General features: G+C 41.1%; 47 protein-coding genes, 1 tRNA gene, 1 pseudogene and 2 riboswitches (1 of these 51 running past the window's edge). Of the genes and pseudogenes, 37 read left to right on the forward strand and 12 right to left on the reverse strand.

The features are described from left to right. From dnaA to ibpA, 5 genes are all read left to right on the forward strand, one after another. Entirely contained in the window at nt 1-1,410 is a 1,410-nt protein-coding gene (gene dnaA, locus AC2INI_RS00005; protein ID WP_122033437.1) for a chromosomal replication initiator protein DnaA, read from the forward strand. A 31-nt stretch (nt 1,411-1,441) separates the two neighbouring features. Beyond that, nucleotides 1,442-2,542, forward strand: a complete 1,101-nt coding sequence (gene dnaN / locus AC2INI_RS00010) for a DNA polymerase III subunit beta (protein ID WP_122033436.1) — start codon at nt 1,442-1,444, stop codon at nt 2,540-2,542. A gap of 14 nt (nt 2,543-2,556) precedes the next feature. Next, nucleotides 2,557-3,636: a DNA replication/repair protein RecF gene (recF, locus tag AC2INI_RS00015; protein WP_486305041.1), complete on the forward strand. Its 1,080-nt coding sequence runs from the start codon at nt 2,557-2,559 to the stop codon at nt 3,634-3,636. 17 nt (nt 3,637-3,653) lie between these two features. Next, on the forward strand, nt 3,654-6,071 hold the full coding sequence (gene gyrB, locus AC2INI_RS00020; RefSeq protein ID WP_122033434.1) for a DNA topoisomerase (ATP-hydrolyzing) subunit B: 2,418 nt from the start codon (nt 3,654-3,656) through the stop codon (nt 6,069-6,071). A 427-nt stretch (nt 6,072-6,498) separates the two neighbouring features. Continuing rightward, nucleotides 6,499-6,933 (forward strand): small heat shock chaperone IbpA, encoded by a 435-nt coding sequence (ibpA, locus tag AC2INI_RS00025; protein WP_017020776.1) that lies wholly within the window; start codon nt 6,499-6,501, stop codon nt 6,931-6,933. Between the two features lie 212 nt (nt 6,934-7,145). Here ibpA and AC2INI_RS00030 read toward each other — a convergent pair whose 3' ends face one another. Beyond that, a complete protein-coding gene (locus AC2INI_RS00030; protein WP_486305042.1) occupies nt 7,146-8,393 on the reverse strand; it encodes a valine--pyruvate transaminase in 1,248 nt (415 codons plus the stop codon). A 218-nt stretch (nt 8,394-8,611) separates the two neighbouring features. Here AC2INI_RS00030 and glyQ point away from each other — a divergent pair, with 218 nt between their 5' ends. The 4 genes from glyQ (at nt 8,612) to AC2INI_RS00050 (ending at nt 13,809) form a co-directional block, all read left to right on the forward strand. After that, a complete protein-coding gene (gene glyQ / locus AC2INI_RS00035) occupies nt 8,612-9,544 on the forward strand; it encodes a glycine--tRNA ligase subunit alpha (RefSeq protein WP_060993456.1) in 933 nt (310 codons plus the stop codon). A 2-nt stretch (nt 9,545-9,546) separates the two neighbouring features. Beyond that, a complete protein-coding gene (glyS, locus tag AC2INI_RS00040) occupies nt 9,547-11,628 on the forward strand; it encodes a glycine--tRNA ligase subunit beta (RefSeq protein WP_486305043.1) in 2,082 nt (693 codons plus the stop codon). A gap of 144 nt (nt 11,629-11,772) precedes the next feature. Next, nucleotides 11,773-13,398: an alpha-amylase gene (locus tag AC2INI_RS00045; RefSeq protein ID WP_486305044.1), complete on the forward strand. Its 1,626-nt coding sequence runs from the start codon at nt 11,773-11,775 to the stop codon at nt 13,396-13,398. 150 nt (nt 13,399-13,548) lie between these two features. Further along, nucleotides 13,549-13,809, forward strand: coding sequence for a hypothetical protein (locus AC2INI_RS00050; RefSeq protein WP_122033429.1), 261 nt, complete (start codon nt 13,549-13,551; stop codon nt 13,807-13,809). A gap of 60 nt (nt 13,810-13,869) precedes the next feature. Here AC2INI_RS00050 and tusA read toward each other — a convergent pair whose 3' ends face one another. Then, complete coding sequence (gene tusA / locus AC2INI_RS00055) at nt 13,870-14,121, reverse strand: sulfurtransferase TusA (RefSeq protein WP_486305045.1); 252 nt, start codon at nt 14,119-14,121, stop codon at nt 13,870-13,872. Between the two features lie 185 nt (nt 14,122-14,306). On the opposite strand from tusA, the gene AC2INI_RS00060 reads away from it, so the two are divergent. Further along, on the forward strand, nt 14,307-14,498 hold the full coding sequence (locus tag AC2INI_RS00060) for a hypothetical protein (protein ID WP_446702811.1): 192 nt from the start codon (nt 14,307-14,309) through the stop codon (nt 14,496-14,498). Between the two features lie 161 nt (nt 14,499-14,659). Then, entirely contained in the window at nt 14,660-15,601 is a 942-nt protein-coding gene (locus AC2INI_RS00065) for a LysR family transcriptional regulator (protein WP_446702812.1), read from the forward strand. 129 nt (nt 15,602-15,730) lie between these two features. Here AC2INI_RS00065 and acuI read toward each other — a convergent pair whose 3' ends face one another. From acuI to fadB, 3 genes are all read right to left on the reverse strand, one after another. Further along, entirely contained in the window at nt 15,731-16,711 is a 981-nt protein-coding gene (acuI, locus tag AC2INI_RS00070) for an acrylyl-CoA reductase (NADPH) (RefSeq protein ID WP_274443690.1), read from the reverse strand. A 774-nt stretch (nt 16,712-17,485) separates the two neighbouring features. Further along, a complete protein-coding gene (fadA, locus tag AC2INI_RS00075) occupies nt 17,486-18,649 on the reverse strand; it encodes an acetyl-CoA C-acyltransferase FadA (RefSeq protein WP_486305046.1) in 1,164 nt (387 codons plus the stop codon). A gap of 13 nt (nt 18,650-18,662) precedes the next feature. Continuing rightward, nucleotides 18,663-20,852, reverse strand: coding sequence for a fatty acid oxidation complex subunit alpha FadB (gene fadB / locus AC2INI_RS00080; RefSeq protein ID WP_486305047.1), 2,190 nt, complete (start codon nt 20,850-20,852; stop codon nt 18,663-18,665). A 242-nt stretch (nt 20,853-21,094) separates the two neighbouring features. On the opposite strand from fadB, the gene AC2INI_RS00085 reads away from it, so the two are divergent. The 14 genes and pseudogenes from AC2INI_RS00085 (at nt 21,095) to thiH (ending at nt 34,392) form a co-directional block, all read left to right on the forward strand. Next, nucleotides 21,095-21,712, forward strand: a complete 618-nt coding sequence (locus tag AC2INI_RS00085) for a YigZ family protein (protein ID WP_122033422.1) — start codon at nt 21,095-21,097, stop codon at nt 21,710-21,712. A 54-nt stretch (nt 21,713-21,766) separates the two neighbouring features. After that, nucleotides 21,767-23,224 (forward strand): TrkH family potassium uptake protein, encoded by a 1,458-nt coding sequence (locus AC2INI_RS00090; protein WP_122033421.1) that lies wholly within the window; start codon nt 21,767-21,769, stop codon nt 23,222-23,224. 32 nt (nt 23,225-23,256) lie between these two features. Continuing rightward, nucleotides 23,257-23,781 (forward strand): menaquinone-dependent protoporphyrinogen IX dehydrogenase, encoded by a 525-nt coding sequence (gene hemG, locus AC2INI_RS00095; RefSeq protein ID WP_122033420.1) that lies wholly within the window; start codon nt 23,257-23,259, stop codon nt 23,779-23,781. 118 nt (nt 23,782-23,899) lie between these two features. Then, a tRNA-Trp gene (locus AC2INI_RS00100) sits at nt 23,900-23,976 on the forward strand. A 276-nt stretch (nt 23,977-24,252) separates the two neighbouring features. After that, nucleotides 24,253-25,641: a glycoside hydrolase family 1 protein gene (locus AC2INI_RS00105; protein ID WP_486305048.1), complete on the forward strand. Its 1,389-nt coding sequence runs from the start codon at nt 24,253-24,255 to the stop codon at nt 25,639-25,641. Nucleotides 25,642-25,724: 83 nt separating this feature from the next. Further along, nucleotides 25,725-25,919, forward strand: a complete 195-nt coding sequence (locus AC2INI_RS00110) for a hypothetical protein (protein WP_122033418.1) — start codon at nt 25,725-25,727, stop codon at nt 25,917-25,919. Between the two features lie 116 nt (nt 25,920-26,035). Continuing rightward, entirely contained in the window at nt 26,036-26,368 is a 333-nt protein-coding gene (locus tag AC2INI_RS00115) for a c-type cytochrome (protein ID WP_122033417.1), read from the forward strand. 99 nt (nt 26,369-26,467) lie between these two features. Further along, nucleotides 26,468-26,534: riboswitch (Fluoride riboswitch) on the forward strand. A 127-nt stretch (nt 26,535-26,661) separates the two neighbouring features. Next, nucleotides 26,662-28,041, forward strand: coding sequence for a voltage-gated chloride channel family protein (locus AC2INI_RS00120; RefSeq protein WP_486305049.1), 1,380 nt, complete (start codon nt 26,662-26,664; stop codon nt 28,039-28,041). 391 nt (nt 28,042-28,432) lie between these two features. Beyond that, nucleotides 28,433-28,544: riboswitch (TPP riboswitch) on the forward strand. Between the two features lie 190 nt (nt 28,545-28,734). Then, entirely contained in the window at nt 28,735-30,669 is a 1,935-nt protein-coding gene (thiC, locus tag AC2INI_RS00125) for a phosphomethylpyrimidine synthase ThiC (protein ID WP_486305050.1), read from the forward strand. A 112-nt stretch (nt 30,670-30,781) separates the two neighbouring features. Next, nucleotides 30,782-31,435, forward strand: a pseudogene (thiE, locus tag AC2INI_RS00130) (thiamine phosphate synthase); the annotation flags it as partial. Then, nucleotides 31,428-32,285, forward strand: a complete 858-nt coding sequence (locus AC2INI_RS00135; protein WP_486305051.1) for a HesA/MoeB/ThiF family protein — start codon at nt 31,428-31,430, stop codon at nt 32,283-32,285. The pseudogene thiE and the gene AC2INI_RS00135, both read left to right, overlap by 8 nt. Then, nucleotides 32,278-32,490, forward strand: coding sequence for a sulfur carrier protein ThiS (thiS, locus tag AC2INI_RS00140; protein ID WP_486305052.1), 213 nt, complete (start codon nt 32,278-32,280; stop codon nt 32,488-32,490). Before AC2INI_RS00135 ends, thiS begins: the two co-directional genes overlap by 8 nt. A gap of 1 nt (nt 32,491) precedes the next feature. Then, nucleotides 32,492-33,262, forward strand: coding sequence for a thiazole synthase (locus AC2INI_RS00145; RefSeq protein ID WP_122033412.1), 771 nt, complete (start codon nt 32,492-32,494; stop codon nt 33,260-33,262). Nucleotides 33,263-33,276: 14 nt separating this feature from the next. Then, a complete protein-coding gene (gene thiH, locus AC2INI_RS00150; protein ID WP_122033411.1) occupies nt 33,277-34,392 on the forward strand; it encodes a 2-iminoacetate synthase ThiH in 1,116 nt (371 codons plus the stop codon). A 132-nt stretch (nt 34,393-34,524) separates the two neighbouring features. Here the strand turns inward: thiH and AC2INI_RS00155 are convergent, their stop codons facing one another. The 3 genes from AC2INI_RS00155 to AC2INI_RS00165 all read right to left on the reverse strand — a co-directional run bounded on the left by AC2INI_RS00155 (nt 34,525) and on the right by AC2INI_RS00165 (nt 40,086). Continuing rightward, nucleotides 34,525-36,972, reverse strand: coding sequence for a family 20 glycosylhydrolase (locus AC2INI_RS00155; protein WP_486305053.1), 2,448 nt, complete (start codon nt 36,970-36,972; stop codon nt 34,525-34,527). Nucleotides 36,973-37,244: 272 nt separating this feature from the next. Then, a complete protein-coding gene (locus tag AC2INI_RS00160) occupies nt 37,245-39,038 on the reverse strand; it encodes an aminopeptidase P family protein (protein WP_486305054.1) in 1,794 nt (597 codons plus the stop codon). 82 nt (nt 39,039-39,120) lie between these two features. Next, nucleotides 39,121-40,086, reverse strand: coding sequence for a LysR family transcriptional regulator (locus AC2INI_RS00165; protein ID WP_122033408.1), 966 nt, complete (start codon nt 40,084-40,086; stop codon nt 39,121-39,123). Nucleotides 40,087-40,183: 97 nt separating this feature from the next. On the opposite strand from AC2INI_RS00165, the gene AC2INI_RS00170 reads away from it, so the two are divergent. Beyond that, the gene (locus AC2INI_RS00170) at nt 40,184-41,401 is read left to right on the forward strand and encodes a multidrug effflux MFS transporter (RefSeq protein ID WP_486305055.1); all 1,218 of its coding nucleotides are present in this window, start codon (nt 40,184-40,186) and stop codon (nt 41,399-41,401) included. A gap of 171 nt (nt 41,402-41,572) precedes the next feature. Next, a complete protein-coding gene (tsrA, locus tag AC2INI_RS00175; protein WP_122033406.1) occupies nt 41,573-41,857 on the forward strand; it encodes an H-NS-like global regulator TsrA in 285 nt (94 codons plus the stop codon). Between the two features lie 81 nt (nt 41,858-41,938). On the opposite strand, the gene AC2INI_RS00180 is transcribed toward tsrA, so the two are convergent. Then, nucleotides 41,939-42,850, reverse strand: a complete 912-nt coding sequence (locus AC2INI_RS00180; RefSeq protein ID WP_122033405.1) for a DMT family transporter — start codon at nt 42,848-42,850, stop codon at nt 41,939-41,941. A gap of 127 nt (nt 42,851-42,977) precedes the next feature. Between AC2INI_RS00180 and rmuC the strand changes: the two genes are divergently transcribed. Genes rmuC through tatC form a run of 7 tightly spaced genes read left to right on the forward strand, consistent with a single transcriptional unit; the run spans nt 42,978 to nt 49,028 of the window. Beyond that, the gene (rmuC, locus tag AC2INI_RS00185) at nt 42,978-44,498 is read left to right on the forward strand and encodes a DNA recombination protein RmuC (RefSeq protein ID WP_122033404.1); all 1,521 of its coding nucleotides are present in this window, start codon (nt 42,978-42,980) and stop codon (nt 44,496-44,498) included. Nucleotides 44,499-44,554: 56 nt separating this feature from the next. Beyond that, nucleotides 44,555-45,319 (forward strand): bifunctional demethylmenaquinone methyltransferase/2-methoxy-6-polyprenyl-1,4-benzoquinol methylase UbiE, encoded by a 765-nt coding sequence (gene ubiE / locus AC2INI_RS00190; protein ID WP_122033403.1) that lies wholly within the window; start codon nt 44,555-44,557, stop codon nt 45,317-45,319. A gap of 11 nt (nt 45,320-45,330) precedes the next feature. After that, complete coding sequence (locus AC2INI_RS00195; RefSeq protein ID WP_122033402.1) at nt 45,331-45,954, forward strand: ubiquinone biosynthesis accessory factor UbiJ; 624 nt, start codon at nt 45,331-45,333, stop codon at nt 45,952-45,954. After that, nucleotides 45,951-47,582 carry a ubiquinone biosynthesis regulatory protein kinase UbiB gene (ubiB, locus tag AC2INI_RS00200; protein WP_122033401.1) on the forward strand — a complete coding sequence of 544 codons (1,632 nt, stop codon included), beginning with the start codon at nt 45,951-45,953 and terminating at the stop codon, nt 47,580-47,582. The genes AC2INI_RS00195 and ubiB overlap by 4 nt, the downstream gene beginning before the upstream one ends. 55 nt (nt 47,583-47,637) lie before the next feature. Beyond that, a complete protein-coding gene (gene tatA / locus AC2INI_RS00205; RefSeq protein ID WP_122033400.1) occupies nt 47,638-47,889 on the forward strand; it encodes a Sec-independent protein translocase subunit TatA in 252 nt (83 codons plus the stop codon). Nucleotides 47,890-47,892: 3 nt separating this feature from the next. Then, complete coding sequence (gene tatB / locus AC2INI_RS00210) at nt 47,893-48,270, forward strand: Sec-independent protein translocase protein TatB (protein ID WP_122033399.1); 378 nt, start codon at nt 47,893-47,895, stop codon at nt 48,268-48,270. Nucleotides 48,271-48,272: 2 nt separating this feature from the next. Next, nucleotides 48,273-49,028, forward strand: coding sequence for a Sec-independent protein translocase subunit TatC (gene tatC, locus AC2INI_RS00215; RefSeq protein ID WP_122033398.1), 756 nt, complete (start codon nt 48,273-48,275; stop codon nt 49,026-49,028). 2,210 nt (nt 49,029-51,238) lie between these two features. On the opposite strand, the gene AC2INI_RS00220 is transcribed toward tatC, so the two are convergent. Continuing rightward, the gene (locus AC2INI_RS00220) at nt 51,239-52,000 is read right to left on the reverse strand and encodes a TatD family hydrolase (protein ID WP_486305056.1); all 762 of its coding nucleotides are present in this window, start codon (nt 51,998-52,000) and stop codon (nt 51,239-51,241) included. Between the two features lie 135 nt (nt 52,001-52,135). On the opposite strand from AC2INI_RS00220, the gene hemB reads away from it, so the two are divergent. Beyond that, complete coding sequence (gene hemB / locus AC2INI_RS00225; protein ID WP_486305057.1) at nt 52,136-53,149, forward strand: porphobilinogen synthase; 1,014 nt, start codon at nt 52,136-52,138, stop codon at nt 53,147-53,149. Between the two features lie 356 nt (nt 53,150-53,505). Here hemB and gppA read toward each other — a convergent pair whose 3' ends face one another. After that, nucleotides 53,506-54,999, reverse strand: coding sequence for a guanosine-5'-triphosphate,3'-diphosphate diphosphatase (gene gppA, locus AC2INI_RS00230; protein WP_486305058.1), 1,494 nt, complete (start codon nt 54,997-54,999; stop codon nt 53,506-53,508). A 32-nt stretch (nt 55,000-55,031) separates the two neighbouring features. After that, complete coding sequence (gene rhlB, locus AC2INI_RS00235; protein WP_122033394.1) at nt 55,032-56,342, reverse strand: ATP-dependent RNA helicase RhlB; 1,311 nt, start codon at nt 56,340-56,342, stop codon at nt 55,032-55,034. Between the two features lie 112 nt (nt 56,343-56,454). On the opposite strand from rhlB, the gene trxA reads away from it, so the two are divergent. Both trxA and rho read left to right on the forward strand, forming a co-directional pair. Next, a complete protein-coding gene (trxA, locus tag AC2INI_RS00240) occupies nt 56,455-56,781 on the forward strand; it encodes a thioredoxin TrxA (protein ID WP_005416871.1) in 327 nt (108 codons plus the stop codon). A 208-nt stretch (nt 56,782-56,989) separates the two neighbouring features. Continuing rightward, nucleotides 56,990-57,671, forward strand: the 5' portion of a protein-coding gene (gene rho / locus AC2INI_RS00245) for a transcription termination factor Rho (protein WP_122033393.1). 578 nt of this gene lie beyond the right edge of the window; only the first 682 of its 1,260 coding nucleotides appear in the window; its start codon is at nt 56,990-56,992; its stop codon lies off the right edge, out of view.

Here is a 57,671-nt window from a genome sequence, read left to right on the forward strand (position 1 = left end):
GTGTCTTCATCGCTTTGGCTGCAGTGTTTACAGCGCCTTCAAGAAGAATTACCTTCCGCAGAATTCAGCATGTGGGTTAGACCACTGCAAGCTGAATTAAATGACAATACCCTTACGCTATTTGCGCCGAACCGCTTCGTATTGGATTGGGTTCGTGATAAATACCTAAATAGCATTAACTCATTATTAAATGAGTTCTGCGGTAGTGATGTTCCTACTTTACGTTTTGAAGTAGGAAGTAAGCCTGTATCTGCTCCACTAGAGCCAAAAAGAACGGCTGCAGATGTTGCTGCCTCAACTTCAGCTCCTGCACAGCTTCAAGCTCGACAATCAGTGAATAAGCCATGGGAATCTCAGGGAGCTGAGCCTGCGTCTGCTGATTTAAATCACCGTTCTAATGTTAACCCTAAACATAAATTTACTAACTTCGTTGAAGGTAAATCAAACCAGCTTGGTTTAGCTGCTGCTCGCCAAGTCTCTGATAACCCAGGAACGGCGTATAATCCACTTTTCTTATATGGTGGAACTGGCTTAGGTAAAACCCACTTATTGCAAGCGGTTGGTAATGCGATTCTTGAACGTAAACCAGATGCTAAAGTGGTATACATGCACTCTGAACGTTTTGTGCAAGATATGGTTAAAGCACTGCAAAATAATGCGATTGAAGAATTCAAACGTTATTACCGCAGTGTTGATGCATTGCTTATTGATGATATTCAATTTTTTGCGAATAAAGAGCGTTCGCAAGAAGAGTTCTTCCATACCTTTAATGCGCTATTGGAAGGCAATCAACAAATTATTCTGACATCAGATAAATACCCAAGAGAAATCAATGGGGTTGAAGACCGTCTTAAGTCTCGCTTTGGTTGGGGTCTTACGGTTGCGATTGAACCGCCAGAATTAGAAACACGTGTTGCTATCTTAATGAAGAAAGCAGAAGATCATCAGATTCATCTGGCCGATGAAGTTGCCTTCTTTATTGCAAAACGTTTACGCTCAAATGTGCGTGAATTAGAAGGGGCGTTAAACCGTGTAATTGCCAATGCAAACTTTACTGGTCGCGCAATTACGATTGATTTTGTACGTGAAGCTCTTCGAGATTTATTAGCGCTTCAAGAAAAGTTAGTCACGATCGATAATATTCAAAAAACCGTTGCTGAGTACTACAAGATCAAGATGGCGGATTTACTTTCTAAGCGTCGTTCTCGTTCTGTTGCTCGTCCACGTCAATTGGCGATGGCGTTATCAAAAGAATTAACCAACCACAGCTTACCTGAGATCGGTGATGCATTTGGTGGTCGAGACCATACAACAGTACTTCATGCTTGTCGTAAAATAGCGCAATTACGTGAAGAGAGTCATGATATAAAAGAAGACTACTCTAACTTAATCCGAACGTTATCATCGTAAGTCATTATCTACTTTTAAATAAACGAGTATTATGAAATTTTCTATTGAACGCAGCTTGCTATTAAAGCCACTGCAACAAGTATCTGGTGCCCTAGGTGGCCGTCCATCATTGCCAATCTTAGGTAATATCTTACTTCAGGTAGAAAATGGTCAACTTTCAATGACCGCAACCGATTTAGAAGTAGAGCTGATCAGTCGAATTACTCTGGAAGGTGATTTTGAAGCGGGTGCCGTGACGGTTCCATCGCGTAAGTTCCTAGACATTTGTCGTGGTTTGCCTGACAGCGCAACGATTACTATTATATTGGAAGGCGATCGTGTATTAGTTCGTTCTGGCCGCAGTCGATTCACATTGGCAACATTACCGGCTAATGACTTTCCAAATATTGAAGGTTGGCAGAGTGAGGTAGAAATTACCCTCTCTCAGGCACAGCTTCGCAAGCTAATTGAAAGCACACAATTTTCAATGGCGAACCAAGATGTTCGTTACTACCTCAATGGTATGATGTTTGAAACGCAAGGCAATATCTTCCGTTCTGTAGCAACCGACGGTCACCGAATGGCAGTATGTAATATGCCTGTAGAGTCTGAGCTTCCTGAACAACAAGTGATCATGCCACGCAAAGGCATCCAAGAGCTGGTTCGTCTACTTGACTCACCAGATCAGAGTGTTACTTTACAGTTTGGTAATTCGAATGTACGAGCTGAAGTGAATAATTTTGTTTTTACTTCTAAGCTTGTTGATGGACGTTTTCCTGATTATCGACGTGTAATGCCGCAAAGCAGCAACAAAACATTAGAAGCGGATTGTGATGAGTTGCGCCAAGCATTTGCTCGAGCGGCGATCTTATCGAATGAGAAATTCCGTGGGGTTCGTGTTAATTTAGCGAACAACCAAATGCGTATTACTGCAAATAACCCTGAGCAAGAAGAAGCAGAAGAAATCTTAGACGTTGATTTCCAGGGCGATGATATCGAGATCGGTTTTAATGTTAGCTATGTTATCGATGTATTGAATACATTAAAATGTGAGCGTGTACGAATCTCAATGACAACTGCGAATGCAAGTGCGTTAGTAGAAGATTGCGCTAATGATGAAGCACAATATGTTGTTATGCCAATCCGTCTATAAGATATTAATTATCAATGCCATTATCACGCTTAATTATTAATGATTTTCGCAATATAAAGACGTGCGATATTCAATTATCATCAGGATTTAACTTTGTTACTGGTGCTAATGGCAGTGGCAAAACCAGTGTTTTAGAAGCGATATATTTGCTCGGACACGGTCGTTCATTTAAAAGCTCGTTAACAGGTCGAATTATTCGAAATGACTGTGACGAGCTTTTTATTCATGGACGTTTTACCACTCCAGATAAGTTTGAATTGCCAATCGGCATAAATAAACAGCGTGATGGGACAACTGAAGTTAAAATAGGCGGAGAAAGTGGTCAAAAACTGGCACAATTAGCCAAGGTTTTACCACTTCAACTGATCCACCCGGAAGGGTTTGAATTAGTTACTGATGGCCCTAAATTTCGCCGAGCGTTTATTGATTGGGGAGTGTTTCACGTGGAACCTGCTTTTTATGAAGCATGGAGTCGAGTGAAGCGACTAACTAAACAACGTAACGCATTATTAAAAACGGCACACAGTTATCGAGAGTTAAGCTACTGGGATTTAGAACTGGCGCAATTGGCTGAAAAAATAGATCAATGGCGTGTAGACTACATCAATCACATATCTGAAGCGACTCAACAAATATGTCAGGCATTCTTACCTGAATATGACATAAAGCTGTCATACTATCGCGGTTGGGACAGAGAAACCCCATACGCAGATTTGCTCAAGAAAAACTTTGAGCGAGATAAACAGCTGGGCTATACCGTCGGCGGCCCAAATAAAGCCGACTTACGAATTAAAGTTGCAGGCACTCCTGTTGAGGATGTGTTGTCTCGTGGTCAACTTAAGTTGATGGTATGTGCGCTACGATTAGCGCAAGGACAACATTTAACTGAGGCAACAGGAAAGCAGTGCATCTATTTAATAGACGATTTTGCTTCTGAACTAGATAGCCACCGTCGCCAATTGCTGGCTCAATATTTGAAACAGACGAAGGCACAGGTGTTTATTAGTTCAATAACTGCTGATCAGATTGCAGATATGCATGATGAAGAAAGCAAGATGTTCAAGATAGAACATGGCAAAATAGCCCAAGGATAAAAACGCGAGAGTAACTCATGTCAGAAAATTATGATTCATCGAGTATTAAAGTACTAAAAGGTCTGGATGCGGTACGTAAACGTCCGGGTATGTATATCGGCGACACCGACGACGGTACTGGTCTTCACCACATGGTGTTTGAGGTTGTCGATAACTCAATCGATGAAGCTCTTGCTGGTCACTGTAATGATATTATTGTAACGATTCACGAAGATAACTCTGTTTCTGTTACTGATGATGGCCGTGGTATTCCAACTGAAATTCACGAAGAAGAAGGCGTATCTGCAGCAGAAGTTATCATGACGGTACTTCACGCTGGTGGTAAGTTTGATGATAACTCTTATAAAGTATCAGGTGGTCTTCACGGCGTAGGTGTTTCGGTTGTAAACGCATTGTCTGAAAAAGTTGAACTAACGATTAATCGTAAAGGTGAAATCTTTCAACAAACGTATTGTCACGGTGAACCTCAAGCGCCATTAGCGGTTGTGGGCACAACAGACACAACAGGTACTAAAATTCGTTTTTGGCCTAGTGAGCAAACATTTACAAACGTTGAGTTTGTGTATGACATCTTAGCTAAACGTCTACGTGAACTTTCATTCTTGAACTCTGGTGTGTCTATTATTCTACAAGACATGCGTGAAGAAGATAAATCTGATCACTTCATGTTCGAAGGTGGTATTCAAGCGTTCGTTACTCATTTAAACCGTAATAAAACGCCTGTTCACCAAAAAATCTTCTACTTTGATGCTGAACGTAAAGAAGACGGTATTGTTGTTGAAGTTGCTATGCAGTGGAATGATTCTTACCAAGAGAACATCTTCTGTTACACCAATAACATCCCTCAACGCGATGGTGGTGCTCACTTATCTGGCTTCCGTTCAGCGTTAACGCGTACATTAAATACCTTCATGGACAAAGAAGGCTTTTCTAAGAAAGCGAAATCATCTGCATCAGGTGATGATGCGCGTGAAGGTCTAACGGCGGTTGTTTCTGTTAAAGTTCCTGATCCTAAATTCTCAAGCCAAACTAAAGACAAACTGGTTTCTTCAGAAGTGAAGTCTGCGGTTGAATCGGCAATGAATGAAAAATTAGCTGAATTCTTAGCGGAAAACCCAGGCGAAGCAAAAATGGTTTGTTCTAAAATCATTGATGCAGCTCGTGCACGTGAAGCGGCTCGTAAAGCTCGTGAAATGACTCGTCGTAAAGGCGCGTTAGATATTGCAGGTCTTCCTGGTAAGCTTGCTGATTGTCAGGAAAAAGATCCTGCACAATCTGAACTATACATAGTGGAAGGGGACTCTGCTGGCGGTTCAGCCAAGCAGGGACGTAACCGTAAAAACCAAGCGATCCTTCCGCTTAAAGGTAAAATTCTTAACGTAGAAAAAGCACGTTTTGATAAAATGATCTCTTCTCAAGAGGTTGGTACGCTAATTACTGCATTAGGTTGTGGTATTGGTCGTGACGAATACAATCCGGATAAACTGCGTTACCACAACATCATCATCATGACTGATGCCGATGTCGATGGTTCTCACATCCGTACTCTACTTTTGACTTTCTTCTACCGTCAAATGCCTGAGCTGATTGAGCGTGGCTACATCTACATTGCTCAACCACCACTTTACAAAGTGAAGAAAGGTAAACAAGAGCAATACATTAAAGATGAAGAAGCGATGGGTGAATACCAAATCACGCAAGCGTTAGATAATGCAGCGTTATTTGTTAATCCAAACGAGTCTATCTTTGGTCAAGAGCTTGAGAATTTAATTCGTACCTTTAATGGTGTGGTTAAGTTGATCGAGCGCATGAGTCGTCGTTACCCATTAGCGCTATTAAATCGTTTAGTTTACACGCCTCGTTTAACTCAAGAAGAGTGTGAAAACGAAGCGACAGTTCAAGCATGGACTGAGGCATTAGTTGCTGATCTTAACGAGCACGAAACTGGTGCAAGCCAATACAATCCAGCGCTAGATTTTAACGAAGAGTTAAATATTCACCAGCCTAAGCTTGTTGTTCGTACTCACGGTGTTCAACATGAATACGTATTAAGTGCAGATCTACTGAATTCGAAAGAGTACGGTCGTATCGCTGATTTATCAGAAGCGCTTAATGGTTTGATTGAAGAAGGTGCTTATGCACAACGTGGTGAGCGTAAACAACCAGTAGAAACACTGGATGAAGCGATTGCATGGTTGATCAAGGACTCTCGTCGTGGCGTTTACTTACAACGTTACAAAGGTCTAGGTGAGATGAACCCTGAGCAGCTTTGGGAAACAACGATGGATCCTGATTCTCGCCGTATGATGCAAGTAACGATTAATGACGCAGTAAGTGCGGATGAGTTGTTTACTACGCTAATGGGTGATCATGTTGAGCCGCGTCGTAACTTCATTGAAGAAAACGCATTGCGCGTTGCTAACTTAGACGTATAAATTTTATAATTCTATATTTTGCCAGTTAGTCCTACTTCTGCGTCGAAGGTGCTCACTTATGTTCATAAGCTCCGCGCCTTCTTCTTGAATTAGAACGAACTGACTTCATCTAGAATCATAAATGCTTAAATTGAATATTAAGAAGCACTGCTAATTAGCGGTGCTTTTTTTGTCTGGAATTTGGGGTTTATTTTCGTTTATCGTTCAGTTGGTTAGTGTTTGTTTTGAACGGGAATTGGAAATTTTTTTGGCTATTCTCTTGAAAGTACACTCACTGAGCCGCATATCTAGTTATGAAGAGGATGCCGAAAGGGTCTTTTGAAAATGACTTGTCCAAAATGGAAAGTCTTATAATTTGATAGAGTCAACTAAGGACCCAAGTTTGGGGTAGTTGTGCTCACTATTGCTTAAAGTAAAGGATAGTATTATGCGTAATGTAGATTTCACACCACTGTACCGTTCAGCAATTGGTTTTGATCGTCTTTTCAATCTAATGGAAAATAACACGGCAAAAACAAATGGCGGTTACCCTCCGTACAACATCGAGCAAAAATCAGAACATAACTACCGTATAACTATGGCGGTGGCGGGTTTTGCTGAAGAACAAATCGATTTAACTCAACACGAAAATATGCTGATTGTACGTGGTGAACGTCCTGATGCTGATGAAACTAAAACCTATTTATACCAAGGTATTGCAGAGCGTAACTTTGAGCGTAAATTCCAGTTAGCGGATTACGTGAAAGTGGTGGGCGCAACCATGGAGAATGGTTTACTGCATGTTGATTTAGAACGTGAAATTCCAGAAGCGATGCAACCACGTAAGATTGCTATTAACGGCAGTAATTTACTGGAAAGCTAATAGTAGCTTGGTAAAAGTTTGAAATGAAGGCGCTGTGATAGCGCCTTTTTTGTGTCTGTATTTTATTACAGCGGGTATTAGAAATAGTGATGACTTATTGCTTTGGAATCACCAATGCTGTTTGTCATTGATGCTCATTCAACACTTGATATTGCCATTTGTTGGTGATGGAAAAGCAATGAGTCATAAGCACACAACTCACCGCTTTTTATTTACTCTGAATACGCCTTCAGCACTTCTTCTGCAATGATATCGATGCCTTTTTGCATCATGACTTCATCTTGTACATAGTTCATACGTAAACATTGGTGAGCATGATCCCAGCTGTCGTATTGGCCAATAAAGAAGTATTCCCCAGGGACAATTAAGACACCGCGTGCTTTCAAGCGTTTGTACAGTTCCATTGTGGTGATTGGCAGTTCATTAAACCATAGCCACAAGAAAATAGCGCCTTCTGGTTTGTGAATTCGAAAACGAGGATCGGTAATCGCCGTTTGTAGCATCTTCACGGCAGCTTGAGATTTGTGACGGTAGAACGGCTGTATTACGTCTTCACTTAAACGCAATAAATCACCAGACTCAATCATGTGCAGACCCAACGCTGGTCCCATACTTCCCGGCGCTAAACTGATAATGCCGTTTAGATTGGTCATCGCTTCTGTCATTTTCTCATTGGCAATCACGATGCCACAGCGTAAGCCCGGTAAACCTAATTTAGAAAGGCTCATACAAAGAATGGTGTTTTCATTCCAAAATGGCGTGACTTCTTCAAAGATAATATTCGGGAAAGGGGTGCCATAAGCATTATCGAGAATTAATGGAATATTATTTTCACGCGCTAGTTTATCCAGTTTAATTACTTCATCATCAGTAATTACATTGCCTGTCGGATTTGTAGGGCGAGAAATACAGATAGCGCCAACAGAATCATCAACGTTAAGCTGACTAAAATCGACATGGTATTTAAACAAACCGTTATCGAGCAATTCAATCTCTGGACGATAAGAAATGAAGCTATCAACTTCTAATTCAGAATCCGCATAACCAATGTATTCAGGCGCAAGAGGCAATAAAATTTTCTTTTTAGAGCCATCAGCATAAGTACCTGCTAATAAATTGAATAAGCTAAAAAATGCACTTTGAGAACCATTGGTTAGGCTGATGTTTTTAGAGCTGATATCCCAACCGTAGGTTTCTTTAAGTAAATTAGCCAACGCCTTCACAAAGCTGTCTTTGCCTTGCGGACCATCATAGTTGGCCATTGCTGCTACCAATTCACCTGAATCGAGCATTTTTTGTGAGGCGTCTTTAAAGTAGTCGAGCATGGCGGGAATGCCTGCTGGGTTACCGCCACCGAGCATGATCGCGCCAGGGGTGCGTAGGCCATCATTTAGATCATCCATTAATTGGGTGATTCCGCTGTAACGAGTAAATTTTTCGCCAAATTGAGTAAACTTCATTACGACTACCGTGATAATTAGAGAGTGGATGTACTGATTGTTTTAACAACATACCTCAACACCAAACAGAGATAAAGAGCCAAGATAAGCCCTTATTTCATTGCTTAGGCCGTAAACTCAACGTGATTTTTCATAAAGTGCTTATTTTTGCTACTCCCAAAGGGGTCAGCGAGGTATACTTCTTGGTTATATTTATCAACCATCGCGCGAATTAAATTATGCAAAAATACGATATCAAAACCTTCCAGGGAATGATCCTCGCGCTGCAGGATTATTGGGCACAACAAGGTTGTACGATTGTACAGCCATTAGATATGGAAGTGGGTGCAGGTACATCTCATCCAATGACATGTCTGCGTGCACTTGGCCCAGAGCCAATGGCTACCGCTTATGTTCAACCATCTCGTCGTCCTACGGATGGCCGTTATGGTGAGAACCCTAACCGTCTGCAGCACTACTATCAATTTCAGGTAGCGTTAAAGCCTTCTCCAGATAACATTCAAGAGCTGTACTTAGGTTCTTTAGAAGTGCTTGGTATCGATCCTCTTGTTCATGATATTCGTTTCGTAGAAGACAACTGGGAAAACCCAACATTGGGCGCTTGGGGTCTAGGCTGGGAAATCTGGCTAAACGGCATGGAAGTAACGCAATTCACTTACTTCCAACAAGTGGGTGGTCTTGAGTGTAAACCTGTTACTGGGGAAATCACTTACGGTATCGAACGTCTTGCTATGTACATTCAAGAAGTAGATTCGGTTTACGATCTTGTATGGAATCATGGTCCTCAAGGTGTGGTTACTTACGGTGATATCTTCCACCAAAACGAAGTTGAGCAATCGACTTACAACTTTGAACACGCAGACGTTGATTTCCTATTTGGTTTCTTCGATCAGTGTGAGAAAGAGTGTAAAGAATTGCTTGAGCTTGAAAAGCCATTACCGCTTCCAGCGTACGAGCGCATTCTAAAAGCAGGCCATGCATTCAACCTGTTAGATGCTCGTAAGGCGATCTCAGTAACTGAGCGTCAACGTTACATTCTTCGTATTCGTAACCTAACTAAATCGGTTGCAGAAGCATACTATGCATCACGTGAAGCATTAGGCTTCCCTATGTGTCGTTCTAATAAACCGACAGCAACTGAGGAGAAGTAATCATGGCGAAGAATTTTCTAATCGAATTAGGTACTGAAGAGCTTCCACCAAAAGCGCTTCGTTCATTAGCTGAAGCGTTTGCTGCTAACTTTGAAGCTGGCCTTAAAGCGGCTGACTTAGCACACCAAGGTGTTAAATGGTACGCAACTCCTCGTCGTTTAGCGCTTAAAGTGTCTGAATTAGATGAAGGCCAAGCGGATAAAATTGTTGAGAAACGTGGTCCAGCTATCGCATCTGCATTTGATGCTGACGGTAATCCAACTAAAGCAGCTCAAGGCTGGGCTCGTGGTAATGGTATTACGGTTGAGCAAGCTGAGCGCCTAAAAACAGACAAAGGCGAATGGCTACTTCATAAGCAATCAGTGAAAGGCCAACCGGTACAAGAGCTTGTTGTTGAATTAGCAGCAAAAGCACTGGCTGGTTTACCAATTCCTAAAGCAATGCGTTGGGGTAACTCAGACATTCAATTTATTCGTCCAGTGAAAACACTGACTATCCTATTGGGTGACGAATTAGTTGAAGGCTCTATCCTAGGTGTTGCTTCTGCTCGTACTATCCGTGGTCACCGTTTCATGGGTGAAAGCGAGTTTACGATTGATTCTGCTGACCAATACCCTGCGATCTTAGAAGAGCGCGGTAAAGTAATGGCTGACTACGATGCGCGTAAAGCGATCATCCTTGCTGATGCTCAAAAAGCAGCTCAAGAAGTTGGTGGTACAGCGGATTTAGAAGATGAGTTAGTTGAAGAAGTAACGTCTCTGGTTGAATGGCCTGTTGTATTAACCGCTAAGTTCGAGCAAGAGTTCTTAAACGTTCCTTCTGAAGCGCTAGTTTACACAATGAAGGGCGATCAAAAGTACTTCCCAGTATACGATCAAGAGAAGAACCTACTTCCTAACTTCATCTTTGTTACTAACATCGAATCTAAAGAGCCTCGTCACATTATCGAAGGTAATGAGAAAGTGGTTCGTCCGCGTCTTGCTGATGCTGAGTTCTTCTTCAATACAGACCGTAAGCGTCCGCTTATCGACCGTCTGCCTGAACTAGAGCAAGCTATCTTCCAAAAGCAATTGGGCACAATCAAGGACAAAACAGACCGTATTACTGAGCTAGCTGGCTACATCGCTGAGCAAATCGGTGCAGATGTTGAGAAATCTCAACGTGCAGGTCTTTTAGCTAAGTGTGACTTGATGACATCAATGGTATTTGAATTTACAGATACTCAAGGTGTTATGGGTATGCACTATGCAACTCACGATGGTGAAGATGCACAAGTTGCATTAGCGCTTTACGAGCAATACATGCCTCGTTTCGCTGGTGATGATCTACCAAGTACTGATGTATCTGCATCAGTAGCAATGGCAGATAAACTAGATACACTTGTGGGTATCTTCGGCATTGGTCAAGCACCAAAAGGCTCTGATCCATTTGCACTTCGTCGTGCTGCACTGGGTATCCTACGTATCATCGTTGAAAAAGATTACAACTTAGACCTAGTTGATCTAGTGGCTAAAGCGCAATCTCTATTTGCTCTAGAAGATGGGTCAACTAAGCTAACGAATGCAAACGTAGACACTGATGTGATTGATTTTATGCTAGGCCGTTTCCGAGCATGGTACCAAGATGAAGGTTTCAGCGTAGACATCATCCAAGCGGTACTAGCTCGTCGTCCGACTAAGCCTGCTGATTTTGATAAGCGTGTGAAAGCGGTATCTCACTTCCGTGAACTAGACGCTGCTGAATCTCTAGCGGCTGCGAATAAGCGTGTAGGTAATATCCTTGCGAAATTCGATGGTGAACTAGCTCAAGAAATCGATCTAGCTCTTCTACAAGAAGATGCAGAGAAAGTATTGGCTGAGAAAGTTGAGATCCTAGCTGAAGCACTAGAACCAGTATTTATTGCTGGTAATTATCAAGAAGCATTAAGCCGCTTAGCTGAGCTACGTGAGCCTGTTGATGCTTTCTTTGATGGTGTTATGGTTATGGCTGATGATGAAGCGCTTAAGATTAACCGCTTAACACTGCTTAATAAGCTACGTAACCTGTTCTTAGATATTGCAGATATTTCTCTTCTTCAAAAATAAGAAATAGCTCTATTTCATGAAATGCCTCGCTTTTGCGGGGTATTTTTTTGTCTAGATATCGTATTTTCGAAAATTAGAGGTTAATTATATGACTAACAGTGACTACAATTGATGTTCTTCTTTTTTATTAGGCCGCTGGTTTCGATGAAATTATCTGTGTGTGCAACGTTTATCTCTCTTTCTCTTCTGGCCGGGTGTCAAAGTACCTCGTTACCATCTACGGATAATTCAAACGCTTCTATAACAACTGAGGCTACTTCAGCAGATCAAGCTATTCATAAAGAGACTATATGTCCTTCGTTAGGTATTCAGCCTGTTACAGTGACGGTTTCTGAACTGTGGTCTGAAGGTGATGTTGTTACTGATGCTTATTCTGGCGATATCGCTCAGGTTAAAGATGGCCAGATAACATTAACGCCAAGCCGTCATAGTGGTGGATTACTTTTATTAGAATCTATATCAGTATTAGAATCAGAAAGAGAGAAGATTGGTTTCCAATGGCAGAGCGCCACGTTTTATCATATCGCCACAGATCGTTTTTATAATGGTAATGGTTGGAATGACCACAGTTATGGTCGTCAAACATCAGCTCAAGGCTTTAAAGGTGGTGATATCGCAGGCTTAACGAAGAAGTTAGATTATTTGGCTGAGTTAGGCGTTGATGTATTGTGGCTTTCGACGCCATTAGAACAAGTTCACGGTTGGCTTCCTGGTAAAGATGGAAACACACCAGAATACCCATATGCAGGCGGAGCAACACTAGATTGGACTCAGCTCGATACCAACATGGGTAGCGAACAAGAGATGAGGATCTTTATAGATTCTGCTCATCAATTGGGAATGCGAGTGGTGTGGAGTATTGATACAGCACCTTCCAAGCCAAGCCTTGCCGATTTACAGCAATTTACGGTTCAACCGCAAGATAGTAGTGAACTACCAAGTTATTGGAATGATTGGCAACCAAAAGAAGGACAAAATCTAACTCACTATCTTGATGCATTTAACGATGAGAATGGTCAAATTCCACAGTGGTGGTCTTCTGATTGGTCTGATCTAAAGTATGAAGGAGCCGTGTCGACGCCAGAGTTCTTTATTAATAAACCGACCACAGCAGTGACTCAAGAAAGTAAAAAGAAAGACGCGCTATTAACTCAGTGGGTAACGTCATGGGTGTCTAAATTTGGTATTGATGGGCTTGTTTTATCCCAATCTACACCACAATTAACCAAACAGTTTGAAGCTCAAGGTAGCAAAGCATTTGAAGCGTGGAAGAAAGACAATCAATACAAAGCGCTTGAAGGTTCTTCATTTATTATTGTTGATTTAGAAAACCAAAATCATTTTATTCCTCAAATTCATACTATTGAATCCCAATGCTTACCGTTAAATGAACAAACTAATGCACAAGAGAAAGCGCCAATACATGCACTCACTTGGTTTGATAAAGATAAACAACCAGAATTAACGGCTGACAATTATGCACAGTATCGAGATGCTGCCTCGACCTTGTTACTGTCTAATGGCAGTGTTTCCATCTGGTATGGTGATGAAAGTGCCAAGCCTGGTGACTTATATAGCATGATGAATTGGGAAGATGCGACAGGGCAATATTGGTCTTTGCGTTCTCATTGGAAGAAATTACTCTCTTTTAGAGGGAATCATTCCGCGATAGTACAAGGTGATTATCAAGTCGTTAAACAAGAGCCTTATTACGCTGTTATACGCAAAAATGAATCAGATAAAGTGATGATTGTGTATACGGGGGAATAGAGGTTTGATTGTGATGAACGGTGTCATCAAACTTTCATAAAATCCGAATAAGAGTGTGATACTAGCCACATAGGTTTTGTAATAGAGGTGGTAATCTATAGCTATAATTAGTTGTATTGGTATCTGTTTCTTAAAGGAAAGGAGCTTATCATGACTCGCTTTTTAGCTATCTCACCACAAAGCCAGTGCTATTTATTTACAGTGGCATTAGCACTTAATTTATTAGGAATGGTATTAACCGATATGTGGGTACCCATGGTAGTAGGGGCGATTGTCACTACTGCATTATCTGTGGATGCTTGGGTTCGTGTTCATTATGTATTACCAATGAAGAAAGAGATGCGTAACTTACAGCATGAGATTGAAAATATTCAGAAACAAGTGCGAGACATCAGTACGCAAACTCAATAGCTGTTTGTTTATAATGAAAAATAGCATAAAGGCGACCAATAGAGTCGCCTTTATCATTTCTTACACTGGAAGTCCTTTACGAATTAAAAATCGGTAAGGGAGCGTATCTGTGTCTTCTGCAAGTAGCTCATGATCCATAAAGCGACAAAAACTTGGAATGTCGCGAGTGGTGGATGGGTCATCCGCTTTGATCAGCAAGGTGTCACCATCTTTCATCTGTCGAATCGTTTTTCTAACCATCATTACTGGTTCAGGACAGCGTAATCCTTCCGCTTCTAGTATTTGGGTCGCGCTATCAAAGTTGATGGTCATCGTTGTATCTCTTTACAGTTAAAGGCGACCAAGATCATACTGCTGTAAAAAAAATAATCAATACTCATTGGAAAAGAACTGGAAAGAGCGTAAATTGGTTGGTAACAATATTTTAACATTGGACGGTTATTTTATTGTTTTAGCTACTCTTAGCTATAGATAGAAAGCAACAGAAGGATCGCCATATGCTTACTCAAATAGATCGCTTAACTACTTATTGTGTACTTTGTCTTGTTACGATTTGCTCCTTAGTACTACGAACTCCTGAAAATATCAGTTTATTTCCTTTAATCAGCCTTGCCTCCGTTATGATCGCACTGACGATTGAGTTAAAAACATGGTCAGAAAGTGAAGCCGCAGAAGAAAAAGATTACTAGAAACCCCCTTAATAACTAATAATTACACTACTCACCAACTTTCCCGTCTCTTTGTCGTTCTTGAATCTAACAAGATATGAATAAATTGCGGGATTTTTTTTATCCTAAAAAACGTTACACTAGAAAAACCGCTTAGGGTATTTCAGATGCAGGTTTAAGTAATGGAATTAGAAGAAGTTTATCGCCGTGATTTAAATTTACTCATTGCTCTTCGAGTCTTATTAGAAGAGAACAGTGTTAGCCAAGCCGCTCTTCGATTGAACTTGAGTCAATCAGCAATGAGTCGGGTATTGGGACGATTACGAGACTTACTGGGTGACCCATTATTTACTCGCCAAGGTCAGCATTTAGTCCCAACTCAAAAAGCCTTAGAGATTAATGCGCAGATAAGCCAACCGTTGGAGTCCTTACGTCAATTACTCACGCCGAGTGACTTTACACCTATGTATTGTGATCAGCATTTTTTAATTGCGACCACCGATTATGCGATGCAAACGATCCTGCCTTACGCACTTCCTAAGATTTACGAACAAGCGCCGAACATATCATTGGAGTTTACTTCTCTTAATCATGAGAACTTGTTTAAACAGCTGAGTACTGAAAAAGTGGATATGGCGATATGTCGTCCAATTGGTTCTGTTTCTCCACTAAAACAAGACGTATTGGGACAGGTTGGGGTGCTGTGTTTGTTATCTAAGAACCATCCCCTTGCAGGATCAGCACTGACTCTAGATGATTATTTATCATTACCTCATGCCATGATAGCGATCAGCGATGGCGTAAAAGCATTATTAGATACGGCATTACTAGGTCAAAGAGAAAGAAGACAAGTACTTAGGGCGTATCACCTAGAAGCTGCGTTGGCCATTGTTGATAAAATGCCATTAGTGATCACAGTTCCTGCGGATCTCGCTTACTTGGTTGCTGAAAGATATGATCTTGTGATTAAACCATTACCGTTTGAATTTACCCCATTTGATTATTCACTTATCTGGCATGCACGCTGCGATACTTCTCCAGCCCAAGCGTGGTTAAGAAAAGTGGTAAAAGAAGAGTGTGGTAAATTGATAGAAAAACGTATTGAAGACATTGGTTTTGTATAAGAAGAATATCCAGCTATCGTTATGTAAAGCATAAAAAAGGCAGCGATTAGGCTGCCTTGGTTTACTGATGTTTTCACATTAATACTAAGCTAGGTAGGGCTTAGTATTAAATTCTTTTAGTGAGTAATACTAAATTTTGATTACCACACGACCAGTGATTTGGCCGTTAGTGATGTCTTCTGCTGCTTGAATTGCTTCATCAAGAGAGACTTCTTTAGTTGCTTGAGCGTAGAATGACTCAGGTAGAAGCTCTGCCAGTTGTTCCCATGCTTTGATGCGTTTTTCACGAGGGCACATTACAGAGTCAACACCTTGCAAACGTACATTACGTAGAATGAATGGCATTACTGTTGTTGGTAAATCAAAGCCACCCGCAAGACCACATATTGCTACTGCACCGTTGTAATCAATTTGCGCTAATACTTTAGCAAGCACCTTGCTACCCACAGTATCAATTGCGCCAGCCCATAGTTGTTTTTCTAATGGTTTTGCTGGTTCTTCTAGTTCGCTACGTTCAACAATGCGTGATGCGCCTAATGATTTAAGCAGTTCACCATTTGAAGAAGCTCGGCCCGTTACCGCTGCAACTTTATAACCAAGTTGGTTAAGAAGCGTGATTGATACGCTACCTACACCGCCGCTTGCACCTGTTACTAAGATCTCACCATCTTCTGGTTTAATACCTGCATCAACAATCGCTTGAACACATAGCATTGCTGTAAAACCAGCCGTACCGATCGCCATTACTTTTTTAGCGTCTAAGCCTTTTGGCATTGGCACTAACCAGTCACCGTTTAGGCTTGCTTTTTCAGCCATGCCGCCCCAATGACCTTCACCAACGCCCCAGCCAGTAAGTACGACTTCATCGCCAGCTTTATAACGAGCATCGTCTGATTGAGAGACAACACCGGCTAAATCAATACCAGGAACCATAGGGAAATTACGAACAATGCGTCCTTTACCAGTAATCGCTAAGCCATCTTTATAGTTTAGAGAAGAGTAGTTTACATCGATTTTTACATTACCTTCAGGCAGCTGAGACTCGTCGATCTCAGTAACAGCAGCAATGGTATTTCTCTCTTCTTGATTCAGAACTAGTGCTTTAAACATAACGAACTCCAATAAGAATAAATAACGATTATCAAACAGTGCGTTTGACCAATGAGATAAGTGTAGGTGAGTTAGTCAAATAAAAAAAATGATACTTAAACATGAGTAATATGCGTTTTCTGCATAGATCCTCTGCGATATTATTTTTCAAAAAAGAGTAAATAAGATCTTTACTTTTTATTGGATCGTGTTATTTTGCACCCTTGCTCTGATGTATAGAGTTATTAATACAAGCAATAAGTACAAGTAAAACCCTCAGAAAAATATCTTCGAAAAAGCTATTATCTCCGTGTTTCATTTCACTTTTCCAATTATTAATAATTGAACATTTCAGCAGATCGTTAGCAGCGAATAAGCCTAACTGGATCTATTTATAATGTAATATGACCGTGTGCTATCGAAGTTGTGAAAATGCGTTGGCTTTATACCTAATATCGTTATTGGGCTATCTACTTTTTTAAACCGTTATTTTAAGATAAGTAGATTGATGAGGTAAAGAACGTACAACTTCTCTATGTATAAATTACATAAGATAAATATCTCTTCTCAGGCTAAACAAGCGCATCGTATTGATGCATGTTTATACTAAAGTTAAGAAGGATATCTCATGTCTAAATCAACAGGCAGAAAGCGTTTTTGGTTCCACCAAGCGCGTGATACAAAAATCATCTCTAAAAAATAAGATGATAAATACGATACCAAATTAGGTATCAACTCGAAAAAAGTCGCCCAAGAAGGCGACTTTTTTAGTTTTTACGATTTAGAATGTTTTGTCTAAGGTCGTTCGAATACCGTTGCGATACCTTGACCAAGACCAATACACATAGTCGCGACACCAAGTTTAGCCCCAGTACGTTCCATGTTATTGATTAACGTGGTGGCAATTCGAGATCCAGAACAACCTAATGGGTGTCCTAGCGCAATAGCCCCTCCATTTAAGTTAATCTTCTCTTCCATGACATCCATTAAACCTAAATCTTTAATGCATGGTAGGGATTGAGCTGCAAACGCTTCATTCAATTCGAACAAATCAATTTCATCAATCGATAAACCTGCTCGTTTCAGTGCTTTTTGAGTGGCAGGAACTGGTCCATAACCCATGATGGATGGATCGCAGCCAGAGACTGCCATTGAACGAACTTTCGCTCTAATGGTTAAGCCTAATTCATTGGCTTTTTCTTCGCTCATAACGAGCATTGCCGATGCACCATCTGATAATGCAGATGAGGTGCCCGCAGTTACGGTACCATTCGCAGGATCAAAGGCAGGTCGCAGCGCAGCTAACCCTTCAAGTGTGGTTTCTGGGCGAATGACTTCATCATGTTTTACTAAAGTGAGAGCACCATTTTCATCGTGACCTTCAATCGGTAAAATTTCAGAATCAAAATAGCCTTCAACTGTTGCTCGATGTGCTTTTTGGTGTGACGCAAGTGCAAAGGCATCTTGTTGTTCACGAGTAATGCCGTGCATCTTACCTAACATTTCAGCCGTTAAACCCATCATGCCAGAGGCTTTAGCCACACTTTTTGATAAACCAGAATGGAAATCAACACCGTGATTCATTGGTACGTGGCCCATGTGCTCAACGCCGCCAATAATACAAATGTCGGCATCACCAACCATGATAGCGCGAGAAGCATCATGCAGTGCTTGCATAGATGAACCACATAAACGGTTAACCGTGGTTGCAGCGATAGATTTTGGTAAGCCAGCTAATAATGAGGCATTGCGAGCAATATTAAACCCTTGCTCTAAGGTTTGTTGAACACAACCCCAGTATATGTCTTCGATTTGATTCGGATCGACTTTTGGGTTTCGCTCTATTAAGCCTTTCATTAAGTGCGCTGATAAATCTTCGGCGCGAGTATGACGAAACACGCCATTTTTAGAACGACCCATTGGCGTACGGATACAATCAACAATAACTACATTTTTCATGATAAATCCTTCCCTAGGCTGACGTTAATGGAGTCGATACTGATGGTGACTTAGGGGCAGGGTAATAACACTCACCGGCCGCTGCTTTTTGTTTGATGCTTTCCGGTACTTGATAAACCGCACCAAGTTGCTCAAACTCTTTCGCCATCTCTAGGTAAGTAGATAACCCAATCGCATCAAGGTAGCGGAAAACACCGCCTTTAAATGGAGGGAAACCTAAACCATACACTAACGCCATGTCGGCTTCTGCTGGAGAAGCAATAATGCCTTCGTCCAAGCATCGGATCACTTCGTTAATCATAGGTATCATCATTCGAGCACTAATTTGCTCTGAGGTATAAGGTTGGGTTGTATCGGTTACTGTTGCAATGATCGCACTGGTGCCATCATCAACACTTTTCTTCGGTTTTCCCTTTCTATCAACGCTATAAGCATAGAACCCAGTGCTATTTTTCTGGCCATAGCGATCTTCATCAAACATTGCATCAATAACATCTCGACCGTTTTTAGCCATGCGCTCAGGGAACCCTTGTGCCATCACCGCTTGAGCATGATGCGCCGTATCAATACCAACCACATCAAGTAAGTAAGCTGGTCCCATTGGCCAACCGAACTCTTTTTCCATCACTTTATCGATTTGTTGGTAATCGCCACCATCACGCAGCAATAAACTAAAGCCTGCGAAATAAGGGAAAAGAACACGGTTTACAAAGAATCCTGGGCAGTCATTAACAACAATTGGGGTTTTACCCATTTGAGAGGCGTAAGCGACGACGCGATCAATGGTTTGTTGTGAGGTTTTCTCACCACGAATCACTTCGACAAGTGGCATACGGTGCACTGGGTTGAAGAAATGCATACCACAGAAATTTTCAGGACGCTTTAGTGATTTTGCTAATAGTGAAATTGGAATAGTTGAAGTATTCGACGCTAAAATTGCATTTTCGTTAACTTCATTTTCAACTTCCGCTAATACTGCCGCTTTAATTGTTGGATTTTCAACAACCGCTTCAACAATAACGTCTTTGCTATCTATACCACCGTAGTTTAAAGAGGGAGTAATAGAGGAGAGTACCTGAGCCATTTTCAAACCAGATAAACGCCCACGTTCTAATTGCTTATTAAGCAGTTTAGATGCTTCGTTCATACCTAAATCTAACGATGGTTGAGCAATGTCTTTCATTAAAACTGGTACACCTTTTGATGCAGATTGATAAGCGATACCACCGCCCATGATCCCTGCACCTAAAACCGCCGCGCTTGTTACGGGCTCACTATTTTTCACCGCTTGTTTTGCTTTGCTCTTAACGAACTGATCGTTTAAGAAAATACCAACTAATGATTTTGCTACTTCGGTGCGAGTTAGAGCAACAAAGTTTTTGTTTTCTACTGCTAATGCGTCATCTCGGCTCATTGCAGCACTGTGTTCAATTGATTTAACCGCTGTTAGAGGGGCAGGATAATGCTTTCCTGCCATTTTCATTATCATGCCTTTAGCGACATTAAATGACATTGCCGCTTCTAGTGGAGACAGTTGCAGAGGTGCTTTCTTTTGTTCACGACGTTGTTGCCAATTCAATTCACCTGCAATTGCTTGCTTAAGCATAGAAACAGACGCGTCTATCAAGGTTTCACGTGAAACAACACCATCAACCATACCTAATGTTAATGCGTCTTTAGCACGTTTTGGCTTACCTGTAGTGATGACTTCCATCGCTGGGTCGGCACCAATTAAGCGAGGTAAACGAACAGAACCACCCCAACCAGGCATAATACCGAGTTGTGTTTCAGGTAATCCGATCGATGCTGTTTCATCTGCTAAACGAAAATCGGTTGCTAATACGCACTCACAACCGCCACCAAGCGCAAAACCAGTAATAGCGGTTAAGGTCGGAACAGGAAGGTCTTCTAGCTTATTAAATATTATATTAGCTTGATGTAACCAATCACTAAGTTCTTCTGGCGGGGTATCAAATAGCCCTAGGAATTCAGTAATGTCTGCTCCGACAATAAAGGCATTTTTGCCAGATGAGAGCAGGAGGGCTTGTAAATCCTTTTGTTTGTAGAGTGCATCAATGGCTTCGCCAAGTGAATGTAGGGTAGCAAGGTTGAGCTTGTTTACACTGCCTGTCGCATTAAATACGAGGTGAGCAATGCCTGATTCGATGTAGTCTACAGAGAGGTTTTCACCTTGATAAATCATTTTCTATCTCCATGAAATGATAACCAGATAAAGTATTCGTTATTATGATAATCTGGTTTGACCAGTTAATAGTGATGCTAAAATAAACAGATATCAAATTAAATTTAACATTTTATTTACGTTTGTCTTGGTTGATCACAAATTTACTTTCTTCGATTAGCGAATAAATATCAGCTTAAAAAGCGTAAATGTCATGAGAAGTGATACACTTTAAGGTTCCGTTTTTACTATCAGTGTAGTCTATGAATGATCAGCCATATCAAGTGCCAAAAGCGATGGCGGTATTTGAAGAAGAGATCAAAAAAAGTGTCTTTATTACCTACCTTGCTAGAACCGCTTCAATTGATGAGGCCAAGGCGTTTGTTGCTGAAATAAAAGCAAAGCACGCTGATGCTAGGCATAACTGCTGGGGCTTTGTTGCCGGTCGGCCTGAAGATTCGATGAAATGGGGCTTTAGTGATGATGGTGAGCCATCTGGTACGGCAGGAAAACCGATACTTGCCCAACTGAGTGGTAGTGGTATTGGTGAGATTACCGCCGTAGTGACTCGTTACTCTGGTGGTATAAAACTGGGTACTGGCGGTTTAGTAAAAGCTTATGGCGGTGGGGTTCAGCAAGCATTAAAGCTGATTGAAACCGAAGAAAAACGGATTACCGATACCGTGGTTTTACATTGTGATTATAATTTAGTGAGCTTAGTCGAAATCTTGTTGCATCAATTTGAAGGACAACAAGTGGCAGCGGATTATAGTGATAGAGTGACAATGACTGTCGAATTAGAAAAACGCGTTATTAGTGAATTTAAAACCGCGATAATCAATAAAAGCGGTGCAAAGATCGAGTTTCCACCGGAAGTGTGAAATGTTTAATACCAACCATTTAGGATATAAGTGACGCTCGGCGTCCAATAAATCATGCAGTTTCGTTCAATTATTCGAATCGTGGGTATCTTACTCGCGGTGTTTAGTTTTTTCATGTTGGCTCCTGCTTTTATCGCGTTTATATATCGTGATGGTGCCGGTGTACCATTTGTTATTACTTTTTTCTTGTTACTGGCTGGTGGCGGTGCACTTTGGTTCCCAAATCGGGATCATAAACAAGAACTGAAATCGCGCGATGGCTTTCTCATCGTCGTTCTCTTTTGGATGGTAATCGGCAGTGCAGGCGCATTGCCGTTTTTGCTTTCTGGATCACCTGATATATCGGTAACCAATGCCTTTTTTGAATCATTTTCTGGGTTAACGACAACAGGTGCGACCGTTCTTACCGGTCTTGACCATCTTCCTAAAGCGATTTTATTTTATCGTCAGCTTCTTCAATGGTTTGGTGGTATGGGTATCATCGTATTAGCGGTGGCCATTTTACCGGTATTAGGTATCGGTGGTATGCAACTGTATCGAGCGGAGATCCCAGGACCTGTAAAAGACTCCAAAATGACCCCCCGAATAGCTGAAACAGCAAAAGTACTTTGGTATATCTATCTTACTTTAACTATTGCGTGTGCTTTAGCATTTTGGGCTGCAGGTATGGATTGGTTTGATGCCATTTCTCATAGCTTTTCAACAATAGCGATTGGTGGGTTTTCTACTCACGATGCCAGTATGGGTTACTTTAATAGTCCGGTAATTAATGCTATCACTGTGGTGTTCTTACTTATCTCTGCGTGTAACTTCTCGTTGCACTTTGCTGCGTTTGCTTCTGGTGGCGTGCACCCTAAATATTATTGGAAAGATCCAGAGTTTAGAGCGTTTATCTTTATTCAGGTATTATTGTTCCTTATTACCTTCTTATTGTTACTCAAGCACAGTACTTATGATTCGATAGGAACCGCGGTTGATCAGGCACTATTTCAGACCGTATCCATTTCAACAACGGCAGGTTTTACCACAACTAGCTTTGCTGAGTGGCCACTGTTTTTACCTGTATTACTGCTATTTTCATCTTTCATTGGTGGTTGTGCAGGGTCTACGGGCGGCGGCATGAAGGTGATTCGTATTTTACTGTTATCACTGCAAGGGATGCGTGAGTTAAAACGTCTTATTCACCCAAGAGCTATTTTTACTATTAAAATTGGCAGCAAAGCGCTACCTCAACGAGTGGTTGACGCGGTATGGGGCTTCTTCTCTGCGTATGCCTTGGTGTTTGTGATTTGTATGTTGGCATTGATTGCGACGGGTATTGATGAATTAACCGCTTTCTCTGCGATTGCAGCGACGCTAAATAATTTAGGTCCGGGTTTAGGTGAGGTTGCAGTGCATTTTGGCGAAATAAATGATGCAGCCAAATGGATTTTAATTATCTCAATGTTATTTGGTCGTTTGGAAGTCTTTACCTTGCTTATTTTGTTCACGCCGACGTTTTGGCGTAGTTAGTTTTTAGTATTAAAAAGATAAAAGGGTTTACTGTGGAAAGAGTATTACTTCTTCACTCAAGTCGTGAAGGTCAAACTATTAAAATATTGGATTACATTGCGACTAAGTTAGGAAGTGATGTCCAATGTGAGTTGGTCGATTTACATCAGCCGTTAACGGTTTCACTTTCTGATTATGACCGTGTCGTTATCGGTGCTTCTATCCGTTACGGTCACTTGAATAAGAAGTTGTATCAGTTTATCACTCAACATCAAGTGGCTTTGGAACAAGCGAAGGCTGCGTTCTTTATTGTTAATCTAACTGCTCGTAAGGAGGGGAAAGATACTCCAGAAACCAGTGCATATTTTAAGAAGTTCTTATTGAAGTCTTCTTGGGTTCCCGCTTTGCAAGATACGTTTGCTGGTGCATTATTTTATCCTCGTTATAATTTCTTTGATCGCTTTATGATTCAACTCATCATGAGAATGACGGGTGGAGAGACGGATCCAACTAAAGAAGTTGAATATACAAACTGGTTGCGTGTCGATCAATTTGTTGAAAAGATTAAAAAAGGTTAATTTTCAGCCGTTTTGAAAAGAATTGTGCGATAGAGATAGATATTTTAGTTTAGATGCTATTTTTTAGCATGTTAGCTATGGATTTTCTTGTGAAAGTCATTACAATAGCACGCACAACAGGGGTGTAGCTCCAACTGGCAGAGCAGCGGATTCCAAATCCGCGTGTTGGGAGTTCGAATCTCTCCACCCCTGCCATATTTAAGACCTCAGCAGAAATGCTGGGGTTTTTCCGTTTCTAAAGCATAGAAAAGAGCTGCGGATTCCCCTCACCATAAGAACGCGCGTGTTGAGAGTTTGAATTACTCTAGCTTTGTCATATTTAGAGAAGGCTTGTATCGAAAGGTACAAGCCTTTTTGCTATCTGAAATTTGAGAAAAGAACATGTGATGGGAGTGGGCTCTCAGACTTATTTTTAGTTATTGACTATATTCATATTAGAATTAATTTATTGAGTATAAGTAGAGACAGCTCATGACTACATTTCAAAAAGATTTCCTATGGGGCGGAGCGATTGCTGCGAACCAAATTGAAGGCGCATTCCAAACTGACGGTAAAGGCTTATCGACTTCCGATATGCTTCCTAATGGTATTCTTAGTCCATCACAAACCAGAGAAACAAGAACGGATGGCATAAAAGATCTCGCTATTGATTTCTATCATCGTTATCCAGAAGACATTCAATTGTTTGATGAAATGGGGTTTAACTGTCTACGTCTTTCTATTGCGTGGACTCGTATCTTTCCGAATGGTGATGATGCCGAGCCAAATGAAGCGGGATTAGCATATTATGATGCGATCTTTGATGAGTTAGCCAAGTACGACATTCAACCTTTTGTCACTCTTTCTCACTATGAAATGCCTTATGCTTTAGTTGAAAACTATGGCGGCTGGAGTAATAGAAAGGTCATCGAGTTCTTTGAGCGATACGCTAAGGTCGTGTTTGAGCGTTACCAGAATAAAGTTAAATTATGGCTGACATTCAATGAAATCAATATGTCACTACACGCCCCATTTACCGGTGTTGGGCTACCTGATGAGGCAGATGAGCAAAGTATTTATCAAGCGATTCATCATCAATTAGTTGCTAGTGCTCGTGTGGTTAACTTATGTCATCAAATGCTTCCTGATTCTAAAATTGGCAACATGTTATTAGGGGCGCTTAACTACCCATATACGTGTCATCCCGACGATGTACTTGCTGCTATGCATGAGAATAACCAATGGCTTTTCTTTGGTGATGTGCAAGTCCGCGGAAAGTATCCAGGTTACATGTTGCGTTATTTCCGTGAAAATCAGATAAGTTTACACTTTGCAGACGGTGATCTTGAAGAGCTAGCAAAAGCGAGTGTTGATTTTATCTCATTCAGCTATTACGCCAGCGGATGTGCAAGTGCCGATCCAAAGAAAAAAGAGGTTGGTAATATTGTCGCGAGTGTTCCTAATCCACACCTAGAAGCAAGTGAGTGGGGTTGGTTAATCGATCCGAAAGGTTTACGAGTGTTATTGAATGTCCTGCATGACCGTTATCAGAAGCCACTATTTATTGTTGAGAATGGGTTAGGCGCTAAAGATGTGGTAACAGAAGAAAATACCATTGAAGATGATTATCGAATAGCTTACTTGAACGATCACCTAGTTCAGGCTCGCGAAGCGGTTCTTGATGGTGTGGAGTTAATGGGTTTTACTTCATGGGGACCGATAGATTTAGTCAGTAATTCAGAGGCTCAACTTGATAAGCGTTATGGTTACATCTATGTTGATCGCAATGATAAAGGTGAAGGTAGCCTACAACGCATTCCTAAAAAAAGTTTTTACTGGTATCAAGATGTAATTAAAACTAATGGTAGTTCATTAAAGTAGGTTTATTTTGTGATCTAGATCTTGTTTTTTGAGGCGTAGAGAGTAAAATCTGCTGCTTAATTAATCTCTAAGGTTTTATTACAATGAATTACGATTTAGGCTCTGTCTATCTTGGTCAAGTTGCTGCAAAGAAGATGCTAAACGAAGAAATGTATGGCAAACAGCAAGCAAGAAAGAAAAAATCAGCAGTAATGAAAAAGCTTTGGAAAGGATTCGAAAGTGTAAATACCAAAATGGCTAATGCAGTGAGTGGCTATACTCCAGTATTAACTTGGTAAACTAACATAATAAATGCAAACAAAGGCGCCCTTAATTTAGGCGCCTTTTTTATTCATCTTAGGTTCATAGGGTGTGGTGTACCTTATATGTAGATTAACTTTAGGGATTATTTATTATGAAAAAAACACTTACAGCTCTTGTTTTAGGTTTCAGTTTAATTAGCGCAGTAAATGCCGAATCAATAGCTTTATCTAATGGTGAAGCAAACTATAAAATGCTTTGTACTTCTTGCCATGGTGATAAAGGGCACGGTGATGGAATTGCGGGTGAATCGCTATCTGAGCAGCCATCTAATATCTATGAAGGGTTAACATCATTTTGGGAATCTGAGAGTGAGTTAATAGATACAGTGCTAAATGGTAATGAAGGAATGCCTGCATGGAAAAGCATATTGAACGAAGAGGATGTAAAAGATATCTTTGCTTATATTGATACTATTAATAAGTAATACCTTTGAACTAAGATGGAAGCTAAATAATGTATATGCTTTTTATTTGCCATTTATAAATGATAGGAGTAGCATTTGTTTCGTTGATTGATTCCAATACCAATCACGGGTGATGGATTTCCACCTTTAACTGCTCTAATTTAGAGATAATGATTCCTACTGTAGCGTTATCCTGATCAGTTGTTTCTGGTCGTATCGGGATAGATCCGTCTATAGTAGAGCTGTTTGTTATTTCTCTTCTCTTCTAAGATAGTCTATCCTTTTGATTAACCATTATTAAAAGATAGAAACTCATGGCACATCCTCTAAATCGTAATCTGCAAAACTTTTATCAAATGTTCCGTTGGTCGCTGCTCGTAATCCCTGTTGCGTTACTAGTTGGTTCATTTAATGCCTTTTTTCTTTGGTTATTAAGCGAAGCGACTCAAGCTCGTATTGCCAATCCTTGGTTAATTTATCTTCTGCCGTTGGCAGGTTTAGTGATCGTATACAGTTATCGCAACTGGGGGAAAAACTCAGCAGGTGGTAATAACTTGATCATGGATGAGATAAATGAAGCGGGAGAGGGTGTTCCTGTTCGAATGGGTCCATTGGTGTTAATTACGACGGTTATTACGCATCTATTCGGTGGCTCAGCAGGTCGAGAAGGGACGGCGGTTCAGATTGGGGGGGCAACGACAGATTTATTGTCTAGAGTGTTTAAGCTATCTGAAGATGATCGACGAATGATGCTGACGGCTGGTGTTGCTGCGGGTTTTGCGTCTATCTTTGGCACCCCATTTACTGGCGCTATCTTTGCGCTTGAAGTGTTATTTATTGGTCGTATTAAATTCAATGCCATCATTCCTGCTTTGTTGGCGGCAATTTTAGCGAATGTCGTGGCCTCTGCGTGGGGGGCCCATCATACTCATTACTTAATTAATTTTGTTCAAGTCAGTACTTTATTTGGTCATGCGATTGATATCGACCTGGTATTAATGGCGAAGGTGATTGTTGCTGCGATTGCGTTTGGCTTGGCGGGTTATCTGTTTGGTGAATTAACTCACGGCTTTAAAGATGTATTTAATGCCACGCTTAAAAACCCATATTTAATCGTAGTTGTTGGTGGCTTAATGGTTATTGCTATTACGCAGTTAATTGGTAATTACGATTACATTGGTATTGGTGTTTATCCAAGTCGTGATGGTGGTGTGAGTATTACTTCGGCATTCAGTACTGGTGGGGCTGAGTGGTATAGTTGGATTTTAAAACTACTCTTAACGGCGATCACATTAGCGGCAGGGTATAAAGGTGGTGAGGTAACACCTTTGTTTTTTGTTGGTGCGACCTTAGGTAATTTCCTTGCTTGGGTTATGGGTGCTCCTGTTGATCTGTTTGCGGCGTTAGGGTTCTTAGCGGTATTTGCAGCAGCCACTAATACACCGTTGGCTTGTACTATTATGGGGGTTGAGTTGTTTGGCGCGGATTACTTACCTTACTTTGCGTTAGCGTGTTATACCGCGTATTACTTTAGTGGTCATACGGGTATTTATTCTTCTCAGCGTGTGGCTGTATCTAAAACGTTAGAGCATGGCCGTGATCATGATGGTTCTAATAAAATTGGCTCTTACCGCGAGCATAACTCTTCGTGGCTAAAGCATTTGGCGAAAAAACTAACTAAGAAAGACAAATAGTTTCACGTGGAACATTTAGATTAGAACCTAATGTGCTTCTCCACAAAAAAGAACATTGTATTTGATGGTGATAAGAGCTGCGGATGACAAAGGTGGTTTTTTGTTACGAAGCACACAAGGTTCAGTATGTCATGATGGCGTGTTTAGAACCTAATGTGCTTCTCCACAAAAAAGAACATTGTATTTGGTGGTGTAAGAGCTACGGATGACAAAGGTGGTTTTTTTGTTGCGAAGCACACAAGGTTAATATGAATTGTTATATACAAAGCTCAATATGCGTTCACTCACAAACTCAGCCAACCACTTGATAACTTCCTTCTCTTCCATTTCATTTCCTCTGTACTTTCTTTATACTCCGGACACATTCAGATTTTCATTAGGAAGATCTGAAAGAAACTTGTCGGAGTGCTTAGTACTTTTATAGTACGAGCTGAGACCGCGTTGCGGGATCCGTAGAACCTGATCAGGCTAATACCTGCGAAGGGAACAAGAGATATTTTTTATCTTAGTTTGTTAATCACTAACCGAATTATTTAATGATAAATCGTAGCTGAATTTTGGCTTTAATTTATTTGTGTAATTCATAACATACAGATATGCAGGTCTATTCTCTGTTGTATCTTAAACTAAGAACCTCTTGCTACAACTCAAATCCGACAAGCAATTATTCTATTTTTATCAAGGAATTTTGCTATGTCGTCAAGTCGCAAACAAGCACGTTTAGATGCTAAAACCAATATTGAATCGCTGTCGGTTCAACCATACCCAAATTCAAGTAAAGTCTATATTGAAGGTTCTCGTCCAGATATTCGCGTACCTATGCGTGAAATTGCTTTGGCTGACAGTTTAGTTGGTGGGACAAAAGAGAATCCGACACTAACGCCAAATGAGCCTATTCAAGTTTATGACACTTCTGGTGTTTATACTGACCCAAACTATGAGATTGATGTTTATCAAGGTTTACCGAAATTGCGTGAGCGTTGGATTGAAGAGCGCAGTGATACAGAAATGTTGAATGGGGTTAGTTCGGTTTATTCTCAAGAACGATTGGCAGATGATACCTTAGACGAACTTCGTTATGGAAACCTGCCAGCTATCCGTCGTGCTAAACAAGGTCAATGTGTTACCCAACTGCATTATGCGCGTCAGGGAATAATTACGCCTGAGATGGAATATATTGCGATCCGTGAAAACATGGGACGTCAAAAGTTTGCAGATGAGCAGTTAAATCATCAACACCCCGGACACAGTTTTGGGGCTAACTTACCTAAAGAAATCACTCCTGAATTTGTGCGTAAAGAAGTGGCAGAAGGCCGCGCTATTATCCCATCAAACATAAACCATCCAGAAGCTGAGCCAATGATCATTGGTCGTAATTTCTTAATTAAAGTTAACGCCAATATTGGTAACTCGTCTGTCAGTTCATCAATTGAAGAAGAAGTCGAAAAACTAGTTTGGTCAACGCGTTGGGGCGGCGATACCGTAATGGATTTGTCTACTGGTCGAAATATTCATGAAACTCGTGAGTGGATTCTACGTAATAGTCCGGTACCCATTGGCACCGTTCCAATGTATCAAGCGTTAGAAAAAGTAAATGGTGTTGCTGAAAACCTAAACTGGGAAGTGATGCGAGATACCTTAATTGAGCAAGCCGAACAGGGCGTTGATTACTTTACGATTCACGCCGGTTTACTGCTTCGTTATGTTCCAATGACGGCAAAGCGAGTGACGGGTATTGTTTCGCGCGGTGGCTCAATCATTGCGAAGTGGTGTTTGGCTCATCACCAAGAAAGCTTTTTATATACGCACTTTCGCGAGATCTGTGAAATCTGTGCTAAGTACGATGTTGCCTTATCTTTGGGCGATGGCTTACGTCCGGGTTCAATTGCCGACGCTAACGATGAAGCGCAATTTGCTGAATTAAGAACGTTAGGTGAACTAACCAAAGTTGCGTGGGATTACGATGTTCAAGTGATCATCGAAGGCCCTGGCCATGTACCTATGCATATGATTAAAGAGAACATGGACGAGCAATTGAAGCATTGCCATGAAGCGCCATTTTATACCTTAGGCCCATTAACTACAGATATTGCTCCGGGGTATGACCATATTACATCAGGTATTGGTGCTGCCATGATTGGTTGGTATGGCTGTGCCATGTTGTGTTATGTGACGCCAAAAGAACATTTAGGCTTACCAAATAAAGACGATGTGAAGACTGGCTTGATTACTTATAAGTTAGCAGCACACGCAGGGGATTTAGCCAAAGGTCATCCGGGAGCTCAAATCCGTGATAATGCCTTATCAAAAGCCCGTTTTGAATTCCGCTGGGAAGACCAATTTAATCTCTCTCTTGATCCAATCACCGCGCGTGAATTTCATGATGAAACACTGCCGCAAGAGTCTGGCAAGGTTGCTCATTTCTGTTCAATGTGTGGACCTAAATTCTGTTCAATGAAAATTTCACAAGAGGTTCGTGAGTACGCCAAAGATATCGATCAAGTCGCATTAGACCAAGCGATTGAGATCAAAATGATTGATGATCCACTTGAAGGAATGCGTCAGAAATCAGAAGAGTTTAAAGCGTCAGGTTCTGAACTTTATCATCCTGCGGTAGAAACGGAATAGCTCATTATCTTTCTTTTAAATCAATATTGAAGATGTAGTAATAAATAGTAAGTGGTGTTTCACGTGAAACATCGCTTGTTTATCGAAGGTTTGAGGAGAGATGAGTATGTATACTTTTCCTGCGATTGATAGAAATAAATTTGGTCTTTACCCCGTGGTTGATGATGTGTCATGGATTAAAACCGTGCTTAGCCTTGGGGTGAAAACGGTTCAATTACGAATTAAGAATCCAGAACAAGCAGACATAGAAGAGCAGGTAATCAAAGCAATCGAACTTGGCCGTCAATATGATGCTCAAGTGTTTATTAATGACTATTGGCAGCTAGCCATTAAACACAAGGCATTTGGAATTCACCTTGGACAAGAAGATATAGAAATTGCTGATCTGCAGGCCATATCAGATGCAGACATTTGCTTGGGGTTATCTACTCATGATGACAGTGAGCTATTGAAAGTGAAAGCTCTCAATCCTAGTTACTTAGCGCTTGGACATATATTTCCTACACCCACCAAAGATATGCCATCACAACCGCAAGGCCTAGTTAATTTAGCGAAAAACCAACAGCTAGCAGGTGATACTCCAACCGTTGCTATTGGTGGCATTGATCTTACGGTCGCAGAGCAAGTGTGGCAAACCGGTGTAGACAGTATTGCGGTAGTTCGCGCGATTACTCAGGCTAGCAGTGTCGAAGAAGTTATAACTCAGTTTACCGCTATTCTTGCTAAGCCAAGAGAGAAGAAAAATGTCGAGGCTATTTATGAGTAATTTACTAATGGAGGGGCTCAATGATCAAGACTTCCTCCGCTATAGCCGTCAAGTCATGTTGCCTGATATTGGTGAAAAAGGGCAGTTATCATTAAGAAATAGCACAGTATTGATGATTGGTTGTGGAGGGCTTGGCTCTGCCGTTGGAATGTACTTAGCTGCTGCTGGCATAGGGACCTTGATTATCGCTGATGGCGATAAACTTGAATTGAGTAACTTACAGCGACAAGTTATTTATCGTAAATCGAATATCGCTCAGAACAAAGCGATTGCTATGGCGCAGCAGATAAAAGATCTAAATAATGCCGTTACGGTTGAGGTTATCAATCATCATTTATCTGAACCTGAATTATCTCGCTTTCTGACTCAAGTCGATGTCGTTCTCGACTGTAGCGATAACTTATTTACGCGCCATGAGATTAATGCTGCTTGTGTAAAAAAAGGAGTAGCGCTTATTTCTGGTGCGGCAATCGGGTGGCAAGGACAACTGATGCTGTTCTCTAATCAGCAACAGGATAATCAAAATGCATCAGCTTGCTACCATTGCTTGTTTCCATTTACAGAAAGTCAGCAAACGCAGAACTGTCAGTCATTTGGCATTATCGGTCCTGTGGTTGGCATGATTGGAAACCTACAAGCGTTAGAAACCATCAAGTATCTCACTCAGCCAAGTTGGGTTAAGTGGAGTTCGATTCATCAATTTGATGGCAAATCACTTCAATGGTCTTGTATTGATATCCCTAAAGACAACACTTGTTCTGTTTGTTGTCCATCCCAACAACACCCTCATGTTTCACGTGAAACAGTGCAAAGCCAAGAATGTATTAATGGAGAGTTTATCTGTGAGTAATCTAATAACAATAGAGCTGAATAATGTGGTTTATCGAGTAGAGAAAACACACTCCATTCACTCTTTTCTTGCCCTGCATAAGGTTGATACTCAAGGGTGCGCATTAGCGATGAGCAATCAAATAATCCCAAGATCAGAGTGGCAAACCCGTTGTCTTTCTGATGGCGAAAGCATTTCATTATTTCAAGCGATAGCAGGAGGCTAACATGAGTGGCTCATTAATCATTGCCGGTAAATCTTTTTCATCACGTTTGTTTACTGGAACCGGAAAGTTTCCCAACTCAGGCATAATGCAAAAATCATTAATAGAATCGGGCTCTGAATTGGCGACCATGGCGCTGAAACGTGTGGAGGTGAATAACCCTGAAGACAATATATTAAAACCAATTGTTGATGCTGGTATTAATCTATTGCCGAATACGTCAGGAGCGAAGAACGCTAGAGAAGCAATTTTTGCTGCTCAACTTGCCAGAGAAGCCCTGCAAACCAATTGGCTAAAATTAGAGATTCATCCAGACCCTAAGTATTTAATGCCCGATCCAATTGAAACATTAAAAGCAGCAGAAGAATTAGTTCGTCAAGGTTTTATCGTCTTACCGTATTGCCATGCTGATCCTGTTTTGTGCAAGCGTTTAGAAGAAGTGGGTTGTGCTGCAGTGATGCCTCTAGGGGCCCCCATTGGTTCGAATAAAGGTATTGCAAGTCGTGACTTTTTAGAAATTATTATTGATCAAGCTCGCGTACCTGTTGTGGTTGATGCCGGTATCGGTGCGCCATCTCATGCTGCGTTTGCGATGGAAATGGGAGCAGATGCAGTGCTGGTGAATACGGCGATTGCAGCAGCCAAAAATCCTATTGCGATGGCGACGGCTTTTAAGTTAGCGGTTCAGTCAGGACGACTGGCTTACGAGAATGGCTTAGCCTCCGTAAATACTCAAGCAGTTGCTTCCAGTCCATTGACTGCATTTTTAGATTGATAAGGTGAGTGAAAATGACATTTACCGATGAGTGGAAAAAGCTGAATTGGGATGAGGTGAAACTCTCAATTTACAGTAAAACGGCTGATGATGTAGAGCGAGCACTGAATAAACCTAAACGTGATCTTGAGGATTTTAAAGCGTTGATTTCTCCTGCAGCGGAAAGTTATCTTGAACTTATGGCTCAAGAATCTGCGCGCTTAACTCGCCAACGCTTTGGGCATACTATTGGGTTTTATATCCCTCTCTATCTTTCTAATCTATGTGCCAATGCATGTACTTATTGTGGTTTTTCAATGGAGAATCGAATTAAGAGAAAGACCCTTAATCAAGACGAAATAGCACAAGAAATTTCAGCAATTAAAACGATGAACTTTGATAGTGTTCTTTTGGTAACGGGTGAACATGAAACCAAAGTGGGGATGAATTACTTTCGTCAAACATTACCACAAATAAAGCAGTCGTTTAATTACTTGGCAATGGAAGTTCAGCCGCTTGAGCAAGACGAGTACGCAGAATTAAAAACCTTAGGCTTAGATGCGGTGATGGTTTATCAAGAAACGTATCACCCATCGACGTATGCGGAGCATCATCTTCGTGGTAATAAAATGGACTTTGAATATCGTTTAGAAACACCAGATAGATTAGCGAAAGCGGGGATAGACAAAATTGGAATTGGTGCTCTTATTGGGTTAGAAGAGTGGCGAACGGATTGTTTTTTTGTTGCTGCACATTTGGATTATTTAGAGCGTCGATATTGGCAAACTCGTTATTCAATTTCGTTTCCAAGGTTACGTCCATGCGAAGGGGCATTTCAACCTAAATCACTCATGAATGATAAACAGCTTGTACAATTAATTTGTGCTTACCGTTTATTCAATTCAGAGGTTGAGCTATCGCTGTCTACTCGGGAGTCAGAACACTTTAGAGATAATGTATTACCTTTAGGGATCACTTCTGTGTCTGCTGCATCAAAAACTCAACCGGGTGGGTATGCTAATGACAATGAAGAGTTAGAGCAGTTTTCTATCAGTGATGAGCGTTCTGCTTTAGCGGTTGCAGAAGCTGTTCAGGCTAGAGGGTTTGAGCCTGTATGGAAAGACTGGGAGCGGAGCTTTACTGTGGACTGAAAGAAATGTCGCTTTCAAAGTGAAACGGTGATCGAGTGTGTTTGGCTACTCAGTAAATAAAAAGTACCACTCTATATTGAGTGGTACTTTATATGGTTTGATTACTTTGATTTTAAGTTAGTTAATTAATGCTTATTTGCGTAATTGACGAACCAACTCTTCTGTTGGACGCACGATAGCGACAATCATCTCATCATACATTCCTGATGCATTGGTAGTGATCGTTAATAGATTATCCAGTTGCTTTGATGTCGGCTTCTTACCTTTTTCAAGCTCTTGAATAACCGCTAATGCTGCTGTTGCTACTTCGATATGTTTTGCTGCTAACGGTGCAGTATCAAGAGAAGCGATATTGTTGTTAAAGATCACTTCTGATGTTTGTGCACTCTCTAGAACAGTTTGATAGTGCTGCTTCAGCGCTTTTAAATCAGCTTTATTGTTTACTGCCGTTTCTGCCAGTTTCATCATATCTAGTACCGCGAAGCTTTCTACAGGAACAGCGTCAGCAAAACGATTCAATCTTTCATATTGATTGTATAGTTCACCCTTAGGTTCGGTTGAATTAAACTTAGCCCAGTTTCGAGCGTAGTACTGCGCAGGTTCTGCGTAGTTTGCAAAGCTCATTAATGCAGAGACATCACCGCCGTTAGCAATACGTAGATACTGTTTATAGCTGTTGGTTTGATGCTGTAAGCCAACAGAAATGGTTGCCCAGTTATCCATAGCTTGAAGACGTTGATACATACTGTCTTCATCGGTAAGCGCTTCAGCAGACCATAAGCGTTCAGCAACTGCATAAGTTCGAGGCCAAATGCGACCTTCAACAGTTAGGTCATCGTAGTTCTCTGCCCAGATAGCCGCTTCGCCACCAAGAATCAGTTTTTGCTCATCTTTATCTAAAGCAACAGGGTAACCACCATTAGGTGCTGGGATCTCTGAGTTTTTGATTGATGAACTTGCTGTCATTTCACCTGTGGTTGGCCAACGAACATTACCAACAAGTTGGTAGCTCGCTTTTTCAATACTGCCGCTATCAAAGGTTAGGTTAAATTCAGTGTAAGACATGAAGTTATCAAAGTGACCACGGAATGATTCACCTTTGGTGTATTCAATGATATCGACTTTTGCACGTGACTTGCCGTTGTAATCGGTAAAGGCACGAGCATCACCATTCTTATCAGTAATGATGGTTAGCGTTCCTTTACGCGGGCCACCTTTGCCTCTTGGTTTCTGCCAAGTGTAGGTTTCGAATGTTTCACCGGTGTTCAGTTGGTCATCGACTTGCGGGCCCTTTGGCATAGGGTCGTTGCGGTAATGGTAGCTTGTTGGTTGTGGTTGATCTAAATAGAAGCCGGTTGATAGTAATCCGGCATAGCCTTCTTTTGCTGCACGACCAATACTGTCATGACCACGCCAGCTTTGAATCACAATTGAGGTTGGTAGGTCTTTATGCCAAATCTCATCCCAACCCATGATTTTTTTACCTTTGCTGTTCAGCATTTTTTCAATACGTGCATTTAGGTATGACTGTAGACCACGGTTGCCATCAATATTATTCTCTTTGATGAATGCTTGGATTTCTTTATTGTCACTCCATTGTTGGTAGTTTGGTTCATCACCACCAATATGAATATACTCATCAGGGAAGAGTTCAGTCACCTCACTGAATACTTTGTCGAAGAAGACATAGAGTTCAGGATTAATTGGATTCATTAGAGGAACAAATACACCCCAAGCTCGTTGTTGGTCATACGATTGTTTGCCTTCACCAGACATTAATTCAGGGTAAGCGTGTGCAACTGCTGAAGCATGACCTGGTAGTGAGATTTCTGGGATCACTCGAATACCGCGTAGGCGTGCGTATTCAACAACGTCTTTGATTTCATCTTTCGTATAGAAGTCACCGTCCGCGGTTTTCTCCCATAATTTCGGATAGCTTTCGATTTGAATTCGGATAGCTTGGTCATCCCATAAGTGCCAATGGAAGACATTCATTTTTGCTGAAGCAAAGCCGTCGATTTGACGTTTAATTGTGTCGATGGTGACAAAGTGACGAGAGGAGTCAAATGATGCGCCACGCCATGGAAAGCGAGGTTCATCTTCAATATTAATTTGAGGAACGAAGTAACCGTCTTTAGTGGTGTTAATTAATTGAAGAAAGGTTTCTGCTCCACGAATTGCACCATAAGGACGTTTTGACTCTAAGACGATTTGGTTTTTATTAATGGTTAACTCGTATGACTCATTAATATCGATGTCTTGAATTTTGTTTTTGGCTGCCTTGCTAACATCAATAACGAGTGTGGCTTCTTTTTTTGAGGTTGCAAACGGTGTCAGTAATGGTAACCCTGTTTGAGCTTCTACACGTTGAATGATACGTTGCGCTAGTTGTTGAATGCGTTCAGATTTATAGCCATCAATATAAATACTGAAGTTGTGGTTAATGGCTAGCTGACCTGATTTTAACTCTACTGATTGAGGGTATGGCATCAAATTTAAGTCGGTGTTTGGCGCGGAGGCGATTGATGATGCACTAAAAAGAAGGCTTGAAACAGTAAGAGTTAACAGTGTTTTTTTCATTATGTGTAGTCCTATATTCCTTTAAATTCGAAGGGAAGGATTACTTATAATGGATTGGCTGTATGTGATCGGTTTATCGTTCTGTATTAGTTGTATTGAGTGAAATATCACTAATGAGATACTGTGCGGAATAGTCTTAGGTTTGATACATTACCTTGCAGTGAAAGCGTGAAGTTAAAGGTGTTTCACGTGGAACCTTTATTTGCTTCAAAAAAAATGCCACTGTAAAAAGTGACATTTAAGTTTATTTAAACGGTAGAGTTAATCGGTAATTAACCTTCGTAACGTAACTCTGCTGTTGCTTGTTTTAGCCACTCTTTTACATCACCTTCAACTAATGGGCTTACTTCATCCCATACTTTTTGGTGATAGTTGTTTAACCAAGCAAGTTCTGGACGGTTCAACATATCAACATTGATTAAACGCTTATCGATAGGGCAACGTGTTAGTGATTCAAAACCAAGTACAGAGAAATCACCCTTCGTTTCAAACTCAACCACTAACTCTAAGTTTTCAATACGAATGCCAAACTCATCTGCACGGTAATAACCTGGTTCATTAGATAAAACCATGCCTGGAAGTAGAGCGACAGTATTTACTTTCTTAGAAATGCCTTGCGGACCTTCGTGAACACTTAAGAAGTGACCCACACCATGACCCGTGCCGTGATCGTAATCGTAGCCTTGAGCCCACAAATGTTGACGAGCAAGGATATCTAATTGATGACCGCAGGTGCCTTTAGGGAATCGAGCTGAAGCCAAACCAATATGACCTTTTAGTACCAAGGTGAATTGCTGTTTGATTTCATCACTTGGTGTACCAACTGGCAGTGTACGAGTAATGTCGGTTGTGCCATCTGGGTACTGACCGCCTGAATCAACAAGATACAAGCTGTTCATTTGTAGCTGACCTGGCTCTGGTTGGTTCTCATGATTGTAATGACACATTGCCGCATTGCCGGCAGCCGCTGAGATTGTATCAAAGCTTAAATCGGCCAGTGTTTCATCTTCTTCACGGAAGGCTTGTAGTTTGTCGGCTAATATCGCTTCGTTATGCAGGGTGCCTGATTCAACTTCAGCGTCAAACCAAGTTAGGAATTTAACCATCGCTGCACCATCACGAATATGACACGCTTTCATTCCTGCTTTTTCTGTTTCATTCTTTGCTGCTTTTGGCAGTAAACATGGATCAGCCGCTTCGATAAGTTCTGCGCCTGCGTCGGCAAGTACTAATGACATCCATGCATTTGATGTTGCTGAATCAACCATTACCTTCTTACTTGAAAGTGATTCTAATGTTGATTGCAGTGCTTCTGGGTGATGAACTCGCACACCTTGGCCTACATGCTCACTGAAATTTACAGGAAGACGAGCTGGGTCTAAGAAGAAGTCGACTGTTTCATCAGCATGAATGATGGCATGAGACAGAAGTACTGGTAGGCGAGATACATCTAAACCACGTACATTCAATAGCCAACAGATTGAATCTAATTGCGTTAATAAAGCAGCATTCGCATTTTTCTTTGCGACTGCTTGAGCGATTTGTTTGCGTTTATCAGTGCTTGATTGACCAACCAGTTCCAACTCCATTAAACGAACATCCGAGACTTTAACGTCTGGACGGTCATTCCAAATAAGATCGATTGGGTTGTTACTTACGGTTTCTAATGTCACTGCACCTTCAACGGTTTGTGCTGCATTTTTTAACCATTGAGCGGTATGCATACGAGGATCAATCGCTACTTTTGCGCCAGTATTTAGAGTTTCTTTAATCCATTCTAATAATGGTTCTTCGTGCAGGTGACGATATTCAAATACATCTGCAGGTACTTGTTTGCGAACTTGAACGGTATAACGACCATCAACAAAAATGGCGGCTTTATCTTTCGTGATAACCGCGGCACCAGCAGAGCCTGTAAATCCTGTTGCCCATAATAGACGTTCATTATGTTCAGGAATGTACTCACCTAAAAATTCATCTTCATGTGGAATGATTAGGGCGTCGAAATCTTGTTGTGCAAGCCAAGAGCGAAGTTGCTCAATGCGTTGAGAAGTTTGAGGATGCATCTGGATAGTCCTTATTATTGTTCTGTCCGTGTCGTGTCGAGGCAGAAAGCGTTATTTGTATTCGAGCTATAACCTAGCGCTTTTATTGAGTATCTGCAATTGTTGATGCTGATAAATCTTGGCAGTGGCTGATAATGATATTGCGTAGCCAACAATTGGCAGCATCATTGTCTTTTTGTTGATGCCAAAAAAGTGTGTAGGCCATTTGTGGTAACTCTGTTGGTAGAGGCAATACGACCAAATTTAATTGCTTAGCGACCAGTTTAATAAAGTGACTTGGGGCGGTGAACACCAAATCAGTATGGGTACATAAACTGGCTGCACTGTTAAAATCAGGCACTATGATACCAATGCTTCGTTCCAATCCTTTATCAGCTAATTTGTAATCAAGTAACCACTGATCTTTACCATCACAGCGCACTTGAACATGACGCTGTTGAAGGTAAGTATCTAATGTCCATTCTTGAGTGAGTACCGGATGGTCTTGACGAACCAAGCACATTTGGCTATCTCGATAAATCTCTTGGCCTCGAATATCAGCAGGCATTTGCATTGTGATGTTGGCGTATTTTGGGTCTAAATCTTTACCTGTAATACCAATGTCCATTTCGCCAGATTGCAATTTCTTTAAAGTATGGGCATCCCATGCATGGGTATCGAGCATGACATTAGGCGCTTCATTTAAAATGTAGGACATGAAGTGTGGCAAAAGCAATGGATAAGTACTTTCAACTAAGCCTGCACGAAAGCGGTAATGGCTGTGTTGAGGGTCAAATGTGGCTGACTCGGTAATACTTTCTAAATGACTTAATAGTGTGTGCAACTGTACCTGAAGGTTACGAGCCTTAGCTGTGGGCTGCAGACCGTAAGCGGTACGAGTAAATAGAGGGTCGTTAAATTGTTCACGTAATTTCGCTAAGTTTTTACTCACCGCAGACTGGCTTAAGCAGAGGCGTTGAGCTGCACGTGTGACGCTTTTTTCTTCCAATAACAAATGGAGAGTCAGTAGTAAGTTCAGATCGACTTTACTCAGCTTTTCAAAAAACATAGAGATATTCCAAAACAGAATGTTAGATCTGAATATAAACCATTTCTGTTCATATCTCTAATTACGTACACTCCACTGACTATTTTAGGAGTTACACATGCACACGCCAGTTTCTGCACTACCAACGCAACAATCAGATAAAAAGATTATCGCTTTAATGGTTATTTTGGTTTTATTTAGCCCATTAGCGATTGATATCTATCTTCCAGCCTTACCTTTAATGGTAAGTGAATTTCAAGTGGCTTCAACCTTAGGTCAAGACACCATTACGTGGTTTATGTTTAGTATGGGCCTTGGGCAATTATTTGCGGGACCATTGGCTGATCGCTATGGACGTCGACCAATAGCCTTAACGGGTATTGTTATTTATGGCTTGAGTGCTGCACTTGCGTATTCAGCTCAAGAAATGGAAATGCTATTAATTGCTCGATTGCTGCAAGGTTTTGGTGCTTGTGCGACTTCAGTTGCTGCTTTTGCTTCGGTACGTGATTCGTTTGGTGCTGAAAAAAGCGGTCGAATGATCAGTTACCTTAATGGGGCAATCTGCTTTATTCCGGCATTAGCACCTATTTTAGGCAGTTACTTAACCATTCATTTTGGCTGGCGTTCAAACTTCAGTTTTATGGCTGGATTTGCACTTGTCGCTCTAGCGTTGATTGCGATTAATTACAAAGAAACAAAACCGAAAGACACAGTACAAACAGGGCGTTTAATCAGCCCATCTCGTTACTGGTCGGTACTACAGCATCCAACATTCTTATTCCACGCAACCTTATGTATGTTAGCGATGGGAGTTATCTTAGCTTACGTTACTTCTGCACCAGTATTTCTGATTGATAAGCTTGGGCTGACAATGCAAGAATTTACTAATTGGTTTGCGGTAAATGCGGTATTAAATATCGCGGCGTGTTTTGCAGCACCTAAATTTATGATCAGATTCGGAACCCGAAAAGCACTCCTTTTTGGCTTGAGCGTACTTATTGTCGCTGGCGGACTAATGCTAGGGTTCCAACATATTCAGCAAGCTTGGGCGTTTATGATCCCGATTTTCTTCTCGTCAGTAGGCTTCGCATGGGTACTGGGTTCGGCGGCAGGTAAAGCATTAGCACCTTTTGGTGATAGAGCGGGCACTGCTGCTGCATTATTAGGGTTGTTCCAAATGAGTGGTGCAGGCGTCATTGTTGGCACAATGCAAAGATTAGCACTCCCTTCTGCACAGCTTTTAACGCTAATGATGTGGCTTCTTATCCCAGGCTTGCTGATCCTATTAAGCAAAAAAGGCAAAGTATGGCATTCAGAGAAAATAGCGGAGTAAGTTGAACTCTCTATTATCTAATGTGACCTTGTATCGATTGAGGTTAATCGCATAATTTGTACATAAATAGAGCGCTTTTGGCTTTTAATATATTCAGTTAGTTTTCGTTTCAGTGTATATTCAGCACTTAGATTATTATTGGTTTATTATAAAAACAGGGCAAAACACGCAATGTCGATGTCTATTATTGAAATGGCTCGTGTTCTAGAGCAGATGGAAGAGTCGCCAGAGAAACTTATGTTTGGTCGACTTCTTTCAGAACTTGGTAATCAAAGCCAAGAACGAGTACGAAGTGCTGCACGACAAGTGTCTGTACCAACATTGCGTGATCTTATTTACCAATTCCAAGTGGTAATTGAAGAGCGCAAAGGCGAAACAACAAAAAAATTAGCCGAAGAAATGGCCAAAGAAGGCGTCTCTTTAGAAGATTTTCAAGCTTATTTATCAAGCAAATAGTTTGCGCTTAATATAAATAAGTCACACAAATTAAAAAGCAGCGAATAAACGCTGCTTTTTTTGTGCCTGATAAACCGTTATCTATTCACTTTCAATTGCAATCTCTGTCTCTTTTTTCTTACCATAAAATTGCTGAACTAATAATCCACACACAATCATAACCAAGCCAATCAATGTTGATGGATGGATCTCTTCACCAATGATATTTGCCAATAGTAATAAAGAGATAAACGGAGAAGCAAAAATCAGGTTACTGATACGCGCTGTATTTTGAGTTAAACGCAGTGCTGATAACCACAATACAAACGTTATGCCCATCTCAAACAAGCCGACATAAGACACCGCTAGCCAACCACTCATTGGGATTTGTGCCCAAGGTGCACCTTCATAGATACTCAACCCAATCGCAACCGGAAGTGCAACCAAGAAGCCAAGTAATAGCCCTAAAATAGGATCCGCTTTATTTTTTGCATTTAAAATCCAGTAACTCGCCCACAATAAGGTTGAAACGAGAGCCAATCCAACACCTAAAGGACTGTCAAACTCTAAGCCTAATACATCGCCTTTAGTGGCAATAACAATCACACCAGCATAGCCAAGAACACAAGCAATCCAATCTTGTTTACGTATTTTTTGACCAAGAAAAACCGCCGCCATTAAAGTCAGTGTGATTGCCCAGCTGTAGTTGATTGGTTGCGCTTGAGAAGCCGGTAATAAATCGTAAGATTTGAAGAGAACCAAGTAATAAGCCAGTGGATTAATCGCGCCAAGTAAAATGTAGTACAAAGGGTTGGCAACGAAGGTATTCACTAATTGCGATAAGGTTTTTTGGTAAGCCGCAACACCCGCTAGTGCAAGAATAGAAACGGCACTGGCAATGGTGAGCATTTGGGTCGGGGTAAAGTGTTCTAAAGTGATTTTAAAAGCGGTTGCTACAGTTGACCATAAGAGAACCGCAGCTATTCCAAAGCCTAAAGCACGACGTTCATTCATTGTTATTATTCTCAGTTAGAAATCCATTTAGATCAGGAGTGTACCTGCGCTTGATAAATAGTGTTAACTGGACATTTATCCAGTATCAAAATATCCTATAAGAATAAGTTTTTGTATTGAGTGAGTTATGGAATTTTTTAATCAATTTGGTGGGCACTTATTGTTTGGTTTTGCCGGGGCAAGCATTGCTTATGCCGTTGCACATGTACTAACAAAAAGTCGTAATCAACAAGAATTAGCCTTATTAGAGCATGAATTAGAATCAGAAAAAAAACTCGCATCAACTCAATTAAACCAACTCAATCTGCAATTAGAGAAACAACAAAGTGAGTTGGATGAATTGGATCTCGAAAGAGATAAGCTTGCCCAAGAGCAAAAACAATCTCATGGTCGTTTAATGGCTGCCATGGAAAAGCTGCGTTATTTTGAAGCCATCCAAAAAGAGAAAGAATTTTTAACTCAACAATTAGAGTTTTCACGCCAAGCCAATTCCAATGTAGAAGCGGAACTGCGAGAGCAAGAAGCGCGTCATGAAGAAGAGCGTAAATCGAGCCAAGAAAAACTTGAGATGCTAGAGCGTGCAGAGTTGCGCTTAAAGCAGCAGTTTGAAAACTTAGCGAATCAGTTATTTGAACAAAAAACCAAAACCGTTGATGAGCAAAACAAAGTCAGTTTAGAGGGCTTGCTGTCACCTTTAAAAGAACAGCTCGAAGGATTTAAAAGACAGGTTAACGACAGCTTTGGTTTTGAAGCGAAAGAACGCCACACTTTGGTGCATGAAATTCGTAGCTTACAACAGCTGAATGAACGAATGACACAAGAGGCGGTAAACCTGACCAATGCCCTTAAAGGTGACAATAAACAGCAGGGTAGTTGGGGTGAAGTTGTCCTTGCTCGTGTACTGCAAGAATCAGGCTTACGAGAAGGCCATGAATACGATACTCAAGTCAGTATGGATGACGAAGACGGTAAGCGTTTTTATCCCGATGTGATTGTTCACTTACCTGATGAGAAAGATGTCGTGGTCGATTCAAAAATGACCTTAGTGGCGTATGAGCGATTTTTTAACAGCGACGACTTTAATCAAAAAGAGCAAGCGCTGGATGAACACTTGATGGCCATTCGTGCTCATTTACGTGGATTAAGTAAAAAGGATTACCATAAGTTAAATGGCTTACGTAGTCTTGATTATGTCTTAATGTTTATTCCTGTAGAGCCAGCATTCCAAGTAGCTATTGAAGCGGATCCCTCGTTGATATCAGATGCCATGGAACAGAATATTATAATTGTAAGTCCTACAACTTTACTCGTAGCGCTAAGAACTATTAGCAATTTATGGCGTAACGAGAGACAAAACCAAAACGCAAAAATCATTGCCGATCGCGCCAGTAAGCTATACGACAAAATGCGTTTGTTTGTTGATGATATGGAAGCGGTGGGTGGTTCATTAGATAAAGCCAATCAAAGCTACCAAGGTGCAATGAATAAACTGGCAAGTGGGCGTGGTAATCTTATTCGTCAGGCTGAAAGCTTTAAAGAGCTAGGTGTTGAAGTAAAGCGAGATATAAATCGTAAATTTATTGAGCAATCTTTTGAAGCAGATACGATGCAAACACTTGGTGATAATGGCTTGGATAAAGTAGACTAGAGCGCTGCTGAATTCAGAGTATCGGGATTTAGCGTACAATCTCTAGAGGACTTAAAATGACGGACAAGATGCAAGCGCCTGAAGAAACAACACACTTCGGTTTTACCACAGTCGCGAAAGACGAGAAAGTTGCGAAAGTTGCGGAAGTATTTCACTCTGTAGCCGCAAAATACGACATCATGAATGACCTTATGTCTGGTGGTGTGCATCGCGTATGGAAACGATTCACGATTGATTGCAGTGGCGTACGTCCTGGTCATAAAGTTCTTGATTTAGCTGGTGGTACTGGTGACCTTACGGCTAAATTCTCACGTATTGTTGGTGATACAGGCCAAGTGATTTTAGCGGACATCAACAACTCAATGTTGAACGTTGGTCGTGATAAATTACGCGATATGGGTATTGTTGGTAACGTAAATTACGTACAGGCGAATGCCGAAGAATTGCCATTCCCAGATGATTTCTTTGATTGTATTACGATTAGTTTCGGTCTACGAAACGTAACGGATAAAGATAAAGCCTTACGTTCTATGTTCCGTGTATTAAAGCCGGGCGGTCGTCTATTGGTTTTAGAGTTCTCAAAACCAATCATTGAGCCATTATCTAAAATTTATGATGCGTACTCTTTCCATTTGCTTCCTAAAATGGGTGAACTGATCGCGAATGATGCTGAAAGCTACCGTTATTTAGCTGAATCTATTCGTATGCACCCAGATCAAGAAACCTTAAAAAGCATGATGGAAGACGCGGGTTTTGAACAAGCAAATTACTATAACCTAACCGGTGGTATTGTTGCATTGCACCGTGGTTACAAGTTTTAAAGGATAAAACGATGCCATTAGAACCGTTTGTAACAGGTGTGATGGAAACAGGGTTAAACACTCTGTTGAAAGAATCACCGGATAGTAAAGTCGCTTTATTGCGCTTAAAAGGCAAAATTATTCATGTTCATTTAAATGAAGTGAACAAGGATCTTTTCTTTGTCTTTAGCCACCTACAAGTTGATATTCTTTCTAAGTTTGAAGGCCAAGCTGATTGCTATCTTGCTTTAAATCTTTCTGTTCTGCCGCAATTGCGCGATCAAAACAATATTACTCAACTTATCAAACAAGATAAGTTGGTATTAGAAGGTGATTTAAAACTTGCCCAACAATTTTCAGGGTTACTTGAAGAGTTAAAACCTGATGTAGAAGAGAAGTTATCTCAATACACTGGTGATATTGTTGCTCATACGTTAGTTAGTAGCGTGAAAGGCAGTGCGTGTTGGGTGAAAAAACAAATCACTCGTCAAACTCGTCATGCGGCAGAAGTATTAACTGAAGAGTGGAAAATCGCACCAGCACCATTAGAAATCGCACATTTCTGTGACCAAGTGTCTGATGTTGAAACTCAACTATCCGAGTTAGATGCACGTTTAACACGATTATTAACCAATAATCCAATGGAGCGCGCATGACGCCATCAGAGCTAAAACGCCTATATCATATTACCAAGGTTCAGCTTGAGTATGGATTGGATGAATTACTGCCTGATCATGCGTTAACTCAATTACCGAAACGTTTACGTCGTGGCCTTTTTTGGATTAAAAACAAACATCCAGAAAAACCATTGGGTGAACGTTTACGTTTAGCGTTACAAGAGCTTGGCCCTGTTTGGATTAAGTTCGGTCAAATGATGTCGACTCGTCGTGATCTCTTTCCTCCTCATTTAGCAGATCAGTTGGCTCTATTACAAGATCAAGTGGCTCCATTTGATGGTCAATTAGCGAAAGACCAAATGGAACTATCACTAGGTGGACCATTAGAAAACTGGTTTACTGATTTCGATATAATCCCATTAGCGTCTGCGTCTATTGCTCAAGTGCATACCGCCAAGCTTAAAGAGTCGGGACGTGAGATTGTTCTGAAAGTAATTCGCCCTGATATTCGCCCTGTGATAGAAGCAGATATTCGTTTAATGTATCGCATGGCAAGATTAGTTGAGCAACATGTTCCAGAAGCTCGTCGTTTAAAACCGATTGAGGTGATTGAGGAATACGAAAAAACCTTAGTGGATGAACTAGACTTAAGAAGAGAAGCTAGTAATGCAATGCAGCTACGCCGAAACTTCGAAGGTAGCGAAGAGTTGTATGTTCCTGAGGTGATTTTGGATGTCAGTTCTGAGCACTTAATGGTGTCTGAGCGTATTTATGGTATTCAAGTCTCCGACATTGCGCAGCTAGAAAGAAATGGCACTAACATGAAGCTATTAGCTGAGCGTGGTGTATCGGTCTTCTTTACTCAAGTATTCCGTGACAGTTTCTTTCATGCCGATATGCACCCAGGCAATGTTTTCGTTAACCCAGATAATCCAGATAATCCACAATGGATTGGATTGGACTGTGGTATTGTTGGAACACTCAATAAAGAAGATAAGCGCTATTTAGCTGAAAATCTATTGGGTTTCTTTAATAGCGATTATCGTAAAGTCGCACAATTGCATGTTGATTCAGGTTGGGTTCCGGCAGACACTAATGTCGAAGAATTTGAGTTTGCGATCCGCATGGTGTGTGAGCCAATTTTTGCTAAACCATTAGGGGAAATCTCTTTTGGTCACGTGCTATTGAACTTATTTAATACCGCACGTCGCTTTAATATGGAAGTGCAGCCACAACTGGTATTATTGCAAAAAACATTATTGTACGTAGAAGGATTAGGACGACAGCTTTATCCTCAACTCGATCTATGGGCAACCGCCAAACCGTTTTTAGAAACGTGGATGGCAAAACAGATTGGACCGGCAGCCTTTATGACTGCTTTGACTGAGAAAGCGCCATTCTGGGCAGAAAAACTACCTGAACTACCTGATTTAGTTTATGACAGTTTGCGCCAGGGCAAAGTTCTCAATCAACGAATGGATAAACTCTACGCAGGTTATCGTCAAAGTAAGCGCCAACAAGCGAAAGGGCAATTCCTATTTAATGTTGGAGCAACTCTGCTGATTTGTTCTGCGGTGTTATTAACCAGTAACATTACTGCGTTAGCATCAATTAGTGCTGCTACAGGAGTCACGTTTTGGCTATTAAGCTGGCGAGCATATCGTTAATAAGCGTTACTCTATTTAGCAATTTTTTAACCCCTAACACGCTGAGGAAATAAGCATGGGTGGTATTAGTATTTGGCAACTTCTTATTATTGCAGTAATTATTATTCTACTATTTGGTACGAAGAAATTACGCGGTGTAGGCAGTGATTTGGGTTCTGCAGTTAAAGGCTTTAAAAAAGCAATAAGCGATGAAGACACAGCAAAAGATGCGAAAAAAGACGCAGACTTTGTTGCTCCTCAAAACTTAGAGAAAAAAGAAGCAGAAACAGCAGAAAAACAAAAGCAAAACGACAAAGAGCAGGCATAACACGTGTTTGATATCGGTTTTTGGGAACTGATACTGATCTCTGTTGTTGGGCTCGTTGTATTGGGACCTGAGCGCTTGCCAAAAGCGATTCGTTCGGTTGTTCAATTTGTGAGTGCAGCAAAAAGCATGGCGAATAACGTCAAAGATGAGCTGTCTCAAGAGTTGAAAATACAAGAGCTACAAGAAAATTTGCGTAAAGCAGAACAGATGAATATGGAAGACTTAGCACCTGATCTTAAAAAGTCAGTTGAAGAGTTAAAACAAGCGGCAGCCGATGTCACTCGTCCATATGCAAAACCAGAAGAAAAAGCAGACACAGTAAAAGTGGATGCAGAAACTTCGGTGGTATCTGATTCAACTTCTAAAACAAAAGCAGAGTAATTATGTCATCAGCTGAACACTCTCAACCGTTGTTAACTCATCTGCTAGAGCTAAGAAATCGTCTATTAAAGGCATTAATTGCCGTTATAGTAGTATTTTTAGGTCTGGTTTGGTTTGCTAACGACATTTATGAGTTCTTATCTGCACCCTTGGTAGAAAGATTACCTGCCGGTGCAACGATGATAGCAACTGATGTCGCGTCACCCTTTTTCACGCCCATAAAGCTGACTTTGGTGGCATCGGTATTTGTTGCTGTACCTATGATTCTTTATCAGGTGTGGGCATTTGTGGCTCCAGGACTGTATAAGCATGAAAAGAAACTCATCATGCCATTATTGTTCTCAAGCTCTTTATTGTTTTATGCCGGCGTATCGTTCGCTTACTTTGTTGTTTTTCCTTTGGTGTTTGGTTTCTTTACCACAATTGCACCAGAAGGGGTTCAAGTAGCAACGGATATTGCCAGTTATCTTGATTTTGTTTTAGCACTGTTTATGGCTTTTGGTATTGCGTTTGAAGTACCTGTTGCCATTATTCTACTGTGCTGGACAGGGGCAACGACTCCTGAAATACTCAGAGAAAAGCGTCCATATATTGTCGTGGGTGCTTTTGTTGTTGGTATGATGCTGACGCCTCCAGACATTATTTCCCAAACTCTACTCGCGGTACCTATGTGTATTCTGTTTGAGTTTGGTTTGTTCTTCTCTCGTTTCTATGTGAGAGAGAAAAATGAAGATGATATGGAACAAGATGAAGCGTAATGCTTGATTAAGAACTAAGAAGTAATAACTAAAAAGCGCTGATATCTGTCAGCGCTTTTTTTGTACTCTTAGAAAACAAAGGTGACCATGATCACCTTTTAATTTTAAGCTTATAGGAAGTAATAGAGACAAAGTGGAAGCGTCTTGTGCGAGATCTCTCACAAGAGAGTGAGATTTAACGCTTTATTTGTGGGTTTATTTTTACTTAAATTACATAACTTATTGAAAAATATAATTTTGTGCTTTTATCTTCAATTTCTCATATTTTTTTTTGCAAAAATAGTGAAATAGTCTATTGCTGAAAAAAGCCAAAAGCGTAATCTTATTGGTGTCGGAAGGATGCTGACACGGAACAGGAACTAGCCAAGGATTTGGTACGCTTCAGGATGAGGCACTCGGTTACTTAGGATTAGTAATCGGCAAGGATAGCGAAACGGACATTGAATGGACGCAATAGTAACTAGGATGGTTGCTACTAAGGAAAGACAATGGACACCTCTAGGATTGAGGAAAAGGACACCGCTCAAGGAATAAGCGAAGAGAGTTAACTACGGATTGTTAACGGATCAGGATAAGATCAAGGACACCGCTAGGATGGCGAGAAAGGAATAAGCTGAAGGAATCAGTATACTATCAAGGATTTGATGCATGGAGCACCATTAGTAGCCGGATTGCTGCGAGTAAAGTTATAACCCCGTTAGACGAGAGTCTAGCGGGGTTTTTCTTGTTTGGAACAAAGTAAAAGCCTATACGCTGCGCTAACTAGAAACTAGAAACTAGAAACTAGAACGCTTCGCTTCTATAAGAGCAAGAGCTGATTCTGAATTTAATAGATTATGGTGTCAGCAACCCCCTCTAACTCCCCCTTATATTGATATTATCGATCCCAGTAATTCATAGAGAAAGGGGGAGAACCTTCTTTGGTGCGGATATTTCAGCGCTTACAATACAGTTCCTCCCCTTGAGTAAATATCCTTATGTGATCACCAATGTCGATATAAGGGGAGGCTAGGAGGGGTTGTGAATGCAGGGTTTAATTGCTCCGTATTTTTTCTTGATCTTATAGTTTCTAGTTAGCGAAGCGTATCGTTTCTAGCTGTATTTACAACTTATCACGTTCACTCCTGAAACCTCTAGTGAAGCGATCTGAATCTTTACTCCCAAAACACCATCACCCGTGTGCGAGATCTCTTACAAACAAGTGCGCTTTTTCGCTTTATTTATGGATAAATATAACCAGTTATATTTTAAGTTGTTGATATTTAATTACTTTGTGTTTTCCAGCAAAAGGGCGATAATTATTTTTGCAAAAGTTTGAATTTAGTCTATTGCTGAAAATAATGAAAAGCGTAATCTTATTGGTGTCGGAAGGATGCTGACACGGAACAGGAACTAGCCAAGGATTTGGTACGCTTCAGGATGAGGCACTCGGTTACTTAGGATTAGTAATCGGCACGGATAGCGAAATGGACATTGAATGGACGCAATAGTAACTAGGATGGTTGCTACTAAGGAAAGACAATGGACACCTCTAGGATTGAGGTAAAAGGACTGCACATCAGGATGATGTAAGGGACACCGCTCAAGGAACAAGCGAAGAGAGTTAACTACGGATTGTTAACGGATCAGGATAAGATCAAGGACACCGCTAGGATGGCGAGAAAGGAATGCACTGAAGGAATCAGTATACTATCAAGGATTTGATGCATGGAGCACCATTAGTAGCCGGATTGCTGCGAGTAAAGTTATAACCCCGTTGGACGAGAGTCTAGCGGGGTTTTTCTTGTTTGGGACAAAGTAAAAGCCTATACGCAGCGCTAACTAAAGACTAAAACGCTTCGCTTCTATAAGAGCAAAAGCTGATTCAGAATCTTGATGAAATATGGTATCAACAACCCCCTCTAACTCCCCCTTATATTGATATTATCGATCCCAGTAATTCATAGATAAAGGGGGAGAACCTTCTTTGGTATTGTTATTCTAGTGATCACAAGACCGTTCCTCCCCTTGAGTAATTATCTTATGTGATCACTACTGTTGATATAAGGGGAGGCTAGGAGGGGTTGTGAACGCAGGGTTTAATTATTCAGTATTTTTTTGATCTTATAGTTTCTAGTTAGCGAAGCGTATCGTTTCTAGTCGTATTAATCACTTACCACAATCACCTCTGAACCCTTCAAGCAAAGCGATCTGAATTCTATTTTTTGCTCTTAAATCCCAAAAAGTTTTTTCGCATTCGCCGTTGTAACCGCATCAACATCCGCCAGACTCATCTCACGTAAATCCGCTACACGTTGAGCAACCAACTGCGTATATGCAGGCTCATTACGCTTACCACGGTGAGGTACTGGTGCTAAATATGGGCAATCGGTCTCTAAGATTAAATAGTCCATATTAAGGTGTGGAATGATTTTATCCATACCGCCATTTTTAAAAGTAGAAACCCCACCAAGACCTAAGTGAAAGCCTAAATCATTGATCGCTTTAGCTTCATCAACTGAGCCACCAAAGCAGTGGAAAGTGCCTGATAACGAGCCGTCTTGCTCTTGTTTTAGCAGGGTTAATGTCTCTTCAATAGAATCACGAGTATGAATCACTACCGGTAATTTCATCTCTTTTGCCCAATTTAATTGGGTGATGAATGCCATCTCTTGTTCGGCTTTAAAGGTTTTGTCCCAGTATAGGTCAATACCTATTTCACCTACCGCTATGAAGTTGTGTTTTTCAAACCAAGAGTGGATGGTCGCTAGGGTTTGCTTAACATCAGCATTTACATAGCAAGGGTGTAATCCCATCATCGAGCGACAAATATCAGGGTAGGCAGCCTCGGTTTTTAGCATTGGTTCGATAGAGTCTAAATCAATGTTAGGCAATAAGATCTGATCGATACCTTGTGATAAGGCACGTTGAACAACCAAATCTCGGTCTTCATCAAATTCTTTCGCATATATGTGAGCGTGGGTATCAATCATAATTAAGGATCTTTTATTCAAGTTATGTTTTCTATCATACCAAGTTAATTGTAAAAATCAGATCCCTAAGAAAATTTGGATTCAAAAGGCGATGGGTATATATTGAACGCATCATAAATACAAAAGGAGCTCAGTGTGTCTGTATCCATTCAAGGTGCGTTTCCAAACCGTCGTATGCGTCGTATGCGTAAGCATGAATTTAGCCGTCGTCTAATGGCTGAGAACCAATTAACCGTTAATGACTTAATCTATCCAATGTTTGTACTTATGGGTAAAGATCGTCGTGAAACGGTAGATTCAATGCTAGGTGTTGAGCGTTTATCGATTGATTTATTACTTGAAGAAGCACAACGTTTATATGATTTAGGCATCCCTGCGATTGCTTTATTTCCAGTCGTTTCTCAAGATGCGAAAAGCTTATGTGCAGCAGAAGCTCACAATCCAGAAGGCTTAGTTCAGCGTGCTGTGAAAGAGTTAAAAGCACATGTTCCTGAGTTAGGTGTTATCACTGATGTCGCATTAGACCCATTCACGACTCACGGTCAAGATGGCATTATTGATGAAGATGGTTACGTGATGAATGACGTAACGACAGAAGTTCTGATTAAGCAGGCGTTATCGCATGCTGAAGCCGGTGCTGATGTGGTGGCTCCGTCAGATATGATGGATGGCCGTATTGGTGAGATCCGTAAAGCGCTAGAGAAAGCGGGTTATGTTCATACGCAAATCATGGCGTATTCTGCAAAATATGCGTCTTGTTACTACGGTCCGTTCCGTGATGCAGTCGGTTCATCGTCTAACTTAAAAGGTGGTAATAAGAAAAACTACCAGATGGACCCAGCCAACAGCGATGAAGCTATTCACGAAGTGGCAATGGACATCAATGAAGGTGCTGACATGGTAATGGTGAAACCAGGTATGCCTTACTTGGACATCGTTCGTCGTGTTAAGACTGAACTTCAAGTTCCTACGTTTGCTTATCAAGTATCGGGTGAATACGCGATGCACAAAGCCGCTATTATGAACGGTTGGTTGAGTGAGCGCGATACTGTGATGGAATCTCTGTTGTGTTTTAAGCGCGCAGGTGCTGATGGCATTTTGACTTACTTTGCGAAAGATGTCGCTGAGTGGTTGGCGGAAGAGAAATAAGAGCAGGGTTCAGATCGCTTCGCTTAAAGGTTTCAGGGGTGGGTGTGGTGGGTTTTAGTATTAACTAGAGACTATACGCTGCGCTGACTAGAAACTATAAGAGCGAGAATCTTGAATGTTGTAAGTTCTTTAATCCCAAAAAACAAAAAAGCATGATGATTTTAGTTAATCATCATGCTTTTCGTTTTTGTGCCTTCTAACAACAGGTTCGTTGTTAAATTGATTTAGAAATCTAACTGCAATCGCCTCTGAATTCTGCAAGCGAAGCGATCTGAACTCTGCACTTGCTCTTATAGATGCAAGGCGTTCTAGCCTCTAGTTAGCGCAGCGTATAGGCTCTTACTCGTCCCTAAATACTAGTCTCTAGCATCGATAACCAAATCCCAACCAATATTCGTCTGCTTATCCGCTTCAATTTCCAACTCCGCTCTTGTCAGCGGGTTTTCTGCTAGCCATTGCTTATCAATCGCCAACGATAAAACATCATCTTTTTCAGATAGAGTTACAACTGGAGCTAAAGATACATCACGACGATGGGTTAAAATAAGCGCTAAACGTAGGATACGTAACATGCGTTGAGCTGATAAATCAGACACCGCATGTTGATTAGGCATTGCAGAGAACTGCTCGCGATAACGACGCAGTAATTCACCTAATAGGTGCTTTTGAGCGCGAGTATAACCCGGTAAATCTAAGGCATTGATTAAGTAGGCTGAGTGTTCGCCCCCTTTTTTATAATCAATGCACATGCCAATCTCATGAAGTTGAGACGCGGCTTTTAATAGCGGTAACGCTTGAGGTTCAATTAACCAATCATCACCACATTGTGCGACAAGTTGTTCAACTAAATTAGTCACTTGTTGAGCGTAGTCGGTATCAAGTTGGTATCGTTGCTGAATGCTTGAGATGGTTCTTTTACACACTTCATCGTATTGAAGCGCTTCGATCATGCCATAGCATAACCCTTCACGCAGAGCACCGCCTGCGAGTGTCATTGAATCAATATCCAATAACTCAAAAATAGCGATAAGAATAGATAAACCACTTGGGAACACTAAAGCGCGCTCAAGGGTAAGGCCATCAATATCTAATTGTTCTAAATGTTCGTATTGCATTGCTTGCTTTTGAAGGCGCTTAAGCTTGGCTAAGGTAATAACCTCATCCATGCCTTGCGCCAACATAATTTCTTGCAATGCTTGAACCGTACCACTTGCACCTACACAGGTTTGCCAACCAAGATCGGTATACTGCTGTAAAATAGGAGCCAGTGTCTCTTTTGCGCCAGCAATAGCCGCATCAAAGTTATTCTTAGTTAATGCACGGTCTTTAAAATAGCCTTCAAGCCAAGTAACACAGCCCATTTTTAGACTTGTGAGTGCTTGTGCTTCAAAACCTTCGCCAATGATTAGTTCTGTACTTGCGCCGCCAATATCGACCACTAAGCGACGGCCATTACCACCAGAAGTGTGTGCAACTCCTTGGTAAATCGTACGAGCCTCTTCTTCTCCTTCGATCACATTAATGTCATGACCTAAGATTTGATTGGCTTTTTCTAAGAAGACATCCACATTGGTGGCTACACGCAATGCTGCGGTGCCAACAATGCGAATGTTTTCTACAGGGATATCTTGCAAACGTTCTGCAAATAAGCTCAAACAATCCCACCCACGCTGCATAGCTTCATGGCTAAGTGTGTAGTTTTCATCTAATCCCGCAGCCAAACGAACTTTACGTTTGATTTTGGCCATGGTTTGCACACTACCATTTATATGACGCACAACAAGCATATGGAAGCTATTTGAGCCTAAATCAATGGCGGCATACATAGGTGATATCGTTGAACTTTTCATAACATCCTTTTCATTTTTCCGTAGAGCTCAGATTACGCTTGAGGACTACGAGGTTGACGTGGGCGAGAGTACTTACGATTTCCGCCTTGACGTTGACCATTGTTGTTATTGTTGCCATTACGACGATTTTGCTGCGGACGACGTTGTAGACGTATAGGTGCAGGTAAGTCTTCTAATAGTGCCGAAGAGTCGTAATCAGATTGTGGGATTGAATGCTCAATGTATTCTTCGATTGCTGGAAGATTGATTGCGTATTCTTCACAAGCAAAACTGATAGAGTTACCACTTTCACCAGCACGACCAGTACGACCGATACGGTGAACGTAATCTTCAGCTTCGTTTGGTAAATCGAAGTTAAATACGTGAGTTACTTGTGGGATGTGTAGACCACGAGCTGCAACATCAGTCGCAACTAGGATATCAACGTCACCTTTAGTAAATTCTTCTAGGATGCGTTCACGTTTTTTCTGTGGCACGTCACCAGTAAGAAGACCAACACGGTGTTTATCTGCTGCTAGGTGACCCCAAACAGATTCACATTTGTGCTTAGTATTAGCAAAGATAATCGCACGATCTGGCCATTCTTCTTCGATAAGTGTTTGAAGAAGTGCCATTTTATGATCGTTTGAAGGATAGAATAATTCTTCCTTAATACGATGACCTGTTTTTTGATCCGGTTCTACAACAACGTGTTCTGGCTCTTGCATGTGTTCAAAAGCAAGCTCTTGTACACGGTAAGATAGCGTTGCAGAGAACAGCATGTTTAAGCGTTCTGTTGGCGCAGGCATACGACGGAAGATAAAGCGAATGTCTTTAATAAAACCTAAATCGAACATACGATCGGCTTCATCAAGTACAACGGCTTGAATCATCTTAAAGTCGATGTGACCTTGCTTGTAGAAGTCGATGATACGACCGGTAGTACCGATCAAAATATCAACGCCTTGCTCAATCACTTGTTGTTGTTTTTCATAACGTTCGCCACCGTAAGCTAGCGCGGCTTTGATACCAGTGCTTGCGATTAGTGACTCAGCATCTTTATGAATTTGAATCGCTAATTCACGCGTTGGTGCCATGATAATGGCACGCGGTTGCGTAATTTTACGACCTTCAGGAGCTGGTGTCGTTAGTAGGTGATTAAAAGTAGCAGTAAGGAACGCTAGCGTCTTACCTGTACCCGTTTGGGCTTGGCCTGCAATGTCTTGGCCGGCGAGCAGTACCGGCAATGCCTTAGCTTGAATAGGAGTACATTTTATGAACCCCTGTGCATTCAAACCATCAAGGACCTGAGGCTCTAAACCTAGGTCGGCAAAGTTTTGCTCTGTGATGTGCGTCTTTTTCATTGCTATAGAATATCAGTTAAAGCTTGCAATACGAAACGTATTCCATTCAAATAGGGCATCAATTTGCTGGTTATCATCAAATCAGCCTTTAAATTTAACGTTGGAGTTGACGATGAGCGACAAAATTTTGCAGCTTACAGATGGCGGTTTTGAAGAAAGTGTGATCAATGCTGCAGGCCCAGTACTAGTAGATTTCTGGGCAGAATGGTGTGGTCCTTGTAAAATGATTGCCCCTATACTGGATGAGATTGCTGACGAGTACGAAGGCAAACTAACGATTGGTAAATTAAATATCGATCAGAATGCAGGAACACCACCAAAATTTGGTATCCGTGGCATTCCTACGCTGCTTTTATTTAAAGATGGCGGCGTTGCTGCAACGAAAGTGGGTGCACTTTCGAAAACTCAACTTAAAGAGTTTCTTGATGCAAACCTATAATATAGGGTGCAATTAAGTCTGATAGAACCGCATATAATGAGAAATTATGTGCGGTTTTGTTTTTCTAAGCTAGACTAAAATGCGAATAAGTGATAATTTATTCGCGCGTATTTCATACGATTTCATTTCTTGACCGAGCTCGAAGGTCATCCATTCTTAAATCCACTAAAGATAGAATCTGATTTTGACTAAACAACTACCTACCACTATGAATCTTACTGAACTTAAAAACCGACCTGTATCGGATCTTGTTGCTCTTGGCGAATCATTAGGCCTAGAAAACCTAGCGCGTCTAAGAAAACAAGACATCATCTTCTCCATCCTTAAGCAACATGCGAAAAGCGGTGAAGACATCTTTGGAGATGGTGTTCTTGAGATTCTTCAAGATGGCTTTGGTTTCCTTCGTTCAGCAGATTGTTCTTATTTGGCTGGTCCGGATGACATCTATGTCTCTCCAAGCCAAATTCGTCGCTTTAACTTGCGTACTGGTGATACGATTGCTGGAAAGATTCGTCCACCAAAAGATGGCGAACGTTACTTTGCTCTTCTTAAAGTAAACGCAGTTAACCATGATCGCCCTGATAATGCTCGTAACAAAATTCTTTTCGAAAACCTTACTCCTTTACATGCTAACGATCGTTTACGCATGGAACGTGGTAATGGCTCAACAGAAGACATTACAGCACGTGTTCTTGATTTAGCATCACCAATTGGCCGTGGTCAACGTGGTCTTATTGTTGCTCCGCCAAAAGCGGGTAAAACAATGCTACTTCAAAACATTGCTCAAAGTATTGCTTATAACCACCCTGAGTGTGAGTTAATGGTTCTACTTATCGATGAACGTCCAGAAGAAGTAACTGAGATGCAACGCCTAGTTAAAGGTGAAGTTA

The organism is Aliivibrio friggae (genome assembly GCF_057368515.1).

Bases quoted from the DNA above. Each gene is read 5' to 3' on its own strand.
- dnaN (WP_122033436.1), top strand. From the start codon at position 1,442: ATGAAATTTTCTATTGAACGCAGCTTGCTATTAAAGCCACTGCAACAA.
- recF (WP_486305041.1), top strand. From the start codon at position 2,557: ATGCCATTATCACGCTTAATTATTAATGATTTTCGCAATATAAAGACG.
- gyrB (WP_122033434.1), top strand. From the start codon at position 3,654: ATGTCAGAAAATTATGATTCATCGAGTATTAAAGTACTAAAAGGTCTG.
- ibpA (WP_017020776.1), top strand. From the start codon at position 6,499: ATGCGTAATGTAGATTTCACACCACTGTACCGTTCAGCAATTGGTTTT.
- AC2INI_RS00030 (WP_486305042.1), bottom strand. From the start codon at position 8,393: ATGAAGTTTACTCAATTTGGCGAAAAATTTACTCGTTACAGCGGAATC.
- glyQ (WP_060993456.1), top strand. From the start codon at position 8,612: ATGCAAAAATACGATATCAAAACCTTCCAGGGAATGATCCTCGCGCTG.
- glyS (WP_486305043.1), top strand. From the start codon at position 9,547: ATGGCGAAGAATTTTCTAATCGAATTAGGTACTGAAGAGCTTCCACCA.
- AC2INI_RS00045 (WP_486305044.1), top strand. From the start codon at position 11,773: ATGAAATTATCTGTGTGTGCAACGTTTATCTCTCTTTCTCTTCTGGCC.
- AC2INI_RS00050 (WP_122033429.1), top strand. From the start codon at position 13,549: ATGACTCGCTTTTTAGCTATCTCACCACAAAGCCAGTGCTATTTATTT.
- tusA (WP_486305045.1), bottom strand. From the start codon at position 14,121: ATGACCATCAACTTTGATAGCGCGACCCAAATACTAGAAGCGGAAGGA.
- AC2INI_RS00060 (WP_446702811.1), top strand. From the start codon at position 14,307: ATGCTTACTCAAATAGATCGCTTAACTACTTATTGTGTACTTTGTCTT.
- AC2INI_RS00065 (WP_446702812.1), top strand. From the start codon at position 14,660: ATGGAATTAGAAGAAGTTTATCGCCGTGATTTAAATTTACTCATTGCT.
- acuI (WP_274443690.1), bottom strand. From the start codon at position 16,711: ATGTTTAAAGCACTAGTTCTGAATCAAGAAGAGAGAAATACCATTGCT.
- fadA (WP_486305046.1), bottom strand. From the start codon at position 18,649: ATGAAAAATGTAGTTATTGTTGATTGTATCCGTACGCCAATGGGTCGT.
- fadB (WP_486305047.1), bottom strand. From the start codon at position 20,852: ATGATTTATCAAGGTGAAAACCTCTCTGTAGACTACATCGAATCAGGC.
- AC2INI_RS00085 (WP_122033422.1), top strand. From the start codon at position 21,095: ATGAATGATCAGCCATATCAAGTGCCAAAAGCGATGGCGGTATTTGAA.
- AC2INI_RS00090 (WP_122033421.1), top strand. From the start codon at position 21,767: ATGCAGTTTCGTTCAATTATTCGAATCGTGGGTATCTTACTCGCGGTG.
- AC2INI_RS00105 (WP_486305048.1), top strand. From the start codon at position 24,253: ATGACTACATTTCAAAAAGATTTCCTATGGGGCGGAGCGATTGCTGCG.
- AC2INI_RS00110 (WP_122033418.1), top strand. From the start codon at position 25,725: ATGAATTACGATTTAGGCTCTGTCTATCTTGGTCAAGTTGCTGCAAAG.
- AC2INI_RS00115 (WP_122033417.1), top strand. From the start codon at position 26,036: ATGAAAAAAACACTTACAGCTCTTGTTTTAGGTTTCAGTTTAATTAGC.
- AC2INI_RS00120 (WP_486305049.1), top strand. From the start codon at position 26,662: ATGGCACATCCTCTAAATCGTAATCTGCAAAACTTTTATCAAATGTTC.
- thiC (WP_486305050.1), top strand. From the start codon at position 28,735: ATGTCGTCAAGTCGCAAACAAGCACGTTTAGATGCTAAAACCAATATT.
- AC2INI_RS00135 (WP_486305051.1), top strand. From the start codon at position 31,428: ATGAGTAATTTACTAATGGAGGGGCTCAATGATCAAGACTTCCTCCGC.
- AC2INI_RS00145 (WP_122033412.1), top strand. From the start codon at position 32,492: ATGAGTGGCTCATTAATCATTGCCGGTAAATCTTTTTCATCACGTTTG.
- thiH (WP_122033411.1), top strand. From the start codon at position 33,277: ATGACATTTACCGATGAGTGGAAAAAGCTGAATTGGGATGAGGTGAAA.
- AC2INI_RS00155 (WP_486305053.1), bottom strand. From the start codon at position 36,972: ATGAAAAAAACACTGTTAACTCTTACTGTTTCAAGCCTTCTTTTTAGT.
- AC2INI_RS00160 (WP_486305054.1), bottom strand. From the start codon at position 39,038: ATGCATCCTCAAACTTCTCAACGCATTGAGCAACTTCGCTCTTGGCTT.
- AC2INI_RS00165 (WP_122033408.1), bottom strand. From the start codon at position 40,086: ATGTTTTTTGAAAAGCTGAGTAAAGTCGATCTGAACTTACTACTGACT.
- AC2INI_RS00170 (WP_486305055.1), top strand. From the start codon at position 40,184: ATGCACACGCCAGTTTCTGCACTACCAACGCAACAATCAGATAAAAAG.
- tsrA (WP_122033406.1), top strand. From the start codon at position 41,573: ATGTCGATGTCTATTATTGAAATGGCTCGTGTTCTAGAGCAGATGGAA.
- AC2INI_RS00180 (WP_122033405.1), bottom strand. From the start codon at position 42,850: ATGAATGAACGTCGTGCTTTAGGCTTTGGAATAGCTGCGGTTCTCTTA.
- rmuC (WP_122033404.1), top strand. From the start codon at position 42,978: ATGGAATTTTTTAATCAATTTGGTGGGCACTTATTGTTTGGTTTTGCC.
- ubiE (WP_122033403.1), top strand. From the start codon at position 44,555: ATGACGGACAAGATGCAAGCGCCTGAAGAAACAACACACTTCGGTTTT.
- AC2INI_RS00195 (WP_122033402.1), top strand. From the start codon at position 45,331: ATGCCATTAGAACCGTTTGTAACAGGTGTGATGGAAACAGGGTTAAAC.
- ubiB (WP_122033401.1), top strand. From the start codon at position 45,951: ATGACGCCATCAGAGCTAAAACGCCTATATCATATTACCAAGGTTCAG.
- tatA (WP_122033400.1), top strand. From the start codon at position 47,638: ATGGGTGGTATTAGTATTTGGCAACTTCTTATTATTGCAGTAATTATT.
- tatC (WP_122033398.1), top strand. From the start codon at position 48,273: ATGTCATCAGCTGAACACTCTCAACCGTTGTTAACTCATCTGCTAGAG.
- AC2INI_RS00220 (WP_486305056.1), bottom strand. From the start codon at position 52,000: ATGATTGATACCCACGCTCACATATATGCGAAAGAATTTGATGAAGAC.
- gppA (WP_486305058.1), bottom strand. From the start codon at position 54,999: ATGAAAAGTTCAACGATATCACCTATGTATGCCGCCATTGATTTAGGC.
- rhlB (WP_122033394.1), bottom strand. From the start codon at position 56,342: ATGAAAAAGACGCACATCACAGAGCAAAACTTTGCCGACCTAGGTTTA.
- trxA (WP_005416871.1), top strand. From the start codon at position 56,455: ATGAGCGACAAAATTTTGCAGCTTACAGATGGCGGTTTTGAAGAAAGT.